General features: G+C 70.9%; 56 protein-coding genes and 3 tRNA genes (2 of these 59 cut by a window edge). 37 read left to right on the top strand and 22 right to left on the bottom strand.

Annotated features, from left to right (window positions below; genetic code table 11):
* Positions 1 to 37, bottom strand: partial view of a recombinase family protein gene (locus AERO9AM_RS16215; RefSeq protein ID WP_159577080.1) — the 5' end (the start) only. Its footprint begins 449 nt before the window's first position; 37 of the gene's 486 nt are visible here — the first part of the coding sequence; the start codon lies at positions 35 to 37; its stop codon lies beyond the left edge, outside the window.
* Positions 38 to 176: 139 nt separating this feature from the next.
* Here AERO9AM_RS16215 and AERO9AM_RS16210 point away from each other — a divergent pair, with 139 nt between their 5' ends.
* Complete coding sequence (locus AERO9AM_RS16210) at positions 177 to 1,217, top strand: NAD(P)-dependent alcohol dehydrogenase (RefSeq protein ID WP_159577079.1); 1,041 nt, start codon at positions 177 to 179, stop codon at positions 1,215 to 1,217.
* A gap of 299 nt (positions 1,218 to 1,516) precedes the next feature.
* Here AERO9AM_RS16210 and AERO9AM_RS16205 read toward each other — a convergent pair whose 3' ends face one another.
* A complete protein-coding gene (locus AERO9AM_RS16205) occupies positions 1,517 to 2,509 on the bottom strand; it encodes a malate dehydrogenase (RefSeq protein WP_159577078.1) in 993 nt (330 codons plus the stop codon).
* A gap of 86 nt (positions 2,510 to 2,595) precedes the next feature.
* On the opposite strand from AERO9AM_RS16205, the gene ypfJ reads away from it, so the two are divergent.
* Positions 2,596 to 3,486, top strand: a complete 891-nt coding sequence (ypfJ, locus tag AERO9AM_RS16200; protein WP_159577077.1) for a KPN_02809 family neutral zinc metallopeptidase — start codon at positions 2,596 to 2,598, stop codon at positions 3,484 to 3,486.
* A 33-nt stretch (positions 3,487 to 3,519) separates the two neighbouring features.
* Here the strand turns inward: ypfJ and AERO9AM_RS16195 are convergent, their stop codons facing one another.
* The 3 genes from AERO9AM_RS16195 to AERO9AM_RS16185 form a co-directional block, all read right to left on the bottom strand.
* Positions 3,520 to 5,244, bottom strand: a complete 1,725-nt coding sequence (locus AERO9AM_RS16195; RefSeq protein WP_159577076.1) for an aldehyde dehydrogenase family protein — start codon at positions 5,242 to 5,244, stop codon at positions 3,520 to 3,522.
* A gap of 57 nt (positions 5,245 to 5,301) precedes the next feature.
* On the bottom strand, positions 5,302 to 6,678 hold the full coding sequence (locus AERO9AM_RS16190; RefSeq protein WP_159577075.1) for an MFS transporter: 1,377 nt from the start codon (positions 6,676 to 6,678) through the stop codon (positions 5,302 to 5,304).
* Positions 6,679 to 6,747: 69 nt separating this feature from the next.
* Complete coding sequence (locus AERO9AM_RS16185) at positions 6,748 to 7,011, bottom strand: glutaredoxin family protein (protein WP_159577074.1); 264 nt, start codon at positions 7,009 to 7,011, stop codon at positions 6,748 to 6,750.
* Between the two features lie 169 nt (positions 7,012 to 7,180).
* Here AERO9AM_RS16185 and AERO9AM_RS16180 point away from each other — a divergent pair, with 169 nt between their 5' ends.
* Positions 7,181 to 8,344: a glycosyltransferase gene (locus tag AERO9AM_RS16180; protein ID WP_201298666.1), complete on the top strand. Its 1,164-nt coding sequence runs from the start codon at positions 7,181 to 7,183 to the stop codon at positions 8,342 to 8,344.
* 69 nt (positions 8,345 to 8,413) lie between these two features.
* Here the strand turns inward: AERO9AM_RS16180 and AERO9AM_RS16175 are convergent, their stop codons facing one another.
* The 7 genes from AERO9AM_RS16175 to AERO9AM_RS16145 all read right to left on the bottom strand — a co-directional run bounded on the left by AERO9AM_RS16175 (position 8,414) and on the right by AERO9AM_RS16145 (position 15,933).
* Positions 8,414 to 9,574 (bottom strand): polysaccharide deacetylase family protein, encoded by a 1,161-nt coding sequence (locus AERO9AM_RS16175; protein ID WP_159577072.1) that lies wholly within the window; start codon positions 9,572 to 9,574, stop codon positions 8,414 to 8,416.
* 55 nt (positions 9,575 to 9,629) lie between these two features.
* Positions 9,630 to 10,289: a response regulator transcription factor gene (locus AERO9AM_RS16170; protein WP_159577071.1), complete on the bottom strand. Its 660-nt coding sequence runs from the start codon at positions 10,287 to 10,289 to the stop codon at positions 9,630 to 9,632.
* Complete coding sequence (locus AERO9AM_RS16165; RefSeq protein ID WP_159577070.1) at positions 10,286 to 11,542, bottom strand: sensor histidine kinase; 1,257 nt, start codon at positions 11,540 to 11,542, stop codon at positions 10,286 to 10,288. The genes AERO9AM_RS16170 and AERO9AM_RS16165 overlap by 4 nt, the downstream gene beginning before the upstream one ends.
* A gap of 1 nt (position 11,543) precedes the next feature.
* Positions 11,544 to 12,362 (bottom strand): ABC transporter permease, encoded by an 819-nt coding sequence (locus AERO9AM_RS16160; RefSeq protein WP_159577069.1) that lies wholly within the window; start codon positions 12,360 to 12,362, stop codon positions 11,544 to 11,546.
* 2 nt (positions 12,363 to 12,364) lie between these two features.
* Positions 12,365 to 13,315 carry an ABC transporter ATP-binding protein gene (locus AERO9AM_RS16155; RefSeq protein WP_159577068.1) on the bottom strand — a complete coding sequence of 317 codons (951 nt, stop codon included), beginning with the start codon at positions 13,313 to 13,315 and terminating at the stop codon, positions 12,365 to 12,367.
* Positions 13,316 to 13,633: 318 nt separating this feature from the next.
* On the bottom strand, positions 13,634 to 15,103 hold the full coding sequence (locus tag AERO9AM_RS16150; RefSeq protein ID WP_236602647.1) for an HNH endonuclease signature motif containing protein: 1,470 nt from the start codon (positions 15,101 to 15,103) through the stop codon (positions 13,634 to 13,636).
* 431 nt (positions 15,104 to 15,534) lie between these two features.
* Entirely contained in the window at positions 15,535 to 15,933 is a 399-nt protein-coding gene (locus AERO9AM_RS16145; RefSeq protein WP_159577067.1) for a RidA family protein, read from the bottom strand.
* Between the two features lie 104 nt (positions 15,934 to 16,037).
* Here AERO9AM_RS16145 and AERO9AM_RS16140 point away from each other — a divergent pair, with 104 nt between their 5' ends.
* From AERO9AM_RS16140 to AERO9AM_RS16130, 3 genes are all read left to right on the top strand, one after another.
* Positions 16,038 to 16,229, top strand: coding sequence for a hypothetical protein (locus tag AERO9AM_RS16140; protein WP_159577066.1), 192 nt, complete (start codon positions 16,038 to 16,040; stop codon positions 16,227 to 16,229).
* Positions 16,230 to 16,347: 118 nt separating this feature from the next.
* Entirely contained in the window at positions 16,348 to 17,562 is a 1,215-nt protein-coding gene (locus AERO9AM_RS16135; RefSeq protein ID WP_159577065.1) for a sensor histidine kinase, read from the top strand.
* The gene (locus AERO9AM_RS16130) at positions 17,559 to 18,221 is read left to right on the top strand and encodes a response regulator transcription factor (RefSeq protein WP_159577064.1); all 663 of its coding nucleotides are present in this window, start codon (positions 17,559 to 17,561) and stop codon (positions 18,219 to 18,221) included. The genes AERO9AM_RS16135 and AERO9AM_RS16130 overlap by 4 nt, the downstream gene beginning before the upstream one ends.
* Positions 18,222 to 18,233: 12 nt before the next feature.
* On the opposite strand, the gene AERO9AM_RS16125 is transcribed toward AERO9AM_RS16130, so the two are convergent.
* Together AERO9AM_RS16125 and AERO9AM_RS16120 are read right to left on the bottom strand one after the other, a co-directional pair.
* Entirely contained in the window at positions 18,234 to 18,932 is a 699-nt protein-coding gene (locus AERO9AM_RS16125) for a helix-turn-helix domain-containing protein (RefSeq protein WP_159577063.1), read from the bottom strand.
* Entirely contained in the window at positions 18,925 to 20,418 is a 1,494-nt protein-coding gene (locus AERO9AM_RS16120; RefSeq protein ID WP_159577062.1) for an APC family permease, read from the bottom strand. The genes AERO9AM_RS16125 and AERO9AM_RS16120 overlap by 8 nt, the downstream gene beginning before the upstream one ends.
* Before the next feature lie 203 nt (positions 20,419 to 20,621).
* Between AERO9AM_RS16120 and AERO9AM_RS16115 the strand changes: the two genes are divergently transcribed.
* The 4 genes from AERO9AM_RS16115 to AERO9AM_RS16100 all read left to right on the top strand — a co-directional run bounded on the left by AERO9AM_RS16115 (position 20,622) and on the right by AERO9AM_RS16100 (position 25,273).
* Positions 20,622 to 22,094, top strand: coding sequence for an APC family permease (locus AERO9AM_RS16115; RefSeq protein ID WP_159577061.1), 1,473 nt, complete (start codon positions 20,622 to 20,624; stop codon positions 22,092 to 22,094).
* A 42-nt stretch (positions 22,095 to 22,136) separates the two neighbouring features.
* On the top strand, positions 22,137 to 24,218 hold the full coding sequence (locus AERO9AM_RS16110) for a primary-amine oxidase (protein WP_328821161.1): 2,082 nt from the start codon (positions 22,137 to 22,139) through the stop codon (positions 24,216 to 24,218).
* Between the two features lie 3 nt (positions 24,219 to 24,221).
* Positions 24,222 to 24,803: a hypothetical protein gene (locus AERO9AM_RS16105; RefSeq protein WP_159577060.1), complete on the top strand. Its 582-nt coding sequence runs from the start codon at positions 24,222 to 24,224 to the stop codon at positions 24,801 to 24,803.
* Positions 24,804 to 24,931: 128 nt separating this feature from the next.
* Positions 24,932 to 25,273: a hypothetical protein gene (locus AERO9AM_RS16100; protein ID WP_159577059.1), complete on the top strand. Its 342-nt coding sequence runs from the start codon at positions 24,932 to 24,934 to the stop codon at positions 25,271 to 25,273.
* 87 nt (positions 25,274 to 25,360) lie between these two features.
* On the opposite strand, the gene AERO9AM_RS16095 is transcribed toward AERO9AM_RS16100, so the two are convergent.
* A complete protein-coding gene (locus AERO9AM_RS16095; RefSeq protein WP_159577058.1) occupies positions 25,361 to 26,035 on the bottom strand; it encodes a TetR/AcrR family transcriptional regulator in 675 nt (224 codons plus the stop codon).
* Between the two features lie 178 nt (positions 26,036 to 26,213).
* On the opposite strand from AERO9AM_RS16095, the gene AERO9AM_RS16090 reads away from it, so the two are divergent.
* From AERO9AM_RS16090 to AERO9AM_RS16045, 10 genes are all read left to right on the top strand, one after another.
* Positions 26,214 to 27,683 (top strand): flavin monoamine oxidase family protein, encoded by a 1,470-nt coding sequence (locus tag AERO9AM_RS16090; protein ID WP_159577057.1) that lies wholly within the window; start codon positions 26,214 to 26,216, stop codon positions 27,681 to 27,683.
* Between the two features lie 11 nt (positions 27,684 to 27,694).
* Complete coding sequence (locus AERO9AM_RS16085) at positions 27,695 to 28,852, top strand: CaiB/BaiF CoA transferase family protein (RefSeq protein ID WP_159577056.1); 1,158 nt, start codon at positions 27,695 to 27,697, stop codon at positions 28,850 to 28,852.
* Positions 28,849 to 30,039, top strand: a complete 1,191-nt coding sequence (locus tag AERO9AM_RS16080) for an acyl-CoA dehydrogenase family protein (protein WP_159577055.1) — start codon at positions 28,849 to 28,851, stop codon at positions 30,037 to 30,039. The genes AERO9AM_RS16085 and AERO9AM_RS16080 overlap by 4 nt, the downstream gene beginning before the upstream one ends.
* On the top strand, positions 30,039 to 31,628 hold the full coding sequence (locus AERO9AM_RS16075; protein WP_159577054.1) for an aldehyde dehydrogenase (NADP(+)): 1,590 nt from the start codon (positions 30,039 to 30,041) through the stop codon (positions 31,626 to 31,628). Before AERO9AM_RS16080 ends, AERO9AM_RS16075 begins: the two co-directional genes overlap by 1 nt.
* A gap of 164 nt (positions 31,629 to 31,792) precedes the next feature.
* Positions 31,793 to 33,709 (top strand): S53 family peptidase, encoded by a 1,917-nt coding sequence (locus tag AERO9AM_RS16070; RefSeq protein ID WP_201298665.1) that lies wholly within the window; start codon positions 31,793 to 31,795, stop codon positions 33,707 to 33,709.
* Between the two features lie 177 nt (positions 33,710 to 33,886).
* Positions 33,887 to 34,531, top strand: a complete 645-nt coding sequence (locus AERO9AM_RS16065; protein WP_159577053.1) for a dihydrofolate reductase family protein — start codon at positions 33,887 to 33,889, stop codon at positions 34,529 to 34,531.
* Positions 34,528 to 35,439: an NAD-dependent epimerase/dehydratase family protein gene (locus AERO9AM_RS16060; protein WP_159577052.1), complete on the top strand. Its 912-nt coding sequence runs from the start codon at positions 34,528 to 34,530 to the stop codon at positions 35,437 to 35,439. The genes AERO9AM_RS16065 and AERO9AM_RS16060 overlap by 4 nt, the downstream gene beginning before the upstream one ends.
* A gap of 51 nt (positions 35,440 to 35,490) precedes the next feature.
* The gene (locus AERO9AM_RS16055) at positions 35,491 to 36,090 is read left to right on the top strand and encodes a TetR/AcrR family transcriptional regulator (protein WP_159577051.1); all 600 of its coding nucleotides are present in this window, start codon (positions 35,491 to 35,493) and stop codon (positions 36,088 to 36,090) included.
* A complete protein-coding gene (locus tag AERO9AM_RS16050) occupies positions 36,087 to 36,509 on the top strand; it encodes a hypothetical protein (RefSeq protein ID WP_159577050.1) in 423 nt (140 codons plus the stop codon). Before AERO9AM_RS16055 ends, AERO9AM_RS16050 begins: the two co-directional genes overlap by 4 nt.
* A gap of 6 nt (positions 36,510 to 36,515) precedes the next feature.
* Positions 36,516 to 37,373, top strand: a complete 858-nt coding sequence (locus AERO9AM_RS16045) for a helix-turn-helix domain-containing protein (protein WP_159577049.1) — start codon at positions 36,516 to 36,518, stop codon at positions 37,371 to 37,373.
* Between the two features lie 171 nt (positions 37,374 to 37,544).
* Here the strand turns inward: AERO9AM_RS16045 and AERO9AM_RS16040 are convergent, their stop codons facing one another.
* Positions 37,545 to 38,915, bottom strand: coding sequence for an MFS transporter (locus AERO9AM_RS16040; protein WP_159577048.1), 1,371 nt, complete (start codon positions 38,913 to 38,915; stop codon positions 37,545 to 37,547).
* A gap of 231 nt (positions 38,916 to 39,146) precedes the next feature.
* On the opposite strand from AERO9AM_RS16040, the gene AERO9AM_RS16035 reads away from it, so the two are divergent.
* Positions 39,147 to 39,458 (top strand): DUF7882 family protein, encoded by a 312-nt coding sequence (locus AERO9AM_RS16035; RefSeq protein WP_159577047.1) that lies wholly within the window; start codon positions 39,147 to 39,149, stop codon positions 39,456 to 39,458.
* Between the two features lie 71 nt (positions 39,459 to 39,529).
* Here AERO9AM_RS16035 and AERO9AM_RS16030 read toward each other — a convergent pair whose 3' ends face one another.
* On the bottom strand, positions 39,530 to 40,450 hold the full coding sequence (locus tag AERO9AM_RS16030) for an EamA family transporter (protein WP_159577046.1): 921 nt from the start codon (positions 40,448 to 40,450) through the stop codon (positions 39,530 to 39,532).
* Positions 40,451 to 40,489: 39 nt separating this feature from the next.
* Here AERO9AM_RS16030 and AERO9AM_RS16025 point away from each other — a divergent pair, with 39 nt between their 5' ends.
* The 5 genes from AERO9AM_RS16025 (at position 40,490) to AERO9AM_RS16005 (ending at position 43,046) form a co-directional block, all read left to right on the top strand.
* Positions 40,490 to 40,993 (top strand): MarR family winged helix-turn-helix transcriptional regulator, encoded by a 504-nt coding sequence (locus tag AERO9AM_RS16025; RefSeq protein WP_159577045.1) that lies wholly within the window; start codon positions 40,490 to 40,492, stop codon positions 40,991 to 40,993.
* Positions 40,994 to 41,203: 210 nt separating this feature from the next.
* The gene (locus AERO9AM_RS16020; protein ID WP_159577044.1) at positions 41,204 to 41,455 is read left to right on the top strand and encodes a hypothetical protein; all 252 of its coding nucleotides are present in this window, start codon (positions 41,204 to 41,206) and stop codon (positions 41,453 to 41,455) included.
* 189 nt (positions 41,456 to 41,644) lie between these two features.
* The gene (locus tag AERO9AM_RS16015; protein WP_159577043.1) at positions 41,645 to 41,863 is read left to right on the top strand and encodes a hypothetical protein; all 219 of its coding nucleotides are present in this window, start codon (positions 41,645 to 41,647) and stop codon (positions 41,861 to 41,863) included.
* 128 nt (positions 41,864 to 41,991) lie between these two features.
* Positions 41,992 to 42,351: a hypothetical protein gene (locus AERO9AM_RS16010; protein WP_159577042.1), complete on the top strand. Its 360-nt coding sequence runs from the start codon at positions 41,992 to 41,994 to the stop codon at positions 42,349 to 42,351.
* 83 nt (positions 42,352 to 42,434) lie between these two features.
* The gene (locus AERO9AM_RS16005; RefSeq protein ID WP_159577041.1) at positions 42,435 to 43,046 is read left to right on the top strand and encodes a DUF4304 domain-containing protein; all 612 of its coding nucleotides are present in this window, start codon (positions 42,435 to 42,437) and stop codon (positions 43,044 to 43,046) included.
* 241 nt (positions 43,047 to 43,287) lie between these two features.
* Here the strand turns inward: AERO9AM_RS16005 and AERO9AM_RS16000 are convergent.
* The 3 genes from AERO9AM_RS16000 to AERO9AM_RS15990 form a co-directional block, all read right to left on the bottom strand.
* A tRNA-Phe gene (locus AERO9AM_RS16000) sits at positions 43,288 to 43,360 on the bottom strand.
* 78 nt (positions 43,361 to 43,438) lie between these two features.
* Positions 43,439 to 43,512, bottom strand: a tRNA-Asp gene (locus AERO9AM_RS15995).
* A 27-nt stretch (positions 43,513 to 43,539) separates the two neighbouring features.
* Positions 43,540 to 43,612: transfer RNA gene (locus AERO9AM_RS15990), tRNA-Glu, on the bottom strand.
* Between the two features lie 256 nt (positions 43,613 to 43,868).
* Here AERO9AM_RS15990 and AERO9AM_RS15985 point away from each other — a divergent pair.
* Positions 43,869 to 45,248 carry a M23 family metallopeptidase gene (locus AERO9AM_RS15985; protein ID WP_236602646.1) on the top strand — a complete coding sequence of 460 codons (1,380 nt, stop codon included), beginning with the start codon at positions 43,869 to 43,871 and terminating at the stop codon, positions 45,246 to 45,248.
* An 87-nt stretch (positions 45,249 to 45,335) separates the two neighbouring features.
* On the opposite strand, the gene ppa is transcribed toward AERO9AM_RS15985, so the two are convergent.
* A complete protein-coding gene (gene ppa / locus AERO9AM_RS15980; RefSeq protein ID WP_159577040.1) occupies positions 45,336 to 45,827 on the bottom strand; it encodes an inorganic diphosphatase in 492 nt (163 codons plus the stop codon).
* Between the two features lie 96 nt (positions 45,828 to 45,923).
* Between ppa and tilS the strand changes: the two genes are divergently transcribed.
* Entirely contained in the window at positions 45,924 to 46,913 is a 990-nt protein-coding gene (gene tilS, locus AERO9AM_RS15975) for a tRNA lysidine(34) synthetase TilS (protein WP_159577039.1), read from the top strand.
* A gap of 66 nt (positions 46,914 to 46,979) precedes the next feature.
* On the opposite strand, the gene AERO9AM_RS17610 is transcribed toward tilS, so the two are convergent.
* On the bottom strand, positions 46,980 to 47,579 hold the full coding sequence (locus tag AERO9AM_RS17610) for a DUF937 domain-containing protein (protein WP_159577038.1): 600 nt from the start codon (positions 47,577 to 47,579) through the stop codon (positions 46,980 to 46,982).
* A 121-nt stretch (positions 47,580 to 47,700) separates the two neighbouring features.
* Between AERO9AM_RS17610 and hpt the strand changes: the two genes are divergently transcribed.
* The 9 genes from hpt to AERO9AM_RS15925 all read left to right on the top strand — a co-directional run.
* On the top strand, positions 47,701 to 48,252 hold the full coding sequence (gene hpt, locus AERO9AM_RS15965; RefSeq protein WP_159577037.1) for a hypoxanthine phosphoribosyltransferase: 552 nt from the start codon (positions 47,701 to 47,703) through the stop codon (positions 48,250 to 48,252).
* A 175-nt stretch (positions 48,253 to 48,427) separates the two neighbouring features.
* Positions 48,428 to 50,428 (top strand): ATP-dependent zinc metalloprotease FtsH, encoded by a 2,001-nt coding sequence (gene ftsH / locus AERO9AM_RS15960; RefSeq protein WP_159577036.1) that lies wholly within the window; start codon positions 48,428 to 48,430, stop codon positions 50,426 to 50,428.
* A gap of 3 nt (positions 50,429 to 50,431) precedes the next feature.
* Entirely contained in the window at positions 50,432 to 51,025 is a 594-nt protein-coding gene (gene folE / locus AERO9AM_RS15955; RefSeq protein WP_159577035.1) for a GTP cyclohydrolase I, read from the top strand.
* Positions 51,022 to 51,813, top strand: a complete 792-nt coding sequence (gene folP / locus AERO9AM_RS15950) for a dihydropteroate synthase (RefSeq protein ID WP_159577034.1) — start codon at positions 51,022 to 51,024, stop codon at positions 51,811 to 51,813. The genes folE and folP overlap by 4 nt, the downstream gene beginning before the upstream one ends.
* Before the next feature lie 105 nt (positions 51,814 to 51,918).
* Positions 51,919 to 52,368, top strand: a complete 450-nt coding sequence (gene folB / locus AERO9AM_RS15945; RefSeq protein ID WP_159577033.1) for a dihydroneopterin aldolase — start codon at positions 51,919 to 51,921, stop codon at positions 52,366 to 52,368.
* Positions 52,365 to 52,922 carry a 2-amino-4-hydroxy-6-hydroxymethyldihydropteridine diphosphokinase gene (gene folK, locus AERO9AM_RS15940; protein WP_159577032.1) on the top strand — a complete coding sequence of 186 codons (558 nt, stop codon included), beginning with the start codon at positions 52,365 to 52,367 and terminating at the stop codon, positions 52,920 to 52,922. Before folB ends, folK begins: the two co-directional genes overlap by 4 nt.
* On the top strand, positions 52,919 to 53,443 hold the full coding sequence (locus AERO9AM_RS15935; protein ID WP_159577031.1) for a DUF3180 domain-containing protein: 525 nt from the start codon (positions 52,919 to 52,921) through the stop codon (positions 53,441 to 53,443). The genes folK and AERO9AM_RS15935 overlap by 4 nt, the downstream gene beginning before the upstream one ends.
* On the top strand, positions 53,406 to 54,083 hold the full coding sequence (locus tag AERO9AM_RS15930) for a PH domain-containing protein (RefSeq protein ID WP_159577030.1): 678 nt from the start codon (positions 53,406 to 53,408) through the stop codon (positions 54,081 to 54,083). The genes AERO9AM_RS15935 and AERO9AM_RS15930 overlap by 38 nt, the downstream gene beginning before the upstream one ends.
* 155 nt (positions 54,084 to 54,238) lie before the next feature.
* On the top strand, positions 54,239 to 54,534 hold the beginning of the coding sequence (locus tag AERO9AM_RS15925; protein ID WP_201298664.1) for a PH domain-containing protein. The gene runs 1,498 nt beyond the window's last position; only the first 296 of its 1,794 coding nucleotides appear in the window; its start codon is at positions 54,239 to 54,241; the stop codon falls past the right edge of the window.

The following is a 54,534-nucleotide window of genomic DNA, read 5'->3' as shown; positions in this document are numbered from 1 at the left end:
CCTCGGACTCGCCGTGCGCGTGCGTGGTCGCTTCCATGTCGCCTACCTCCGTGTCTATTGTGCCTTCTCCCACGGACACCGGTGTCCCGGGCGTTCCCGCCATCGTCGGGCCGACCCCCTCCTGCGGCGGAGTACGCTCGCACGTGTCCCCCGTCCGCAGTCCGCTGAGGAGTGCCATGCCCGTCGTCGCCGCATACGCCGCACCGAGCGAGGGAGCGCCCCTCGCTCCCACCACGATCGAGCGCCGGGAGCCCGGTCCGCTCGACGTCGTCATCGACATCGCCTTCGCCGGCATCTGCCACTCCGACATCCACACGGTGCGCGGGGACTGGGGGCCGCAGCGCTACCCGCTCGCGCCCGGGCACGAGATCGCCGGAACGGTCGCCGCAGTGGGATCCGAGGTCACGCGCTTCGCCGTGGGCGACCGCGTCGGCGTCGGCTGCCTGGTGAACTCCTGCGGCGAATGCCGCGCCTGCCTGCGCGGCGAGGAGCAGTACTGCACGGGCGGATCCGTCGGCACCTACGGTGCGATCGACCGCGACGGTACTGTGACCCAGGGCGGGTACTCGCGTCAGGTGGTCGTCACGGAGGGATTCGTCGTGCGCATCCCCGACGCGATCCCGCTGGATCGCGCCGCGCCTCTGCTGTGCGCCGGCATCACCACCTACTCGCCGTTGCGGCACTGGAACGTCGGACCAGGCACGCGCGTCGCCGTGGTGGGTCTCGGCGGCCTCGGCCACATGGCCGTGCAGATCGCGCACGCCCTCGGCGCCGAGGTGACCGTGCTCTCGCAGTCGCTGCGCAAGAAGGACGAGGGGATCCGGCTCGGCGCGGACCGCTACCTCGCCACGTCGGATCCGGCCACGTTCGCGGAGAACAAGCGAGCCTTCGACGTCATCCTGAACACGGTGAGCGCCCCGCTGCCGCTGGACGACTATCTGCGCCTGCTCGACACGAACGGGGCCCTAGTGTGCGTCGGCGCGCCGCCCGAGCAGATGTCGCTGTCGATCAACCAGCTGCTCGGGCACCGTCGATCGCTGGCCGGATCCGCCATCGGCGGGATCGCGGAGACCCAGGAGATGCTCGACTTCTGCGCCGAGCACGGCATCGCCGCGGAGATCGAGCTGATCGACGCGAGCGGCATCAACGACGCCTACGAGCGCGTGCTCGCCAGCGACGTGAAGTTCCGCTTCGTGATCGACGCCGCGACGATCTGACCTCTGGGCTCTCGGGCACGCTTCCGGTTCCTGGGCGAGCGCGGCGCTACACCGGTTCCTGAGCGAGCGCGGCGCTACACCGGTTCCTGAGCGAGCGCGGCACTACACCGTTTCCTGAGCGAGCGCAGCGCTACACCGGTTCCTGAGCGAGCGCAGCGAGACGAAGGACGACCGCGCCCTGGAATCCGAGCGCCCTTCGTCTCGTCGCTGCGCTCCTCGCTCAGGGACCGGTAGGGCCTTGGGCGGTTCTGGCGCCCTTCGTCTCGCCTTCGGCTCGCTCAGGGACCGACGGGTGACCGTCAGATCAGGCCGAGAGCGCGCACGGCATCGCGTTCGGAGACCAGCTCGGCGACCGAGCGGTCGATGCGCTCGCGTGCCCACGCATCCGGATCCAGTCCTTCCACGATCCGCCACTCGCCGTCGACCGAGCGCACCGGGAACGAGCTGATCAGCCCCTCCGGTACGCCGTACTCGCCATGCGAGACGACGGCGGCGCTCGTACGGCGTTCGCCGGTGCCGAGCGCCCAGTCGCGCACGTGGTCGATGGTCGCGTTCGCGGCGGAGGCCACCGACGACGACCCGCGCACCCGGATGATCTCCGCGCCGCGCTCGGCGACACGGGGGATGAAGGTGCTCTCCAGCCAGGTGCGCACGTCGGCGGTCTGCTCGGCCAGCGCCTCCAGCACCGGCCGCCCGGCGACCGTGGCGTGCGCGACGTCCGGGAACTGGGTCGCCGAGTGGTTGCCCCAGATCGTGACGCCGGCGACGTCCGCGACGGGGGCGCCCAGGGCCGCGGCGAGCTGACCTCGCGCGCGGTTCTCGTCGAGCCGGGTGAGGGCGCTGAACCGCTCCGCAGGCACGCCGTCGGCGGATGCCGCAGCGATGAGCGCGTTGGTGTTCGCGGGGTTGCCCACGACCGTGACGCGCACCCCGGCGGCGGCATGCGCGGCGATCGCCGCTCCTTGCGGGCCGAAGATCGAGCCGTTGGCCGCGAGCAGATCGCCGCGCTCCATGCCGGGCCCGCGCGGGCGCGCGCCCACGAGCAGGGCGTGGTCGGCGCCGTCGAAGCCCACGGCGGGATCGTCGGTCACCTCGACGTGCTCGAGCAGCTCGAACGCGCCGTCCTGCAGCTCCAGTGCGGCGCCCTCCGCGGCGGCGAGCCCGGCGGGGATCTCCAACAGCCGCAGCCGCACCTTCTCCTCGGGACCGAGCATGTCGCCGGCCGCGATCCGGAACAGCAGGGCGTAGCCGATCTGCCCGCCGGCTCCGGTCAGAGTCACCGTGGTCGTCACTTCTGGCTCCCTTCGGGTCGCGGACGCGACGCTCAGTGTGAGCCTATGCCTCGCCGCCGGGGTGCAGACCGTGGAAAACTGTGCTCATGACGTTCAACCCGGATGCCGATGTCTCAGACAACAAGGTCCAGCGGCGTGGCGGCGGGCGCACCGCCGCGATCGCCGGCGGCGGCGTGGTCGGCCTCGGCGCGGTCGTGGTCCTGCTGATCAGCGCGTTCACCGGCGTCGACCTCACCGGCCTCCTCGGCGGCGGCACCGGCACGTCGCAGAGTCAGCAGCAGGGTGCGGGACCGACCGAGGGATCCGTACAGAGCTGCAACACCGGCACCGATGCGAACAACAGTGTGGACTGCCGTGTCGCGGCGGTGTCGCTGGTACTGAACGACTACTGGTCCCAGCACGTGCAGGGCTACGCCGAGCCCGGTCAGGTGAGCGTCGATGGGGCGACCTCGACGCCCTGCGGAACCGCCTCGAACGACGTGGGCCCGTTCTATTGCCCGTCGGATCAGACCGTGTACATCGATCCCACCTTCTTCCAGTTGCTGCACCAGCAGTTCGGCGCCGAGGCCGGCGATCTGGCTCAGGTGTACGTGGTCGCGCACGAGTACGGGCACCACATCCAGAACATCACCGGCACGATGGAGAAGTACCCGAACAACGGGACCGGACCGACGAGCAACGGGGTGCGCACCGAGCTGCAGGCCGATTGCTACGCCGGCGCGTTCATCGCCGACATGGCGTCGCAGAAGGACAAGAACGGCGTCGCCTACATGAAGGCGCCGACCGACGCGCAGATCAGCGATGCGCTCGACGCTGCGGCCGCCGTCGGCGACGACCACATCCAGCAGCAGTCGGCGGGCTACACGAACCCGGAGAGCTGGACGCACGGATCCAGCGACCAGCGGAAGAAGTGGTTCGCGACCGGCTACAAGTACGGTCTCGGCAAGTGCGACACGTTCGCGGTGGCCACGCCGTAGCGTTCGCCCCGTCGCCGTGACGTCACCGTCAGGCTACGCGCGCAGCGCCTGAACGAGCGTGCGCACGAGGGCGAGCACACCGCCCTGAGCACGGAACCGGGTCAGCCCCTCGCTGACTTCGGCACCCGTACGGGACGAGGCGAACCACGGCGGCTTCGGCAGGATCGTGAACCGGCCGCCGTCGCTGACGATCGACGCCGTTCGGGGGAACGGCCGGAACGGCCCGCGCACCACCGAGCGCTCCACGTCGGCGAGCAGCAGCGCATTGTGCACGACCCCGATCCCGCTGCCGACGTCGGCGATCGTGTTGCCTGGGAACGCGCCCCACGTGACGGTCGGGGTGATGAAGCCGAACGCGGTCCAGGTGTTGATCGCGATGGATCCGTAGTGCAGCGCCGTGATCGCCCGCTCGAAGCCCGCGCCGAGGGATGCCTCGGTGGCGGGGTCGATCAGCACGTTCGCGCCGAGCGTGCCCTGCAGCTTCTCGTTCGCGTGCGCGACGGCCGCATCGAGGAACGCCTGACCCGTGCCGGGGAGCTGTTCCACGCCCAGCACGGGCGCGAAGTACTCGGTCTGCTCCAGCGCGGTGGCGTCGTCGCCCTCGTGGATCTCGACGAGGAGGCGGTCGGCGAGCACGAGCGCGTCGGGATACGCCTCGGCGGCCTGCGCCATCCGCTCGTCGGAACGGGGGTACCAGATCGGGCGCTCCGGCGCGATCGCGTAGGCGCGGCGCAGCTCGGTGAGGAACTGGTCCTTCTGCGCCCAGTCGCTCGACAGGATCACGACCTGGCCGGCGATGCAGTTGTGGCCCGCGTTCTGCAGTCGCATCGTGGCGACGTGCTCGGCCTGGAAGCGCAGATCCTCGTCGCTCCATGCACCCGGCACGACGATGATCGGGGAGACGCCGCCGAGCTCCGCGGTGATCGGCTTCTTCAGCCGCGGCCGGTTCTCCCGTTTGCGGCGCTTGCCCTGGGGCCCTGTGCCCCACACGATCGCGTCGAAGGTCGGCGCGGATCCGGTGATGTGCACGTGCGAGAACGCGTCGTGCGCCGTGAGGTAGGCGCCGACGTCGGGGCCGCCGCGCACGATCCGCAGGAACCCGGGCGCGATGAGCGGGGCGAGCGCCTTCTCGAACACCGGCACCAGCGCGTCCTGCGTGGGGTTGACCTTGAGCAGCACCACGCGGTCGTGCGCGAGCAGCTCGTACAGCACGTCGAGCACGGGGATGGAGGTTATGTTGCCGGCGCCGAGCACGAGTCCGATGCCGCCGTCGCCCGGTTCCGGAGAGCGCTGGGCCAGGCCGGCGCGGGCGCGGGCATCGCCCGGTGTGACGCCCGGGGCGAGCCACACCTCGCCGGTGAAACCGGACAGCAGGAGCTTGTCGATGCCGAGGAGCGGGAACGCGTGCACGCGCGTCTGGCCGCTCGCGGTGCGGTCGATCCGGATGCCGTCGAGCGGGTTGCGCCCGTTCGCGATGCGGTCCAGCGTCTCGATGTAGGCGTCCAGCGCGCCGAGCGTCGCATAGGGGCCGCTCAGCCACTCCTCGCCGCGGAGCGGGTGGTCGTCGCCCAGTTCCTTCGAGCGCACCGCGGCGCGGGCCCAGGTGCGCGCGTTCGCCGCGACCGTGCGGCGCACGCCGCGCAGCAGCGTGACGCGCTGGCCGACGGTCAGTGTGGACCACGCGGCGGAACCCCTGCGCAGGACGGCGATGTCCTCCTCGATCGGGGCGCGGACGTCGTCGGCGAGGGTGTCGGGCATCGGGTCTCCTTCGGCGCGGTCTGGCTTCAGCGTACGCCGTCCCTGTGGGACTGAGTCTCAGCCGTCGGCGCCGTCGATGTCTCCGCGGCGCAGTCCGTAGCGGCCCAGCGTGGCCAGGCTCAGCAGCATGAGCACCGCCGGGACGACGCTGAAGGTCAGCACGATCCCCGCGACCGCGCTCGCCGGCTGCACGAGGTCGGCCGCGGCGCCGGTCGTGCGCGAGACGTACCCCGTGATCGCGAGCACGATCGCGACGATCGTGGTGCCGAGGGCGAAGCCGACCGCCTCCGAGGCCGTCCACATGCCGGTGAACGTGCCGGCCTGGCCCGGGCCGCTGGTGCGCTCGTCGTGCGAGATCACGTCGGGCAGCATCGCCATCGGCAGCGCCTGCATTCCGGCATAGGCGATGCCCGCGATCGCGACCGAGGCGTAGATCCAGGATCCGGGGATCCACAGCGCGATCACGATCGAGGCCGCAGCGAGGAGGAACAGGGCCGAGGCGATCCGGAACGCCCGCTCCTTGCCGATCCGGCGCGACACCCGCTCCCACACCGGCGTGGCGATGACCGCCGGGGCGACGAGCGCGACGAACAGCAGCGTCACGGCGCTTTCGGAGCGCATGACCCAGGTCGCCACGTACTGAGCGCCGGCGAGCATGGTGCCGGTCGCGAGCGCCTGCAGCAGGTAGGTGGCCAGCAGCGCCCGGAACGGCTGCGAGCGACGCACGGCGGCGAATCCCGCGGCGTACTGCGCCCGGATCCCGACGTGCTCGACCGTCGCGGGCGCGACCACGGCGTCGTCGGCGGTGCGCGCGGCGATGAGCATGCCGACGCCGATCACGACGCCGGCGACCACGCCCATCACGAGGTAGCCGGTGACGGGGTCGCCGGTGAGGCGGCGCAGCTCCGGCCCGCCCCCGCCGAAGAGCAGGATCGTGACGGTGAGCACGATGACCCGCCAGCTCAGCAGCCGGGTGCGCTCGTCGTAGCTCGACGTCAGCTCGGCGGGCAGTGCGATGTAGGGCACCTGGAACAGGCTGAACGCCGTGGCGGTGGCGAGGAACGCGATCAGCACGCAGATGACGCCCGCGACCGGGCCGAACACGGGGGGCACTGCGAACGTGAGCGCGAAGAACAGCGGCAGCGTGAACGCTCCGACCAGCATGAAGCGCTTGCGGCTGCCGGTGCGGATGAGGCTGCGATCCGACCCGGCGCCGATCACCGGGTCGATCACGACGTCCCAGATCTTCGCCAGGGTCACGATCGTGCCGGCGAGGATCGCGGCGACGCCGAGGTTGTCCGTCAGGAAGTACGCCAGCACCAGGCCGGGCAGCGTCGCAAACCCTCCGGTGCCGAGAGAGCCGGCCGCGTAGCGGGCGACCGTGCGTACAGGAAGGCGCGTGGGGGCCTGTCCGGCCCGAGCGGCGATGCTCATGCGCGTCAGTGTATCGGCGCCCTTCGTCTCGCCTTTGGCTCGCTCAGGGACCCAGTGTCCCGAGGGGCGTCAGATCAGCGACAGCTCGCGGAGCTTCGCCTCGACGTCGGCGTTCGACGGCTCGACGTGGTGCGAGGCGTCGGGGTACACGACCACCGGGATGTTCGTGCGGCCGGAGATCTCCTTGGCGACGTCGGCGGCCGCAGGGTCCGCGACGAGGTCGACGTACGTGTACTCGATGCCGAGCTCGTCGAGCTGCTTCTTGGTGCGGATGCAGTCGCGGCACCAGTCGGCGCCGAACATGGTGATCGAGTCGGAGGCAGGAGCGGTCATGCTTCCAGGGTACGGCGGATCCGAGAGGGGGAGGGCCGTCCGGCGCAAGGGGGCTCGTCCGGCGTTCACCCGCCGTTAGCCTGAATCGGGAAGAGTGTCTGACACCAAACGCGCAGGTTCCGCATGGGATCATGGCGAGTCAGGCGAACGGAGGAGGGGCATGGAGGACATGTCTGCTGGGGACCCCGTACCCGGCGCCACGGTCATCATCCCGACCTACAACGAGCGCGACAACATCGCCGCCCTCGTCTCCCGGGTCTCCGCCGCGCTCGAGGACCGCGACGTCGAGATCCTATTCGTCGACGACAGCTCGGACGACACTCCTGACGTGATCCGGCGGATCGCCGCCGACGCCCCCGTGCCCGTGCGGCTGCTGCATCGCGACAAGCCGGTCGGCGGTCTCGGCGGTGCCGTGGTGGAGGGCATCCGGGCCGCCGCGTACGACGTCTGCATCGTCATGGACGGCGACCTGCAGCACCCGCCGGAGCTCCTGCCCGACATGATCGAGCGCTTCGAGGACGGCGACACGGACGTCGTGATCGCCTCCCGCTACGTCGGCGGCGGGGACAATGGCGGTCTCGCGGGCGCCGTGCGCGTCGGGGTGTCCCGCAGCGCGACCCTGCTCACCAAGGCGATGTTCCCGATCCGGCTCTCCGGCGCCTCGGATCCGATGACCGGGTACTTCCTCGTTGACCGTCGCCGCATCGATCCCAGCGCCCTGCGCCCGAACGGGTTCAAGATCCTGCTGGAGATCCTCGTCCGCTCCGACGTGCGCATCGCCGAGGTGCCGATGGAGTTCGGCGAGCGGCTGCACGGCCAGTCCAAGGCGTCGTTCGTGCAGGGGATGCAGTTCCTCCAGCACCTCGCGCGGCTGCGGTTCGGCAAGATGTCGCTGTTCGCCATCATCGGCGGCGTCGGCGCGCTGGCGAACCTCGCCATCATGTGGGCGCTGACGCACCTCGGCGTGGAGTACGTCTGGGCGGCGATCATCGCGGCCGAGGTCACCATCATCGGCAACTTCCTCCTGCAGGAGCGCTACGTCTTCAACGACATGCGCGGCGACGCCGCCGCGATCGGCGTGCGCTTCGCGCAGTCGTTCACGTTCAACAACGTCGAGGCGGCCGTGCGGATCCCGGTCCTCGCCCTCATGGTCGAGACCTGGCACATCTCCAGCATCCTCGCCGCGGCGATCACTCTGATCGCGGCGTTCTTCGTCCGCTTCCTGTTCCACTCGCTGGTCGTCTACGCGCCGCGTCGTTCGGTGCGCCTCGCCCGCAAGTCGGAGGAGCGCCTGCGCGTGCGTCGCGAAGCGGAGGCCGCAGCCGCGGAGTGACGCCCGGCCGCGGAGCGACCCCCGGGCTGCGCCAGTGACCCGGCCGCGCCACGGCAGGCCGGGACGGGTTCAACCGATGTTGTCCTTGAGGCCCTGGACCGTGTCCCCGTAGTTGATCCGGATCACCGGCAGTTCGAGCTTGTTCGTGCCGATCTTCACGTAGCCGTACTCGATCGTGCGCGCGAGCAGGAACCCGGCCTTGGTCACGCCCTCTTCCGCGGTCGCGTTGTAGTGACCGTACGGGTAGGCGATGACCTCCTTGACCCCGAGCACCTTCGCCGACTCCTCCAGATCAGCGGCGACCTCGTCGGCCGACAGGTTCACCATCCGCCCCTTGCCGTTGTCGCCGGCACGGTGCATGTCGTTGGTGTGCGAGCGCTGCAGCACGTAGGGCGAGGGGGAGCCGTCCTTGCGCTCGCCGGTGATCACGAACGACGTGGTGAGGAGCTTCCGCTCGGTGACCACCGGCACCGCGAGCTGCAGCCAGGTCGGATCCGCATCGTCGTCGGTGATGATGAGCGAGTGCTGCGGCAGGAACAGCTTCCCGTCGATGAACGCGTTCAGCTCATCCCAGGTCGGCAGGTAGAACTTCGAGCTCGCGATGTAGTCCATCTGCGCCTTGAAGTCCTCGATGTACACGTAGTTGTTGCGCAGCCAGTTGTCCTCGCCGCCGGGCTTGGTCGTGAACTGGTGGTACATCAGGATCGGGATCTTCGCCGCCGTGGCGACGTTCTGCTCCGGCGTGGTCCACGCCGCGTACAGGGTGCGCTCGTGGTCGGTGCACGCTGTGAGCTGCGAGCCGTTCACGCGGTCGGTCTGCACCTGGGCCTGCGCGGCCTCCGGGGTCGGGTACCAGCCGGCGAACACCGCGCCGGCCTTCTCCGGGATCGGCAGCCCGGTGTACAGCACACCCTCTGTCTGCAGCATGGGGGGCTGGGTGATGCCCTCGCCCGAGAAGGAGACCGCGCATGCGGTGGCCGGATCGGCGGCGGTCGTCAGCAGCTGCTGGGCCGGCGTGAGCGGCGTGGACGTCGGGGTGGGCGTGGCCGTGGTGCCGGCGGCAGCCGCCTTCGGGTCGCCCCCCGAGAAGGCGCGCACGGCGATCGTCGTGAGGACCGCGGCCAGGGCGATGGCGAGGACCGCGATCAGCCCGACCACGAGCCGGCGTCTGCGGATCACCGCGGGCGAGGGGCGCCGCGGGCGCGACGAAGTGGGGGAGGCTCCGGTCATGGTGCTGAGTGTAGGGGATGGGCGGGTCCGGATCCTGCTGCGATGTCGCGAACGGTCAGAGCAGCCAGCCCCGCTCCTGGGCGATGCGCGCGGCGTCGGCACGGGTGCGCGCTTCGAGCTTCTGCATCGCCGAGGAGAGATGGTTCCTCGTCGTGCCCTCGGAGAGATGCAGCGCGCGAGCCACATCGGAGATGGTGCCGCCGTCCCGCGCGGCGGCGAGCACCTCGGTCTCGCGCGGCGTGAGCGGCGAGGCCCCTGCGGTGAGCGCATCCGTGGCGAGGGCGGCGTCGATCACGGTCTCGCCGCGCATCACGCGGCGTACCACCTCGGCGAGCTCGGAGGCGGGGGTGTCCTTGACCACGTACCCGGCCACGCCGGCGGCGAGGGCGCGGGAGAGGTAGCCCGCCCGGCCGAACGTGGTGACGATGACGATCCGCACTTCGGGTAGTTCCCGGCGCAGCTGCGCGGCGGCGGTGAGGCCGTCGACGCCCGGCATCTCCACGTCGAGAAGGGCGATGTCCGGGCGGTGCTGCTCGGCGGCGGGCAGCACCTCGTCGCCCCGGCCAACCTGGGCGATGACGTCCAGGTCGTCTTCGAGACCGAGCAGCGTCGCCAGGGCGCCGCGCACGAGCGCCTGATCGTCGGCGAGCAGGATCCGAATCCTGTCTCTCGAGGCTGCTCCGTTTCCGGGAGCCGTGCTGTCGTCGGGCGTCATGCGGTGACCTCCAGGAGGAACCCGCCGTGGCGGGAGCGGCCGATCGTCAGCGCGCCGCCGGCGTCTGCCGCCCGCTCGGCGAGGCCGGTCAGGCCGGTCCCCACCGGGTCGTCCGCCGTGCGCGGCGACGGGCCGACGCCGTCGTCCTCGATCGTGATGCGCCCGGGTGCGAGCGTCACCCAGCAGTTGCCGGCGGCGGCGTGCCGGATCACGTTCGTGGCTGCCTCGCGCAGCGCCCAGCCGAAGAGCTCGCGGTTGCGCTCCGGCACCTCGTCGGTGGTGGTGGGCAGGTGCGCGGTGATCCCCGCGGCAGGCAGGAGGGAGCGCAGCGATGCGAGCTCGCTCGCCACGCGCACCTGACGATAGCCGGAGACGACGGCGCGCATGTCGCTGAGGGTGGCGCGGGCGAGGGTCTGCACCTCGTGGATCTCGGCGGAGGCCGCGACCGGATCCCGCTCGGCCAGCGTGGCGGCGAGGTCGGCCTTCACCGCGATCGCGGACAGCGAGTGGCCGAGGATGTCGTGCATGTCGCGGGCGAGGCGGTTGCGCTCCTCCTCGACGGCGACCGTAGCCAGCTCCTTCTGGGTGCGCCGCAGTTGGGCGAGGGTCTGCAGGTTGCGGGTGAACGCGGCCATCAGGGTGCCGATGGAGAGGATGACCAGCGGCATCGTCCAGGGCGGGGTGCTCGAGGGCTGCAGCGCCGCATCGATCAGGTTGATCACGAGGGCGGCCGTGGCCAGGCCGAACACGGAGAACACTGCGCGCCGGTCACCGCCGAAGCACATCGCCGCGGAGACCGCGACGTACGTCCAGAGCCCGGAGAGGTCGGGCCCGAGCACCAGGATGAAGGGCAGCGACAGCAGCAGCAGGGCCGCCGGCGGCGCCCACCGCCATCGATCGGGCAGGGCCATGGCCGCGGGGAAGGAGATGGTGAACAGCGCGCCGTAGACGAGCACCGCGAGGCCCCAGATCCACGACCCCGGCGGCGGGAGCTGAGTGAGCAGCGGCACAAGGATGAAGCCCACGATGAACAGCTGGCTGATCAGCGCGCCGGGATACCACCGCCTCGCGCCGGGGGCGCCGAGGGTCAGCCGCAGCCTCGCCCACCCGGTGACGCCGTCGAGTGATGGCGCGTCGAGGAACCCGCCCTCGCCGACGTGGAACGGTCCCAGGACTCCGAACCGGCGCTCACGCCCGGCGGGGCGGGCGGCAGCTGCCGCCGCGCCCTGCCTGGCGTGGATGTGGTCGGTCACGTCAGACGCGCTTGGTGTCGCGGCGGAACATCAGGACCGCAAGACCCGTGAAGACGAGGAACCAGACGATGAGGTTCGGCACCGCCCAGCCGTTCGGCGTGACGCCGATGACGGCCGACTGGGACAGCTCGGCGATGCCCCACAGCGGGGTGAACTTCGCGCCGATCTGCACCGGTTCGGGCATGACCGCGAGCGGGACGAACAGGCCCCCCATGAAGCTCAGGATCGGCAGGATCGGGCCGAGATAGCGCATCGCGTTCTGCGCGGGGAACGCGTAGCCGACGGCGAGTCCCAGGCTGGTCAGCATGAGCGAGCTCAGCCACGCGAGCACGCCCGCGGCGATGAGGTTGCCGAGCGGGGCGGTGATGCCGAGCGCGGCGCCGACGATCAGCGTCACCAGCACGGCGATCCCGCCGAGCACCAGGCCGCAGATGACCTTGACGAGGATGTAGACGACCGGGTTCAGCGGGGTCAGACGCAGCTGACGGCTCCAGCCCTGGGCGCGTTCGGCGGCGACGGAGACGCCCGTCATCGTGCTCGCGACCATCGCGCCGTAGACCGCCATCGAGATCATGATCGGCACCGCGGCCGACATGCCGCCCTGGCTGACCGGCACGTTCGTGATCGCCGTGTTCTTGTTCGGCAGTCCGATCATCACGAGCATGGCGATCGGGAAGATCAGCGTGAAGACGACCACGCTCGAGTTGCGGAAGATGCGCTTGAGTTCCACGCCGAGGAAAGTCACGCTGAAGCCGCCCATCGGCGGCACCCGGCGAGTGGACGGGTCGATCCGGTCCAGGCGCTCTGCAGCGGTGGTCATGGTCAGTCCCCTTCCGTGTCGTCGCCGGTCAGGCGCAGGAACGCCTGCTCCAGGTTCTGGCTGGTGATGGTCACGTCGTGCGCGTTCGTGCGGGTGAGCAGGTGGCGCGCCACGGCGTCCGAGTCGTTCGCGCGGATGATGATGCGCGGGCCGCGCACCTCGACGGAGTCGACCCCGGCGAGCGCCGCGATCTCCGCCTGTCCGGATCCTGTCGCGTCGTCCCACTCCGCCTCGACCGTGCGACCCGACGCCATCGCCTTGATCTCGGCGGTGGTGCCGTCGGCGACGATCCGGCCCTTGCGGATCAGGATGATCCGGTCGGCGTACTGGTCGGCCTCTTCGAGGTAGTGCGTCGCGAACAGCACGGTGCGGCCGCGCTGCGCGTCGGCGTGGATCGCCTGCCAGAACGAGTGCCGTCCCTCCACGTCCATGCCGGTGGTCGGCTCGTCGAGCACGATGAGACCCGGATCCGACACCAGCGCCATCGCGAAGCGGAGGCGCTGCTGCTGACCGCCGGAGCACTTCTGCACCTTGCGATCGGCGATGTCGGCGATGCCGGCGCGCTCGAGCGCGGCGTCGATGCTCGTGGTGTGCGCGAACAGCGAGGCGGTGAGCTTCATGGTGTCGCGGACGGTGACGTCGCTGAGGAGGCCGCCGGTCTGCATCACCGCGGAGACCAGGCCGCGCCCGATCGCCTGACGGGGGGAGAGCCCGAACAGGGAGACGTCGCCGTCGTCGGGCTGGGAGAGCCCGAGCAGCATGTCGATCGTCGTGGTCTTGCCGGCCCCGTTCGGGCCGAGGAACGCCACCACTTCGCCCTGCGCCACCTCGATGTCCACGCCGTCCACGGCCGTGAAGCCACGGAACCGCTTGGTGAGCCCGTGGGCCGAGATCGCCGCGGGAGGTGCTGCGGAAATGCGGGTGGCGGACGGGGCCGTCCGGGTGTAGCTCATGATGTCGCCTCGTTCATGTCATCCAGTCTGCTCCGCAGCGCGCGCGGGGCACGATGAACGATGTCATGGATCCGCTATGACATCCGTCACAGGGCGGGCGGCGGTAGGCGGCCGGCGGGGGACGGTAGACGGCGGGCGGCGTGGAGGGTGGCTTCGGATCCCCCTTCGCACGATGCGCACGATCCCGTCACGATGGGCGGCTTCCGCTTCCCTCGTAGTCCGGGATGGCGCGCTAGGGGCGGGCGGATCTGCGCCCGAGGGGCCGACGCCTTGAAGGTAGTCGTACTGTGCCGAGCGGTTCCGCGGTCGGTGTCGCGGTCAGAACGGGGCCGATTCGTCGTCGGGTGGCGGATCGGGCTCATGGAGGGTGAAGGTCACCGGCGGGGGTGGCTGGTGGATGTAGCTGGATCCGGTGGGGCTGGTCCATTCCAGGACTCCGGCGCCGAGCTGTTTCACTTTCCATGCGGTCTGATGCTTCAAGACGTGGTGTCTCCGGCAGAGCCCGCCGAGGTTGCCCTCCTCCGTTGGCCCGCCGTGGGCGGCGTCGATGGTGTGGTCGAGGTCCTGGGTGATGGGCGGCAGTCCGCAGGTGATGAACCGGCAGCGGGCATCCCGCGCATGCAGGAGCCTGCGGAGGTCGGCGTTGGGCCGGTAGCGGTCGACGGCGAGGATCGCCCCGGTGACCGGGTGGGTCAGCACCCGCTCCCAGGCGACGACTCCGCCGGCGAGGATGCGGGCGGTGTCGGTGTCGATCGGCTGCCCACCGGCGAGCTCGGCGGGCTGCTCGATGCGGACACCGAACGGCGACCATAGGCCGGAGTGCTCGCCAGGCTGTTCGGTAGGGGCCCCGAACGCGGATCCCGGGCCCGCAGGCGATCCGCAGTGCGGGGCCCGGTCGTGCGCCATGGCGGTGAACACCGGGACCGTGACTTCCACTCGCGCCTGGATCGCCGCGAGCAGCCCGGCCGTCGTGTCATGGCCCGACGCGGCTCCGGTGAGGAGCGTGTCCGCGCAGAGGTCGGCGCGCAGCTGGTCGAGGGTGCGTTCGTCGTCCGGGTCGCCGATCCCATCCGGATCCGGGGCAGTCCCCGCGGCGGCATCCTTCGCCGCTTTCGCGTTCGCAGTCTTGATGAGGCGGGCTTGCTGGGTGAGCCGGTCGAAGATCCCGTCGATCACTGCCGCCGAGTGGACCAAACCCAGTGCCTTCTGCCCGTCGGGGAGCTCCTCCCGCCACACGGTCCGCTTCTCCTGCGCCTCCCGATGCCGCTCGGTGAGGCTGCGCGGGGCGAGGCGTTCGGCGATGCGTTCCACGATCCGGTTCGCCCGATGCGGGGTCTCACCCTCGCACGCGGCAACGGCGGCCCGTTCGAACTCGGCCCGCACCTCGTCGTCCAAACGGGCGGCGGTGTCCTGAATCAGCCGCACATGGGCGGCGTTGATCCGAGCGTCGCTGAACGCCTGCATCGTGATCGGGTACCGGGTCATCAGCTCCGCCGCGCGTGTCATCCGGCCCTGCACGACCCGGTCGGACATGTGCAGCACCGCCGCCAACTCCGCAGCGACACTGCGAGCGGCCAGATCCACCGCCTCACCCCGCACTGACCCGGACCCTGAAGCGAGATCCTCAGCAAGCCGTTGCGCGACGGCGAGGTGCGCGTCCCGCACGGCCTGCAGGCGGATGATCGACGCTTCCGTCGCCGCCAAACCCGACGTCACCATGGCCAACACAGCGACCGGATCCACCGGGTCAACCCCGGGATCCTCCACGATGCCCGCCGTGTTCGTCATGCCCCTATTCAACCCGGGGGCACCGACATTCCAGAGCCGAAAAGGGCCTGATCGGGTCCGGAAAAGATCACAACCAGGTCACAAGATCCGGCAGTCGAATCCGAGGGTGTGCGCGGCGCCCTTCGTCTCGCTTCCGGCTCGCTCAGGGACCGGAGGGTCGTGGTTCCGGGCCCATCGACAAGCTCAGGGACCGAGGACCACGGATCCGGACCCTTCGACAAGCTCAGGGACCGGAGGCATGCCGCGCTCAGGGAGCGGAGGTTGCAGTTTCCGGCCCTTCGACAAGCTCAGGGGACCGGCTGAGGCGCCCGTCGTCGTGCCTCCGGCTCGCCCAGAGGCCAGATGCGCCCGGGCGAGGTTCGATCAGCGACCGACGATACCGCAGGCGTTTGGCGCGCCCAGGCACTCAGGCGCCTGAGCGGGCCGGGCCGTCACGGCGCGAGGGCGGCGACGGCGCCGATCTCGATGAGCGCACCGGGGACGCCGAGCCCGACGACGCGCGCCGCGGTGACCAGCGGGGGAGCGCCCTCTCGGGCGAGCTTGGGTCCGACCGCGCCGTAGGCCGCCCGCAGATCCGCGTCCTGGTGGATCAGCACGGTCCAGCTGACGACATCGGCGAGCGTCGCGCCGGCCGCGGCGAGGGCCGCCTCGGCGTTCTCGAGGGCACGTGCGGACTGCACGGCGACGTCGTCGGAGACAACCGCGCCGGTCTCATCGACGCCGTTCTGCCCTCCGACATGGATCAGCGTGGATCCGGGCGGGATGACGGCGACATGGCTGAAGCCGGGGCTGTTCACGAGCCCGGGCGCCGGGGGATAGGAGATGCTCATGGCGCGAGCGTAACGACGGGGTCGGACACAGCAGCGGAACGCGGTCGGTCGAAGCGGCCGAGCCGCGCGCGATAGACTCGAGAGGCTCAACAGGAGGTTGCCCGGTGATCCTTCACTACATCGTGTTCGGAATTCTGTTCCTCGGCGGTTTCGCGCTGCTGGGCATCGCTCCCGGTCTGCCCTCGTGGCAGGGCCCTCTCTTCGTGGCGGGCATCCTCGCGATCAGCCTCGCCCTCGCGTACATGATGCGCGAGCCGGGCAGTGCCACCAAGCGCACCCGCAGCTGGGAGAACTGAGCCCGCGCGCCTGGCCGCCCAGGCGCTCCCTCCTCGCAGCGGCGTACTCCCCGGGGAGTACGCGGTGTGCGCCTCACGGACGGATCCGCGTCGGCGCACCCGCGCGTAGCATCGAAGGATGCCCGAGCAGCTCCACGACAGCGCCTCGAGCCCGACGGCGGCGTGGTTCGGGCCGGACACCGGCCGTATCCCGGCGGGGCCGCCGCAGCGCGTGCGTCTGATCGCGCCCGTCGTGCTGTGCCTGCTCGTGCAGGTGCCGGCCAGCGCGTGGATCGCCGCGCACGCACCGGGTCACGGGCTGCACTGGCGGGTCGCCCTGCACCTGGCGCTCGCCATCGCCGGCCCCCTCGCGCTGCTCGCCGCACGCCGCTTCCCAGGGCCCGTGGTCGCCGTCGTCTCGGCATTCGCGTTGCTCGACGTCCTCACGGCGCCGGTCTACGGCCCGCCGTACCTCGCGCTGGCCTTCGCGATCGCGATCGCCGTCGCCCGCGGCGCCGTGATCTGGGCAGCGGCCTCCGTCGCCACCGGCTGGGCCGCCGCCATCCTGATCGGCGTCGCCATCGGGCGGATCTGGCATCCCGGGCTGATCGTGCTCGCGACGGTCGGGCTCGCCGCGAGCTTCGCCGTCGGCGCCTTCGTGCGCACCCGCGGCGCGCGCATGGCGGCGATGCGGGCCGATGCCCAGCGCCGCCGCCGCAGCGCCGAGGAGCGCGAGCGGGTGCGCATCGCCCGTGAGCTGCACGACGTGCTGGGGCACGCCCTGTCGCAGATGAACGTGCAGGCGAGCGTCGGGCTGCACCTGTTCGACCGGGATCCGGAGCAGGCGCGCGCGGCGCTGCAGAACGTGAAGGACACCTCGAAGCTCGCGCTCGAGGAGGTCCGCGGCGTGCTCGGCGTGCTCCGCGACGGCGAGGTGCCGCTCGTGCCGCAGGCCGAGCTCGCCGAGCTGCCGCGACTCATCGCGGGCGTGCAGACCCCCGACCTGGACATCGCGCTCGACGACCGCCTGCAGGGCACCGCGCCCAGCCGGGCGACGCAGTTCGCCGCGTACCGCATCGTGCAGGAGGCGCTCACCAACGCCGTGCGTCACGCGCAGGCCTCCCGGGTGTGGGTGACGCTGGAGCGCCGCGACGAGCCGGATCCGGTGCTCATCGTGACGGTCGTCGACGACGGTCACGGCTTCGGCGACGCGGATCCGGGCGCCTCCGGGGGTGGCGGCGTGCTCGGCATGCGCGAACGCGCCGCCCTGCTCGGCGGCAGCGTCGAGGTCGGCGACGGGCCGGACGGCGGCGCGCGCGTGATCGCGACGCTGCCCTGGGGGAGGGCCTCGTGATCCGGGTCGCCCTGGCCGACGACCAGCTGCTGGTGCGGGCCGGGTTCCGCGCCCTGCTGGATGCGGAGGACGGCATCGAGGTGGCCGTGGAGGCGTCCGGCGGGCGGGAGCTGCTGGAGCGGATCCGAGAGACGGCGGTGGACGTCGTGCTCATGGACATCCGGATGCCCGATGGCGACGGTCTCTGGGCGACCGAGCAGATCGCCGCGGATCCGGCGCTCGCGGGGGTGCACGTCGTGATCGTGACGACGTTCGAGCTCGACGAGTACGTGGTGCGGGCGGTACGCGCCGGTGCCGCGGGCTTTCTCGTGAAGGACACCGAGCCCGCCGATCTCGTGCGGGCGGTGCGCGTCGTCGCCGCCGGCGAGGCGCTGCTCTCCCCGGGCGTCACCCGGCGGCTGCTGGAGCGGCTCACCGTGGGCCTGCGGGATGCGCCCGACCAGCGGTTGCTCGAGGGCATCACTGAGCGGGAGCGCGAGGTGCTACGGCTGGTCGGGCAGGGGCTCACGAACGACGAGATCGCCGCGCAGCTGTTCCTGAGCCCCCTCACCGCGAAGACGCACGTGTCGCGGATCATGGCGAAGCTGCACGCGAGGGATCGGGTGCACCTCGTGGTCCTCGCCTACGAGACCGGGCTGGTCGCGCCCGGGTGGCAGTAGCGGCGGCCGCCGTCAGGTCAGGAGCGGGCCCAGGCGGTTCGCTGCGGCGCGCAGCCGTCGCGTGAGCGCCGCCGGCTCCGCCACAGGGGAACTCGGCCCCGAATATCCCACCGCGCCGGTCAGGATCCCCTCCGCATCCATGATCGGAACAGCGAGGCAGCCGGATCCCGGGACGAGCTCATCGAGCTGACGGGTCGCGCCCCACCGCGCCAGGTCGGCCATGGCGGCGTCGAGCCCTGGTCCCGTCCGTCCGCTGGTCACCAGCAGCAGCCGGCCGATCGCATACCGCTGGGGTTCGCGGGAGAGGCGCACCGGGTCGCTCAGCGGGAAGTCCGGATCGCCGTCGACCACGACCACCCGCCCCCGATCGAACCGCACGATGTGCACGCCGCCGCGCACCTCTGCGCGCACGGTGCCGATGAGCTGCCGGGCGGCGGAGGACAGGGCCGGCGGCGCCGCCGCGGCCGCGAGCTGGGCGACCTTCGTGCCGAGCGCGAATCCGGACAGGTCGGGGGTGCGCACGAGATACTCGTCCTGGACGAGCAGGTTCAGCAGTCGGTAGGTGGTCGCCCGGGGCAGTCCGAGGAATGCCGAGACCTCCTGGGCGCTGACCCCCGGCCCGAGTTCCGCGACCGCCTCGAGCACGGTGAGTGCGCTGTGGATCGCTCGAGGCTGCCGTGCGGTGAGAGTCGGCGCCGCAGGGTCAGTCATCGCCTGCCTCGCGCGCGACGCCGCCCAGCACCTGGGCGGCGGTCGGTTCGTCGTAGACCCCGATCTTTCGCGGAGCGCGGCGGAAACGGCGTGCACGCAGGGCTACGGCCGCGGCCGCTAAGACCACGACGACCGCGGTCACGGCGATGCCGGGGTTGCCGGTTGCGGTCTCCACGGCGAGATACGCGGCCAGGCTCAGGGAGAGGAGCACGACCGAGGCGATCGCGACGGCGCCGGCGCGCCAGGTGAGTTCGCCGATCCGATGCAGGAAGACGGGCACGGCCAGGCAGACCAAGGCGTACGCGACGATGTACCCGGCCGCCGACACGACGATCACCGTCTGCATCGCCGGCCAGGCGCCGAAGCCGCAGGCCACCACGGCGACGGGGATCAGGGTGACCACGGGCACGGCGACGACCACCGCTCCGATCGGCGTGCGCAGGCGCGCGTGCGTGCGACCGAAGAACGCGGGTGCCACGCGGTCGCGTCCGAGCGTGAACAGCACTCGGGTGCACGCGGTGGTGGACGCGATCGCGCAGGCGAGGAAGGAGGCGACGATTCCGGCATCCATCGCGATCCCCCACCCGTCCAGGCCGTGCCGGGTCGCGAGCGTGTTCATCGGCGAGTCCGACGATCCCAGCCCCAGGTCGAGCGCGCGGAATCCGGCGATCTGCGCGTAGGCGGCGAGGAGGTACAGGGCGCCGGTGACGATCACCGTCCACACGATCGCGCGAGGGATGCTGCGCAGCGGGGAGCGCGCCTCGACACCGAGCGTCGTCGCGCTCTCGAAGCCCACGAAGGCGGTCAAGGCGAGCACTGTTCCGGCGAGCAGCGTCGTGGGCGAGATGCCCCCTGCGGGCACGATCGCTCCGAGATCCACGGGCCCGATCGTCACGACGAGGACCACGAGCAGGACGACGATGACGACCACGGACAGCACCTCAGCGATCAGGGCCAGTCGCGTCGACAGCCGGATCCCACGCACCAGGATGATCGCCAGGATCACGCCCTCGACGAGGAGCACGAGCGTCGTGGCGCCGGCCCCGTCGATGTCCGGCCACACTCGCTGCAACAGCATCAGCGAGTAGTGCGCGGCGCCGAGCAGGGCGAAGACCGACACGAAGACGTAGGCGACCAGGATCGCGGCGCCCGCGGCCATCGAAGGGATGGGGCCCAGGCTCTGGGCCACATAGGTGTAGACGGATCCGGTGCCGACCATGCGACGCGCGAACTCGTTGATCGAGCGCGCGACCAGGAGCGAGATGAGCGCGGCCATCACGACCGACAGCAGCGTGAGGTCGCCCGCGATGCCGGAGACCAGCAGGATCACGGTCGTCGCAGCCGCTGACGGGGCCACGGCCGCGACCGACTGAGCGATCACGTCGGTGAGGCCGACGGTGCGGCGCTCGAGACCATGCAGAGACGAGCGTTCCGCGAACTGGGGGGCGGGGGCGGGGCGATCGATCGCGCGCTCGAGTGCGGTCATTCGGGATCCTCCTGGCGGGAGGCTATCCCGCCGGCGTTGCCTCGAGGATTCCTGGATGTTTCGGATGCGTATCCGCGAATGAGACACGGTGCACCGTCTGTCTCGTTCGTGGTGCGCGAGGTTTCACACGGCCGAGACGCCCGCGCAATCGTCCCTCGCCAGGCTCGGAGGATCCGATATCCCTCGCGTAAGGAATCCTGCTCATGGCTCAGCTCGAAGCCCCACCCGCTGTCGCCGCCCCTCCCGTGCTGCGCGGGTCGCTCGGCGTCACGGCGATCGTGTTCATGGTCGTCGCGGCCGCGGCGCCGCTCACCGTCGTCGGCGGGGCGGCACCACTCGGCATCCTCCTCGGCAACGGGATCGGATACCCCGCGCTCTACATCGTCGCGGCGGTGATCCTGCTTCTGTTCGCCGTGGGTCTGGCAGCGATGACGCGGCACGTGCCGAAGCCCGGCGCCTTCTTCACCTACGTGGGGTACGGGCTGGGTCGTTCCAGCGGACTCGCCGCGGCCTGGGTCGCGATGCTCGCGTACACCACCATCCAGATCGCCGTGTACGGCTATCTCGGCTACGTGCTCAGCTACACGGTGCAGACGATGACGCACGTGCAGCTGCCGTGGTGGATCTTCTCGCTGCTCGTGATCGGACTCGTGGCGCTGCTCGGGTACCGGCACATCGACCTGTCCAGCAAGGTTCTCGGCGTCGTCTTGGTGGCGGAGGTCGGGATCGTGCTGGTGCTCGTCGCCGTGGTGATCGTGCGCGGCGGCCCGCAGGGTCTGAGCCTGGCGCCGTTCGCCCCGGCGAACGTGCTCAGCGGTTCCCCCGGCGTGGGGTTGATGATGGCGATCGCCGCCTTCATCGGATTCGAGGCGGCGGCGATCTTCCGTGACGAAGCACGCGACCCTGACCGCACGATCCCGCGCGCGACGTACACCGCGGTGATCGGGATCGGCGTCTTCTACACGCTCGCCGGCTGGGGCCTGGTGATGGCCTGGGGTCCTGACCACGTGGTGGCAGAGGCGGCGAAGGATCCGGGCAGCCTCATCCTTCGCACCATGGCCGTGTATCTCGGCACCGCGGGCGAGGTCATCACCAACGTGCTGCTGATCACCTCGATGCTCGCCTGCGTGCTCTCCTTCCACAACGTGCTCACCCGTTACCAGCACTCGATGTCCCACGCGGGCGTGCTGCCCGAGCGCGTCGGCGCCGTGCACCACCGGCACCTGTCTCCGCACGTCTCCTCGCTCGTGCAGACCGCCACCGCGATCCTGTGCACGGTCGTGTTCGCCGCCCTCGGGCTCGACCCCGTGCTCGCCGTGTTCACCTGGTTCTCCGGCGTCGCGACCGTGGCGATCGCCCTGCTGATGGCGGCGACGTCGGCCGCGGTGATCGTGTACTTCCGGCGCACGCGAAAGGACGCGCGCGTGTGGAACACCGTGATCGCGCCCGGCCTGGGCGTGGTCGGTCTGATGCTCGCCACCGCGCTGATCGTGGTGAACTTCCCGGTCATGGTGGGCGACGTGGACCCGAAGGGCGCCCCGACGTTCGGCCCGCTCTGCTGGTTCCTGCTGCTGCTCGTCGCGGTGTTCCCGATCATCGGCTACGCGCAGGCGCGCTGGATCCGCATCCGTCGCCCGGCCGCCTACGCCAAGCTCATCGACACGATCGCCGGCTGAAGCCCCCGACCTCACGCTGAACATCCCCTGCAAGGAGAAGAAATGACCACCATGATCGATGTCGACGGTTCGTCGGCCACCGCCACCCCTCCGTCCCCGCAGCACCCGCTCTCCTCTCTGACCGCGGCCGAGATCGAGTCGGTGCGAGCCGTGGTGCAGGCGCTGCCGGAGACGACCGAATGGACCCGCTTCGCCTACGTCGGCCTGGAGGAGCCTCCGAAGGGCGAGGTGCTCGGCTGGGAGCGCGGCGAACTGCCGCTTCCGGAGCGGAAGGCGCGCGTGCAGCTGCTGGATCTGCGCTCGGCGCGTTCGACGGACCTGGTGCTGTCGATCGGATCCGGCGCGGTGCTGCGGGAGACCGTGCTCGACGGAACCGCCGGGCAGCTGCCGATCCTCGACGCCGAGTTCGAGGAGGTCGGCGTGATCGCGAACGCCGACGAGCGCTGGGTCGCCGCGCTCGCAGCGCGAGGGCTCACCGTGGACGACGTCGTGCTCGTTCCGCTCTCCGCGGGCCACTACGGCTACCCGGCAGAGGAGAAGCGACGCATCCTGCGGACCTTCGCGTTCCAGCAGTTCTCGCCGACCGATCACCCGTGGGCGCATCCGGTGGACGGCCTGACCGCGTACATCGACGTCGCCGACCGCGCCGTGATCGAGATCATCGACACCCCGGGCTTCGAGATCCCGCAGACCAGCGGCAACTTCGACGATCCCGAGCTGCAGGGGAGCCCGCTGACCGGGCTCATGCCGATCCAGATCACCCAGCCCGAAGGATCCAGCTTCACCGTGGATGGTGAGGAGGTCAGCTGGGGCGAATGGAAGCTCCGGATCAGCTTCGACGCGCGTGAGGGTCTGATCCTGCGACAGCTGTCGTTCGCCGGTCGACCCGTCCTGTACCGCGGATCGATCAGCGAGATGATCGTCCCCTATGCCGACCCGGCGCCGAACCGCTTCTGGCAGAACTACTTCGACACCGGGGAGTACCTGTTCGGGCGCTACACGAACGAGCTCGAACTCGGCTGCGACTGCGTGGGCGACATCACCTACCTCGATGCGGTCCTCGCCGACGAACTCGGCGCCCCGCGCGTCGTCCGCAACGGCGTCTGCATGCACGAGGAGGACTTCGGGACGCTCTGGAAGCACTCGGATCTGTTCACCGGCTCCAGCGAGGTGCGTCGCCAGCGCCGGCTGGTGATCTCCTTCTTCACGACGGTCGGCAACTACGACTACGGGTTCTTCTGGTACCTGTACCTGGACGGCACGATCGAGTGCGAGGCGAAGCTGACCGGGATCCTGTTCACGTCGGCGTATCCCGGCGCCGAGGAGGACGGCTCGCCGTACCCGTTCGCGTCCGAGGTGGCTCCGGGTCTCGGTGCGCCGTATCACCAGCACCTCTTCTCCGCCCGGCTGGACATGACGGTCGACGGCGTGGCCAACGTCGTCAACGAGATCGACGCCGTGCGTCTGCCGATCTCCGAGACCAATCCCTACGGCAATGCCTTCACCAAGTCGGTGACGCCGATCGCCTCGGAGAAGCAGTCCGGACGCGTGGCGGACGGTGCCGTGAACCGCGTCTGGCAGATCGCCTCGACCGAGAAGGCGACGAGCCTGGGCCAGCCCACGTCGTACGTGCTCTTCCCGACCGAGACGCCGACGCTGATGGCGGATCCGGATGCCTCGGTCTCGGCACGCGCGGCGTTCGCGACGAAGAACCTGTTCGTCACGAAATACGACCCGGCCGAGCGCTACGCCGCCGGCGACTTCGTCAACCAGCACCCGGGCGGAGGCGGGATCCCGCAGTTTATCGAGGGCGACGAGCCGCTCATCGGCGAGGACGTGGTGCTCTGGCACACGTTCGGCCTCACGCACTTCCCGCGCAACGAGGACTGGCCGGTCATGCCGATGGACTACGCGAAGTTCACGCTCAAGCCCTACAACTTCTTCGAGCGCAACCCCACCCTGAACGTGCCGGCCCCCGCGAGCGCGCACTGCGCGCCAGGCCACGGGGCGCACCACCACGCCGAGCAGGATGTCCATGATCACAGCGGCCCTGCGGTGCCCGGGCATCACGGGGCGCACGGGCATGAGGCGCACGGCGGGCACGCCGCGCGCTCCCACGGATGAGCCATGCCTGAGGCGCTCCATCTCTGCGCCCTCGCGTTCTCGGCCGCGGGGACCTGCTGCCTCGTCGTCGACCGGCGCCGGGCGCGGGTCCCCGAGGTCGTGGCATCGCTGCTCATGCTTCTGGCGATGCTCGACCTCGCGCGCGCGACCCCGCTGCTCGTCCCGGTGGCGTGGGCGGCGGTGCTGATCGCGACCGCCATGATCCTCGCGGCGATCCGGAGCACGCAGGTGCGGGCCGCGACGCGAGGCTCGACGGGGACGGGCAGGTCGGCCGCGCGCCCGGCGGCACTCTCTCCGACGGGGATGGCGTCGCACACGGCGCTGGGCATGGTCGTGATGTCGGTGCTGGTGCTCGCGATGTCCGCGCACGGCGGTTCTTCCCGGGCCATGGCGGCGGCGGGGATGAGCGGCATGCACGGCAGCTCGGGGGCGGGCGTGCTCCTGATCCTGTTCGTGGTCGGATACGCACTGGCGTCGGTCGTGGCGGCGATCCGCGGACACACCCGTCGCGACCGGATCCAGTACGCCGCGATGGGGTGCTCGACGGCGGTCATGGCGCTGGGGGTGCTGCTCCAGCGGATGTGACGCGCGACCGTGTACTCCCCGGGGAGCACACGGAATCACTCCCCGGGCCGGATTCGCGGAAGGAGGGTGACGAGGAGGCTGGATCCATCGGTCGAGATGCGACCGAACCGATTCAAGGATGGTCACTCATGATCGCAACCGTCGCGGCCGTCGCCGCACATCCCGGGCACTGGGGGTTCCACCCGTTCTGGCCCTTCTTCATCATCGGGCCGCTGATGTTCCTCATCATCGTCGGCCTGCTCATCGCGATCCTGGTGCGTCGCCGGCGCTGGGGCGGACCCGGCCCGTGGGGCTGGCACGGGGCTCCCGGCGGTCCCGGCGCGTCCGGGGCGACGCCGCCGTGGGCGGGGCCTGCGCAGAGCCGCACCGCCGAGCAGATCCTGGCCGACCGCTTCGCCAAGGGCGACGTCGACGAGACCGAGTACCGCGCCCGGCTCGAGGTGCTGCGCGCGAACCGGCCCGAGGCCTGAGCCGCTCGTCCGCCGGCCCGTCGTGCCCAGGCGCGGCGGGCCCGCGGCGTGCATGCTTGGCGGTGAGCCGCGAGCGGGTGTTCCCCGTCAGCCTCGCGTCCGCCGGGTGGCGCCCCAGAGCTGGTGCATGCCGGTGAGCAGCGCGTCGAGGCCGATCTCGAACAGCAGGTCGCCCGGTGGCAGCCCGCGCTCGGCGGCGGTGGCGGCGAAGGCGGCGGAGGCGCGGGCGAGCAGGGGCGAGCGCTCCGGATCCCGCGGCTCGTACACCCCTTCGGGGGTGGGCGAATCGAGCGCGGCCCCGAAGATGAACGTCTCGAGCACGCTGAGCGACGCGATGATGCTCTCGTCGGGCCAGTGCGCGGCCGAGAACCCCGCCACGACGCGCTGGTAGACGAGCGATGTGTACGGGGTGTGCGCGAGCGGCACGGCCACGATCAGCGGCACGAGCTCCGGGCGCTCCCGCAGTCGCGTGAGGTAGCTCCAGGCCCACCGCGAGAGGGCCTCGCGCAGCGGCTCGGATCCGAATCCCGACGTGTCGATGCCGGCGGCGAACCGCTCCTGCAGCAGCGCCAGCACCGCCGCCCGTGAGGGGACGTGGTTGTACAGCGCGCTGGGCGAGACCTTCAGCCGGCGGGCCAGCGCCCGCATGGTCATGCCGGACAGTCCGGCGCTGCGGATCTGCGCCAGGGCCGCCTCCGCGATCCGGTCCCGATCGAGGATGCGCTCCTTCGGCCGACCGGGGCGACGCGATTCGAGGGTCATAAATGAACACTAGGGGATCTGTCTGGGGCGTTGACGGCGGGAGTGAATGGCGATAAATGCACGTGGTTGCTCCTGCGCTCGCTCCGCAGGCGCCGCGAAACCTAGCATCGTCACGTCGTCCGCAGACCCGCGCAGCGCCGCGCGAAAAGTGGTGTCGGATCGGCAGGAAAGGACCCCCATGACCTCCACCCGCACCCGGATCGACCGCGACGTCGTCGTCATCGGCGCCGGCATCACGGGCCTGGTGACCGCCCGCCGGCTCGCCCAGTCCGGACACAGCGTCGCCGTGCTCGAAGCGCGCGACCGCGTCGGCGGACGCACCTGGTCGGAGACCATCGACGGCTCGTTCCTGGAGCTGGGCGGCCAGTGGATCTCGGCAGAGCAGACCGCCCTGAAGGCCCTCCTCGCCGAGCTGGGCAAGGAGACCTTCTCCCGCTACCGCGACGGCGACTCCGTGCACCTCTCGCCGAGCGGCGAGCGCCGCACGTTCTCCGGATCCTTCCCCGTGGGCGAGGCCACCCTCGCCGAGATCGACCGGCTGGTCGAGGCGCTGGACGCGCTCGCCGCCGGACTCGACGTCGACGCGCCGTGGGCGCACCCGCAGGCGGCGGAGCTGGACCGGATCCCGTTCGCCGCCTGGCTTGCCTCGCTCACCGACGACGAGCAGGCCATCCGCATCGTCGACCACTACATCGCCGCGGGCATGCTCACCAAGCCATCGCATGTGTTCTCGGTGCTGCAGGCGATGCTCATGGTGGCCTCGGCGGAGAACTTCGAGAACCTCATCGATGAGAACCTGCTGCTCGACGAGCGGGTTGTCGGCGGGATGCAGTCCGTCTCGCAGCAGATCGCGGCGGAGCTGGACGCGGGCACGCTCCACCTGTCCGCCCCGGTCCGCCGCCTGGAGTGGACGTCGTCGCAGGCGGGCGGTGACGGCGCGCCCGGGGCGGTGGTCGCGCACACCGATGACATCGAGGTGCACGCCCGGTACGCGGTGGTCGCCGTGCCGCCGAACCTGTACTCCACGATCGAGTACGCGCCCGCGCTGCCCCGGCTGCAGCAGGTCGCTCACCAGCACCAGTCGATGGGCCTGGTGATCAAGGCGCAGGCCGCCTACGACCGCCCGTTCTGGCGAGAGCAGGGCCTCAGCGGCACCGGGTTCGGCTCGGAGCAGCTCGTCTGCGAGGTGTACGACAACAGCTCCCCGCACGAGACCCGCGGCACGATCGTCGGCTTCATCGCCGGCCCCCGAGCCGAGGAGACGTGGGCGCTGCCCGAGGCCGAGCGCCGCCAGGCCGTGCTGGAATCCTTCGCCGCGTACTTCGGCGACGAGGCGCTGACCCCGCTCGCCTTCTTCCTCTCCGACTGGGGCGGCGAGCAGTACACCCGCGGCGCCTACGCGTCGAGCTACGATCTCGGCGGCCTCAGCCGCTGGGGGCAGCTGCAGAATCAGCCCGTCGGGCCGCTGTTCTTCGCGAGCAGCGACATCGCGGGCGCCGGCTACATGCACGTGGACGGCGGCGTGCGGATCGGATCCGACACCGCGCGGCGGATCCGCGAGGGCTTCGCGGCAGCGGGCGGGACCGCGCCCGGAGAGACGGCTGCCGCCGAGGCGGCGACGCCTGTCGCCGTGCCCGCCGGCGTGTGAAGCTGGACGCCATGGATCAGCAGGGGACGGGAGGCGCGCGCGGTCCGCTCGACGGCGTGCGCGTCGCCGACTTCTCCCGCGTGCTCGCGGGTCCCTACGCCACCATGACGTTGGCCGACTTCGGCGCCGACGTGATCAAGATCGAGTCGCCGGCCGGCGACGACACCCGGCACTGGGCGCCACCCGTCGACGCCGACGGCATGGCCACGTACTTCGGCAGCGTCAACCGCAACAAGCGCTCAGTGGTGCTCGACCTGACCACCGCCGCGGGCCGCGCCAAGGCCCTGCGGCTGGTCGCATCCGCCGACGTCGTGGTGGAGAACTTCCGCCCGGGCGTGATGGCGCGGTTCGGACTGGACGCGGAGGCCGTGCGCGCAGCGAACCCGGGTGCCGTGTACTGCTCGATCACCGGCTTCGGCGCGGGCGCCGGAGCCGAGCTCGCCGGCTACGACCTGCTCGTGCAGGCGGTCGGCGGGCTCATGTCCATCACGGGTGAGCCCGACGGCATCCCGGTCAAGGCCGGCGTGGCTCTCGTCGACGTGCTGTGCGGTCAGAACGCCGTGAACGGGATCCTGCTCGCGCTGCGCGAGCGCGATCGCACGGGCCGGGGCCAGCGCATCGAGGTGAATCTGCTGCACAGCCTGCTCTCGGCGCTGACGAACCAGGCTGCGTCGACCCTCGCGACCGGGACCGCGCCGCGCCGTCTCGGCAACGCGCACCCGTCGATCGCGCCCTACGCCCTGTTCCGTGCCGCGGATCGCGACCTCGTGATCGCCGTCGGCAACGACCGGCAGTTCGCCGCACTCACCGCCGTGCTGGGCCGGCCCGAGCTGGCGGAGGATCCGCGCTTCCGCGGCAACCCCGACCGGGTGGCGCACCGCGAGATGCTCGCCGCCGTGCTGGAGGAGGCCCTTGCCGAGGCGTCCGCGGCCGAGTGGGTGGAGCGGCTCCGCGCCGCCCGGATCCCGGCTGGTCTCGTGAACGACGTGGCGGAGGCCGTCGCGTTCGCCGAGGCGCTCGGCCTCGAACCCGTGGTCGCGCTCGGCGCGTCCCGCACCATCGCCAGCCCCATCGGGCTGAGCGCCACCCCTGCGCGCTACCGCACCTCCCCGCCGGCGCTCGACGCCGACACCGGCGCTGACTGGATCCCTCGGAAGGAAACGCCATGACCCTCGCCCCCCGCATCGACGCCGTGTTCGAGGTCGACGCCCTGCTCACCGAGGAGGAGCGCGCCTGGCAGCAGAAGGCGCGCGCGTTCGCGCAGGAGCGGATCCTGCCGGTGATCGAGGAGGACTTCGAGAACGCGCACTTCCGCCGCGAGCTGATCCCGGAGCTGGGAGCGGCAGGCCTCCTCGGCATGCACCTCAGCGGATACGGCTGCGCGGGCGCGGGTGCGGTCTCATACGGCCTGGCCTGCCTCGAGCTGGAGGCCGCGGACAGCGGCTGGCGCACGTTCGTCTCGGTGCAGGGCTCGCTCGCGATGAGCGCGATCGCGAAGTACGGATCCGAGGAGCAGAAGCAGCAGTGGCTGCCACGGATGGCCGCCGGCGAGGCTGTGGGGTGCTTCGCGCTCACCGAGCCGCAGGGCGGCAGCGATCCGGCGGCGATGACCACCACGGCCCGCCGCGACGGCGACGACTGGGTGCTCGACGGCGCGAAGCGCTGGATCGGGTTGGCGTCGATCGCCGACGTCGCGGTGGTCTGGGCGCGTGTGCACGATCCGGCGTTCGGAACGGGCGGACGTGCGGTGCGCGGCTTCCTCGTGCCGACGACGACGCCCGGGTTCACCGCGACGCCGATCGCCGGCAAGCTGTCGATGCGCGCATCGATCCAGTGCGACGTCTCGCTCGAGGGTGTGCGCCTTCCCGGCGACGCGATCCTCCCCGGCGCCGAGGGGCTGTCTGGCCCGTTCGGCTGCCTGAACGAGGCGCGGTACGGCATCGTCTGGGGTGCGATGGGGGCGGCCCGCAGCTGCCTCGAGGCCGCCCTGGAGCGCTCCACGACCCGGGAGGTGTTCGGCAAGCCGATCGGCGCCAACCAGCTCACCCAGGCCAAGCTCGCCGACATGCTCGTCGAGGTGGAGAAGGGCATCCTGCTGGCGCTGCACCTCGGGCGGCTCAAGGAGCGCGGTGCGCTCACCCCCGCGCAGATCTCGGTCGGCAAGCTCAACAGCGTGCGGGAGGCTCTGACGATCGCGCATCAGGCGCGCACGATCCTCGGCGGCGACGGCATCACCGACGTCTTCCCCGTGATGCGCCATGCCGCAAACCTCGAGTCCGTGCGCACCTATGAGGGCACCGACGAGATCCACCAGCTCGTGCTCGGCCGCGCGCTCACCGGACTGAGCGCCTTCTGATGGCCGAGGCGGTGCGGAGCTCAGCGGGCGGCCTGACGACGGAGGCGGAGCCCGCGGCGGCGGAGCGCGCGACGGAGGCCGCGCCCGCCGCGGCGGCCGAGCGCACCGTGGCCGACGCGGCGGCCGACGCGGTCGACCGTGCCGTGCGCGCGGCGGCGGGATCCGATCTGGAGCGCAGCTCCCGCTCTTCACGCGCCGGCTGGCTGCGCGCCCTGGCAGATGCGCTGAGTGCTCACAGCGACGACCTGGTCGCGCTCGCCCACGCCGAGACCCACCTGAGCCCCGCGCGGCTCGGCGGCGAAGTGGTGCGCACGGCGACGCAGCTGCGCTTCTTCGCCGACGTGATCGTGGAGGGGTCGTACCTCGAGGCGACCCTGGACCGGCCGGATCCGACGCTCGTCCCGCCCCGGCCCGACCTGCGCCGCCTGCTCCGGCCGCTCGGCGTGGTGGCCGTGTTCGCGGCGTCGAACTTCCCGTTCGCGTTCTCGGTGCTCGGCAACGACACCGCCTCCGCGCTCGCCGCGGGGTGCCCCGTCGTGGTGAAGGCGCATCCAGGACACCCTGAGCTGTCGCGCCGGGTCGCCGCGATCGCCCGGGAAGCCCTGGCCGCCGCGGGCGCTCCGGAGGATGCGCTCGTCCTCGTGGAGGGCATGGCGGAGGGGACCGCGCTCGTGCGGCATCCGCTCGTGCGCGCGGTCGGATTCACGGGGTCCACCCGGGGCGGACGGGCGCTGTTCGACCTCGCAGCCGCCCGCCCCGACCCGATCCCGTTCTACGGCGAGCTCGGCTCGGTGAACCCCGTGGTGGTGACGCCCCGGGCGATCGCCGAGCGCGGCGCGGCCATCGCGGAGGGGCTCGCCGCCTCGTTCACCCGCGACGGCGGCCAGTACTGCACCAAGCCGGGGCTCGTCTTCGTGCCGGAGGTGCCGGAGGGTCCGGCCGTCTTCGACGCGGCGCTCGTCGCGGCCCTGTCGGGAGCGCCGGGGCAGCGGCTGCTCACCGACGGCATGGCCGCGGCCTTCGCGGCCGGCGGATCGGCGCTGCTCGGCCGCGACGGAGTGAAGACGCTGGCGGCCCTGCCCGGTGCGGGGGATGAGAGCGGCCCGGTCGTGGCGGCGGTGCCGGCGGCGCGGTTCCTCGCCGACCCCGACACGTTCCAGGAGGAGCATTTCGGCCCTCTGACGCTGCTCGTGCGCTACCGCGACCGCGCGGAGCTCGACCGGGCGCTCTGCGTGCTCGAGGGCAGCCTCACCGGCACGGTCTGGCACGCCGCCCACGAGGAGCCCGAGCTGCTCCGGGCGCTGACAGAAGCCCTGGCGAGGGTGGCCGGCCGGGTGCTCTACAACGGCTGGCCGACGGGCGTCGCGATCGCCTGGGCGCAGCATCACGGCGGGCTATGGCCGGCGTCGACCGCCTCGGTGCACACCTCGGTGGGCGCGAGCGCGATCCGGCGGTTCCTCACCCCGCTCGCCTACCAGGACGCCCCGGTGGACGTGCTCCCCGAGGAGCTCCGCGACGGCAACCCCCTGGGCGTGCCGCGGCGCGAGGACGGCGTGCTCGTGACGTCGGATCCCGGGTCCGGATCCTGAGACTCTCGAACGGCGCACATGAGCGGGCTGGGAGATCGTGATGCGTGCGCTGTGAGCCGGGCTTCGCCGAGCTCTCGCCTCTCGCGCCGCTCGGGCGCGCGGGAATAGCATCGCCCTCGGTCAGCGGCGACCGCCGCGGCCGTATCAGAGTCTGGAGATCCCGGATGCGTAGAAGAGTCCTCGGCGTCACCCTCGCGGTCGTCGCCACCGTCGCCGCCACGTTCGCCGGAGCGGGAGCCGCGAACGCGGCGCCCCCGCCCACGAGCCCGATTCCGAATTCGACACCGGGCTGGCTCAGTCACGCGACGAAGGGCGGACCGGCGACCGGCGCGGTGAACGCCCGCGTGTACCTGGCGCCGGCGGGCGGCATGGATGCGCTCGCGGCGTTCGCGAATGCGGTGTCCACGCCGGGATCGGCGCAGTACCGGCAGTTCCTCACCGCCGACCAGTACCACGCGAAGTTCGACGCGCCGCAGGCGACCGTCGACGCCGTCACGGCCTGGCTGCAGGGCGCAGGGCTGAAGACCACGGTCGACCCGACCCACCGCTACGTGGACGTGAAGGGCGGTGTCGGCAACGCGAACAAGGCGTTCGGCGTCACGCTCTCGAACTACAGCCACGACGGGATCACGGTGCAGGCGCCCGACGGTGCGGCGAGCACCCCCGCCGCGCTCGCCGGTGCGGTCATCGCGGTCGGCGGCCTCGACACCACTCCGTCGCTCGTGGAGCCGAAGACGCAGAAGCCGGCCCCGCCGGACGGCGGGTTCCGCAACTCGCCGATCTGTGGCACGACGTACGGATCCGCGACGCCGAGCAACCTCGCGACGCCCGATGGCACCGTGCTTCCGCCGTTCGACGGCAAGACGCTGCCGTACTCGCCGTGCGGGTACACAGGTCCGCAGCTGCGCAGCGCCTACGAGGCCGGCCTCACCGGCGGCTGGGACGGCACGGGGGTGACCGTCGCGATCACCGACGCCTACGCATCGCCGACCATCGAGGCCGACGCGAACCGGTACGCCACCGACACCGGCGACAAGCCGTTCGCGCCCGGACAGTTCTCGCAGAGCCTGCCCAACGCGTACACGAACGTGAACAGCACCAACGGGCGCCAGTGCGGCATGGCCGGGTGGTACGGCGAGGAGACGCTCGACGTCGAGGCCGTGCACGCCATGGCGCCGGGTGCGAACATCCGCTACTACGCGGGCAAGAGCTGCATGGATCCGGATCTGCTCGACACGTTCACGCGCATCAACGATGAGGACGTCGCGGACGTCGTGACGAACTCGTGGGGCGGAACCGGCGATGTCGTGAAGCCGTCGCTGCTGCTCGCCTACCAGACGGCGTTCCTGCAGGGCGCCGCCCAGGGCATCAGCTACGTGTTCTCCAGCGGTGACGACGGCGACGAGGCGACCCGCCTCGGCACGCCGCAGACCGATTACCCGGCCTCCGACCCGTACGTCACCGCCGTCGGCGGCACCTCCACCGCGATCACCGATCAGGGCCTCACCGGCGAGACCGGCTGGCAGACGTCGAAGTACGTGCTGAAGGACGGCGCGTGGACGCTCAGCAACGCGTTCCTCTACGGCGGGGGCGGCGGCTACTCGTCGAACATCGCCGAGCCGCAGTATCAGAAGGACGCAGGGATCGTCAGCCCCAATGGCGGCCGCGCGGTGCCGGACGTCTCGATGGACGGCGACCCGACCACGGGCATGCTCGTCGGCCAGACGCAGTCGTTCACCGGCACCGCGGCGTACGACACGTACCGCATCGGCGGTACGAGCCTCGCGTCTCCTCTCTTCGCGGGCATCACGGCCCTCAAGATCCAGGCGAACGGCGGCACCGGTCTCGGTCTGCTGAACCCGACGATCTACGGCACCCACGGCCAGGGCTTCCACGACGTCACGGGCGCCGGCATCGACGAGGGCGCGATCCGCGTCGACTACGCCAACGGTCTCGACGCCACCGGCGGATACGTCTACTCCGTGCGCACCTTCAACGGAGCCACCACCAGCCAGACCGTCGGCACGGGCTGGGACACCGAGACCGGCTGGGGCAGCGCCCGCGCCGGCTGGGTGCAGTAACGGCCCCGCGGGAGCGCTGAGCGAGGCGCGGTTTCCCTGGGAAGCCGCGCCTCGCGTGTTCCGTTGTTCGTGCGGCGGATGCGGCAGCGCGCTCGTCCGTCGATGCGCGTTCTGTTCAATCGCCTGCCCCGTCATCCTCCGTAGCGTCGGAGGCATCCCCTGAGCAGGAGGTTCGATATGAGCAAGGTCATCTGCGGTCTGTCCGTCTCGGTCGACGGGTTCATCACGGGGTGCGATCCCCGGCCGGGCCACGGGCTCGGCGACGGCGGGGTGCTCTTCGACTGGTACGGGAGCGGCGATGTGCCGAGCACCGTGTTCGCGGGCTTCCGGCTGTCGGCGCCCAGCGTGCGGGTGTTCGATGAACTCGCGTCGCGCGTCGGTGCGAGTCTGGCGGGGCACACCACCTACACCGATTCCGACGACTTCGCCGGCGGGGCGCCGCATCCCACGGCTCCCCTCGTGGTGCTGTCGCACGAGGACTTCCCGCCGGCGAACGAGCGGCAGACGATCGTGAGCACGGGCCTCGCCGATGCGGTCGCGGAGGCCAAGCGTCTCGCACGCGGCAAGGACGTGGGGCTCATGGGCGGCGTCCTCGTCACCGAGGCGCTCGCCGCGGGGCTCGTCGACGAGCTCATCCTGCACCAGGTGCCTGTGCTGCTGGGCGCCGGCCGGCGGTTCTTCCACGAGCTGCCGCGGCACATCGCGCTGCGGATCCGCGAGGTCGTGTCCGCGCCCGACGTGACGCATCTGCACTACCTGGTCGAGAAGACACCGCCGGCCGAGCCTGCCGCGTCCGCGACGGTGCAGGGGGATGCGCGATGATCCTCGTCACGGGCGGGCTCGGGATGATCGGCGCGCACACGGCGGCGGCGCTCGTCGATCTCGGTGAGGAGGTGGTGGTCACCGCGCACCGGCGAAGGGACGTGCCGTCGTTCCTCGCCGGTCGCGTCGCCGTGGAGGCCGTCGACGTGGCCGACCGCGACGCTTTCCTCGCCCTCGGCGAGCGGTACGACATCGGCGGCATCGTGCACCTCGCCGGAAGCATTCCGGAGCCGGATCCGATCCCGTACTTCCGACGGGACACGGCCGCTCTGCTCATGGCGCTCGAGGCCGCGCGCAGCTGGGAGGTCGCACGGTTCGCCGTCGCCGGCAGCATCAGCTCCTACGAGGGGCGGGACGAGCGGCCGTGGACCGAGGACCTCGCCCTGCCGCTCGCGGTGCCGCCGCATCCCATCGCCGCCTTCAAGAAGGCGGTCGAGCCGCTGACCCTGTTCGCGCTGGCCGGCACGGGCGTGCAGCCGGTGATCCTGCGGATCGGCAGCACGTGGGGTCCGCTGATGGATCCGGAGTCCCCGTTCAACCCGGTCCCGTCGACCGTGAGCGCCGTGCTGCGCGGGGAGCGCCCGCGAGCGCTGCCGGCGGGCGGCGGAGACTTCGGCTACGCGCCGGATTCGGGGCGGGCGATCGCCCTGCTCATGACGGCACCGTCGCTCGCCCATGCCGCGTACAACGTGTCGAGCGGCGTGCCGTTCGACGCCCGCGAACTCGTCGACGCGCTGAACGCCGCGCTGCCGGGATCCGGGATCGAACTCGCGGCCGGAGAGTCGTCGGGGGCGGCGCCGTACCTGGACATCGGCCGACTGCGCGCGGAGACCGGCTTCGAGCCCGTATTCGACATCGCCGCAGCGGTGGCGCACTACGTCGATTGGCGTCGCGGCAATCCGCGATGAGGTTCCGCAAACGGTCTTGCCAAAATTACTCAGTTAAGTAAATATGAACGCATGACCCAGACGCGCAGCTATCGCACGACCGAGGAGCGTCGCGCCGAGATCATCGAGGCGACCGTCCAGGTGCTGGCGGAGCAGGGCTTCGCGAGCACGTCCTTCGCCCGGATCCGGGACGCGGCGGGGCTCAGCAGCACCCGCATGATCTCGTACCACTTCGCCGACAAGGCGGCCCTCATGACGGCACTCGTCGAGCACGTCGTGCAGCAGGCCGCCGCCGTGATGGTGCCCGCGATGGAGGCCGAGCCCACCTGGGCGGGCAAGCTCGCGACGTACCTGAGGACGAACCTGCGCTTCCTCGCCGAGAACCGGCTCGCGGCCCGTGCGGTCATCGAGGTGATCCGCAATGTCCCGCGCGCGGACAACGACCTGCGCGAGGACACCTCGGCGCTGCTGCTGTCGCTGCTCCTGACTCAGGGCCAGGAGGCGGGGGAGTTCCGCGCCTTCGACCCCCTCGTGGTGGCGCGCTCGATCCGCGCGACCATCGACGCGTTCGCCATGACCATGCCGTCGGGCGAGGCGGCCACCGCTGCGGCGATCGACGAGATCGCCGCGCTCTATCACCGAGCCACACGCACCGAAGGAGCCTCATCGTGACCCTCACCGCCGACCGCCTCGCCGCAGTACGCCCCACCTTCGACACCGTGCGCCGACTCTGGTGGCTGTGCGCGGTGGTCTCGCTGATCTCCCTGGCCGTGACCGCCGTGCTTGCCGTGGTCGACCCGGTGGAGGTCAACTGGGTCGTGTGGCTGCGCGGATCCGTTGTCGCGGCGGCGAGTCTCGTGTTCGTCGTCGTGACCCGGGCGGCCGCGAGAGGCAGCCGCCGCGCCTTCAGCCGGATGCGCTGGATCTCGATCCTCGCGCCGATCGGCATCGGGCTGATCATCGTCTCGCCGGATTCGGGATACCCGCTCTGGATGAAGCTGGAGCAGGGTCTCATCGGGATCCTCCTCGTCGCGATCGCCGTGCTGCTGAACCGGCGCTCGACCCGGGCGGCCTTCCCCAAGGAGAGCTGAGCGGCCATGGCCGACACGTACCGCGAGCAGGCGCCGAGTGCGGCGCTGGCGGGCGCGGTGCGCACGATCTGGGTGCAGCGCACCGGCGATGCGCCGACGGTCCATCGCCATCTGCCCACGGGCGGGGCGGAGATCCACGTGGCGCTCGACCGGGGAGCGTGGCTGCTCGGCCCGCTCACGAGCCACCGCCTCGAGGTCATCCCGGCACGCACCACGATCCTCGGTGTGCGGTTCCGGCCAGGCGGGGCGCCGCCGACGGCAGTGCCGCTCGACGAGCTCGTCGACCGGAGGGTGCCCCTCGCGGATCTCTGGGGCGAGCTCGCCGACCGCCTTCTCGACGAGATCGCCGTCGTCGGCGTCGCCGAGCGTGCCATCCGGGTGCTCGAGGCGTTCCTGCTGCAGCGGTATCGGGTGGGTCGCCCGGCGGATCCCCTGCTGCGGGCAGCGGTGGAGGCGCTCATGCCGTGGCGTCCGGTGGACGTCGGCTCCGTCGCCGCGCGGGTGGGGCTGTCCGAGAGCCAGCTGCGGCGTCGCTCGCTGAGCGCGGTGGGGCTCAGTCCCAAGGTGCTCCAGCGCACCCTCCGGTTCCAGGGCTTCCTCGCGCTCGCCCAGGCGGGCGCTGCACCCAGCGGGCGGCGCGGCCGCGACGGCATCGCGGGGCTCGCCGTGGACGCCGGGTACGCGGACCAGGCGCACCTGAGCCGCGAGTGCCTGCGCCTCGCCGGTCAGACGCCCCGGGAGCTGCTGCACGGCGACGTCGAGCGCTGCGCATGCGGCCACGACCACTCCGCCTCGTTCCGCCCGTTCCTCGCGGGCCGCCTCGGCGTCGGAACCGCCAGCCCCGGCATCGGCTCCGGCCCCTGAGCTTGTCGAGGGGCCCGGTGCGCCCCCTGTCCGGTCCCTGAGCTTGTCGAAGGGCCCGGTGCGTGCCTCCTGTCCGGTCCCTGAGCTTGTCGAAGGGCCCGGTGCGCGCGAGGGCCTACGCCGAACGGCGGCGCCCCCGGAGAGGCGCCGCCGTTCGGACGGGAGCGAGGGTCAGCGCCGGGCGGCCGCCGGGTTCGCGGATCCGGCCTGCGGGGCAAGCCGTGACCGGTCGTCCGCATCCAGGGTGCGAAGGTCCGCGCCCTTCGTCTCTCGGGCAGCGGCGACCGCGACGAGGGTGATCGCGCAGGCGATCGCCACGTACACCGCGACGGGGACGCTCGAGTGGTACTGGCCGAGCAGGCTGGTCGCGATGATGGGCGCGAGCGAGCCCGCGAAGATCGACGTGACCTGATAGCCGAGGCTGACGCCCGAGTACCGCATCCGGGTCGGGAACATCTCGGCCATGAGGGCCGGCTGACCGGCATACATCGCGGCGTGGAAGACCAGCCCGAGGGCGATGGCCGCCCAGATGATGACCGGGTTTCCCGTGTTCATCATCGGGAAGGCGAAGAAGCCCCAGGCGGCGCCGAGGATGGCACCGGTGGCGTACACGGGCTTGCGACCCCAGGCGTCCGACAGGCGTCCCCACAGCGGGATCACGAGGAAGTGCACGACGTGCGCGCCGGCCAGGATGAGCAGCGTCGCGGACGCGGCCTCCTTCACCGTCTGGGTGAGATACACGATCGAGAAGGTGACGACGACGTAGTAGAGGATGTTCTCCGCCACGCGCAGGCCCATCGCCACGAGCACGCCGCGCGGGTAGCGTCGCACGACCTCGAGCGGACCGAAGCTCTTCGAGGCCTCCCGCTCCTGCTGCTCCTTCATCTCCAGGAAGATCGGCGCCTCGGCGACCTTGGTGCGGATGTACCAGCCGATGAGCACGATCACGGCCGACAGCCAGAACGCGATCCGCCAGCCCCAGCCGAGGAAGGCGTCTTGAGTGAGCGTCGAGGAGAGCACGAAGAGCACGAGGGTGGCGAGCAGGTTGCCCACGGGGACCGCGGCCTGCGGCCAGCTGGCCCAGAACCCTCGCCGCTCGCGCGGGCTGTGCTCGGCGACCAGGAGCACAGCGCCGCCCCACTCGCCGCCGATCGCGAAGCCCTGGGCGAACCGCAACAGCACCAGAAGCGCCGGCGCCAGGTAGCCGATCTGGGCGAAGGTCGGCAGGCACCCGATGAGGAAGGTCGCCGCGCCGATGATGAGGATGCTCGCCTGCAGCAGGCGCTTGCGCCCGTAGCGGTCGCCGAGGTGCCCGAACACGATGCCGCCGAGGGGACGCGCGACGAACCCGATCGCGTACGTGACGAACGCGGCGATGATGCCGCTGAACGGGTCGTCGGACGGAGGGAAGAAGACGGTGCCCAGCACGAGCGTCGAGGCCGAGGCGTAGAGGAAGAACTCGTACCATTCGACGACCGTGCCCGCCATCGAGGCCGCGACGACTCTGCGCAGGCCCGAGGGAGAGGCTGTCTCGTATGCCATGTGTGCTCCTTTGCACGATCGGATGCTTGTCGGTGCTCCTAGCCTGATCCCGACTTCGCCCACGCGACAATGCCCATTCGCGGCGAACAAGGTGTGCAGAAACGCACATGATTGCTGCTGGATCCGACGACCTGCACTGAGCCTGGATGCGGCATGTGAGCCTCACTGGGCATCGCGTGGGAGAAGTGCTCGATCCGAGCCGCGCCCGGCGAAGCGGCGTAGCGTCCAGGCATGAGCACTCTCTATTACGGAAGCTCCGAACACGCCATCGAGATCGAGGACATCGCCCTCGCCCACCTCAAGGTCGTGATCGCGACGAAGCTCCGGCGCAACGAGAGCTTCACCCTGTCTTGGCGGCACGACGGCGACCAGCCGCTGGGTCGCTCCACCATCTGGCTGCACCCCTCGATCCAGCTGCGGTTCGAGTTCGACGACCCGAATCCTCCGGAACTGGATCCGGCACGCATCCAGGCGATCGCCAACTCGGCGAACACGTCCGGCGGGATCCTCCTTCCGGACGAGGCGACGCTCGCGCTCGCCTGAGAATCGCGGAGACCGCCCCGGATCCGTTCCGAGCGGGGCGGTCTGTGCCTTTCAGCACTGAGGTGGCCGCGTCATGCGGCCATGGTGCACTCCGCCGCGGACTGCGTTCGGGCGCCGGCGCGCGGGCGCGGGCGCTGTCGGCGTGGCAATGCTCCGATGACGAGCGGGGCGGCGATCCCGAGCAGGACGAGGGCAAGGCCGGCGAGCTGCCGGCCCTCCAGCACCTCGCCGGCGACGAAGACCCCGAGCAGCACGCCGGTGACGGGATTGAGCAGCCCGACGAGCCCCACGGTGCCGGACGGGAGGCGCTGCAGCGCGGCGAACCATGCGACGTTGGCGAGCGCCGTCGCGATCAGCGCGAGGTATCCGTACGCGGCGAGGCCCGCGGCGTCGACGCGCGGCGGCGGTCCCTCGACGATGATCGCCACCGGGATGAGCGCGAGGCCGCCGAACACGAGCTGCCACGCTGTGGAAGGGAGGATCCCGACCTCGCCGTTCCAGCGTTTGGCGAGGATGAACCCGATCGACGACATGACCATTGCGGCGATCGAGGCGACGACGCCGCGCGGATCCGCGGCTGTCGTGGTGCCGAGGAGCATCAGCGCGACCCCGGCGATGCCCACGGTGGCGCCGAGGAGGCGGAGGAGTCCCGGGCGTTCGCGCAGGATCGCCCACGCCGCGAGCGCGATCGCCACAGACGACGTCGCCATGATCGTGGAGGCGATGCTCGTCGGCAGCAGCTGCGCCGCCGCGTAGACGAGGACGAAGAAGGCTCCCACGTTGAGCGTGCCCAGCACGGCGGACTTCCACCACCAGGAGCCTCGGGGGCGGCGCCGCACGAGTGCCAGGAGCAGCAGCCCGGCCGGGAGTGCGCGCACGGCCGCGCCCCAGATTGGAGAGTCGGGCAGCCACTCCCGCGTGACGAAGTAGGTGCTGCCCCAGGCGATCGGCGCGATCATGGCGACGCCGAGCCATCTCCAATTAGCTTCCATGGAAGACACTATAGCTTCCGTGGAAGATATAGTGAAGACGTGACGGACATCGACGATCAGGTGGCGCGGATCCAGGCGGCGTGGCGGCGGGAGCGCCCCGACCTCGACGTGACGCCGATCGGCACCATCGGGCGCCTGCACCGGCTGGCTCTGGCGCTGACCGAGGAGCTCGTCGCGGTGTACCGCTCGCATGGCCTCTCAGAGGGCGACTTCGACGTCCTGGCCGCGTTGCGCCGCACAGGGGAGCCGTTCGAGGCCAGCCCCAGCGACCTCGCTGCATCGACCATGGTGACCAGCGGCGGCATGTCCAAGCGCCTCGATCGCCTGGAGGGGGCCGGCCTCGTCAGGCGCCGTGTCGGATCTGGCGACGGCCGCGGTCGTGTCGTCGCGCTGACCCGGCGGGGGAGGGAGCTGATCGATGCGGCCTTCGCCGACCACGTAGCCAACGAGCAGCGGCTCCTGGCGATGGTCCCCGCCCGCGAGCGCGCGGCGCTCGAGGCGACGCTGGCCGGATGGCTCTCGCACTTCGAGGGATCCGCCTGAGCTCTCGGCCAGGCGGCGCCGGCGCGGTGAGCCAATCGGAGGTCTCACGGACGACGCCACTCGTCGTCTCATTCCGCGACTGCGCCGGAGCTGATCCACTGCGGTGCTCAGGGCGAGCGCTGCTCCGCAAGCCCGAGCAGTTGTCAAGGGGGTGAGGATGCGCTCGCTCCGGACGTACTTTCAGTGCAGGGGAGCAGCTGAGGAGGAACCATGGATGGTGATGCTCTGCGCGGAGACGGCAACGGCGACTCGAAGGAGCAGAACGAGGGTCGGTACACGGACGTCGACGGGAAGCCTGTTACGCGCCGCTCCCTGCGCGGCCGGTACACGCGGACGGACGGCGGTGGGCCCGACGGTGAGACGAAGGGGGCGTACACGGACGCAGACCACGCAGACAAGAGCGCTCCTCCGCCGCACTCCGTGCACGATCGTCCGGGAAAGTACACCCGCCACGACCAGTAGATCCTGACGAACGCGTTCTCGGCCGGATCGCGCCGAGCCTGACGGCGGAGGCGGATCCTCTGGCGAACGACGCTCATTTGTCAATCACCTGGTTCTCGTGGCGACGAGGCGCGATCGTTGTCGGGCATTGCCATCCACCGCACGGCGAAAAGTGGTGGATGATCGGAGATCTTCTCGAGGAGAGAGCGCATGCGAAAGTACGTCTTCTGGCTCGGTGTCGGCGTGGTCGCGGTGGTGGCCTACTTCTACGGTGCCAAAGCCGGTCGCGGCAGGTACCGCGACATCAAGGCAAGCGTTGACGCTGTCTGGAACGACCCCAAGGTGAAGAAGGCCCGCAAGAAGGCGCTCAAGCGTGCGGAAGCCGCCGCCCAGTCCGCGGTCAAGCAGGCGAAGAAGATCACGCGCTAGCACCCGGAGCGAACAGGCGGGTACCAATGCGTGCGACGGCAGGTCCCACGTTCGTGGCGACCGAGACATCCTTCCGCCCTTGATGAGTCGCGCGGCCCGCGAACACACTGGACGGACGCAGGGCTGTCATGGCCGACGAGGGGGAAGAGATGAACCGGTATCTGCTCAGGCGAATCCTCGCGTTGCTGGCGATCGTTCTGAGCGTGGCCGGTGTTGTGACCTTTGTGCTGGCAAAGGTGCTCGGTTGGTCCTCGATCGGAACCACGATCGGCATTCTGATCTCCTGGCTGCCTGCCGCGGTCATTGCGCTCGCGTTCCTCGTGAGAGCGATTCTGCCGCGCAGGTATCCGGTCCCGGATACGGACGGTCTCGGCGGCGCTGGCGAAACGATCAACGACCTCTATCTGGGGCGTGTTGAGACTGCACCGATCGTGAGGCCAGCGGACGAATACTCGGCGTACCCGCCGCCCGGTGACACGGGCCGATGATGCGAAGTGGGGAACCAGGCCAATGACCGATTCCCATCACCGGCTCACCTGGTCGGCGAGCGAGGCGTGCATAGACTGGCGCGGTGAGTGACCTCGAAGCCAGACTCGATGCCCTGGTGCGCACGACCGTCGTGCCCGCGCTCAAGCCGCAGGGCTACGCCAAGCGCAAGCTGAGCTGGGTGCGCGCCGGCGACGGAATGGCGCACTGGATCATCCTGCAGCGCAGCCACGGCAATACGCCCGACCACCTGCGCTTCTACGTCGAAGTCGCCGCGTACTCGGCCGAGTTCGCCGCGGCTGTCGGCGGGACCGTTCCTGACGATCTCACGAAGGGCGTAGCGCAGTACCGAGTTCGCTTCGAAGAGGTCTGCGACTGGCCGGGGCAGTGGGTCGATCTCGAGAGCTGGAGCGACGAGGACCTCGCACGGGCGTTCGGTGTCGCGCTCGAGCAGCTCGACACTCACCTCGCCGCTATCACCGACGCTCGCTCGCTCGCCGCGGCGATGGCCGCCGGCTCGTCCGGGCTCGACCTGGACCTCTTCGCCTGGTCGTGCGCGAACGACGACCAGGCCGCGATCGCGGAACAGCTCGCGACCGCCGAGGCGAACTTCGGCGCCGAGGAGCGCTGGCCGAGGCTCCGCGCCCAGTTCGATCGCGTCGCCCAGCGGTTCGGGGTCAGCCTCGCGGCCCAGTAACGAGCAGAAGTCCGCCACGACGCTCCTGGCGAGGCAATGGCTCAGAGGTGGCGTCATGCGGTCAAGACCACGCCCGGCGCGTCCTCCGAATCGGAGGCCTGAGAGTCATCGATAGATCCTCTTGCGTCGGCCCCTGTCGAGGAGAGCGGCTCAGAAACCGCCCCGCACCAGGGAAAGACGAAACCCCCGCGATGTAGAAGCTACGCGAGGGTTCCTGGGGTGATTGTAACGATCACCCTTGTGGCTCCGACCGGCATCGATCCGGTGACCTTTCGATTTTCAGTCGAACGCTCTACCAACTGAGCTACAGAGCCGCACAGGCCGGAAGGTGGAAGCTTCTGACCTGTGTCCTAGACGAAAGGCCTTTCCGAAGAAAGGCCCGTCGCTTGGAGCGACCCTGACGGGACTTGAACCCGCGACCTCCGCCGTGACAGGGCGGCACGCTAACCAACTGCGCTACAGGGCCAGAACTATGAAATTGTATCGGAAAGAGTGACCCCAACGGGATTCGAACCCGTGCTACCGCCGTGAAAGGGCGGCGTCCTAGGCCGCTAAACGATGGGGCCGGAGGCGAACCTCGGGGGTTCCCTTGCCGACGCTCAAGCATAAGGGGTTCGGGAGGCAAAACGCCAATCGAGGGCGAGTCGGGCTGGATCCCGGGCGTGTCCAGGAGGATGATGGAAGGCGGTCCCGTTCCGTCCCCATGAGCTAGACCAGCAGCCGAAGATTCGAAGAATTCCCGATCCCGACCCGGATCCGATGGTTGCGCATGGGACTGATGTTGCTAATGTGACATGAGTGAAACCGGCGAAAGGGAGCCGCGTGAACAATCCGAACATCCGTGGCGCCCGCCGCGACTCCGGCTGGACGTCCAACGTTCGGCGTGCCGTCGCCCGACGCCGTGCACGCCGCAGCGGCGTCGCGCTCAGCATCACCGCCATCGGCGCGTTGATCGCCAGCCTCCTCCTCGGCGCCCCGGCCGCGTACGCCGACGACTACCCGAGCTGGGAGGACGTGCAGGCGGCGAAGGCCAATGAGGCAGCTGCCGCGAGCGAGGTCTCGCGGATCCAGGGGCTCATCGCGACGCTCACTCAGAACGTCGCCGATACCAAGGCCGCGGCCGAGGCCGCCGGCAACGAGTACTTCGCCGCGCAGGAGGCGGTCGACGCGCAGGCGCGTCGGCTGGCGGACCTGCAGGCCCAGGCCGACGCGCAGAAGAAGGTCGCGGACGACTCCGCCAGCAAGGCGGGGCAGATCGCGGCACAGCTCTCTCGCGACGGCGGCGACACCACCGCTCTGCAGCTGTTCTTCTCGAAGTCCACGGCCAACAAGGACGAGCTCCTGCAGCGTCTCGGTCAGATGGACCGTGTGCTCGCCGGCACCCAGGCGATCTACGACAAGGCGCTCCAGGCGAAGAACACCGCGCAGGCGCTCACGGATCAGGCGACTGCGGCGAAGGCCGAGCGCGACCGGCTCGCCAAGATCGCCGAAGACAAGATGCAGAAGGCGCAAGCGGCCGCCGATGCCGCCGCGGCTGCCCTCGCCAATCAGCAGGCCAACTTCGGTCAGCTGCAGGCGCAGCTTGCCGCACTGCAGGACACCACGGTCAAGACCGTTGCCGGATACCAGGCCGGCGAGGCTGCTCGCGCCGCTGCGGAAGCTGCGCGCCAGGCGCAGCTCGCCGCCGAGCGACAGGCCGCGATCGACGCCGCCCGCAACAACAGCGGTGGCGGCGGCGGTGGCGGTGGTGGCGGCGGCAGCTGGTCCGGAAGCGGCGGATGGGTGCGCCCGTTCGGCGGATACCAGTCCTCCGGGTATGGACCGCGCGTTCCCGACTGCGACGCGTGGGGCTGCTCGTCGAGCTTCCACCGGGGCGTCGACCTCGCGGACGGCAGCTGCGGATCGCCGATCTACGCCGCCCACTCCGGAACGGTCGTGTACGCGGGCTGGAACGGCGGTTACGGCAACTACATCAAGATCGACAACGGCGACGGCACGGGCCTCGCCACCGGCTACGGACACATCCTCAACGGCGGCTTCAACGTCTGGTCGGGGCAATGGGTCAATGCCGGTGATGTGATCGCCTTCGCAGGCAACACCGGCGGATCCTTCGGCTGCCACCTGCACTTCGAGGTCTACCAGTGGGGTGACACCATCAACCCGATCACCTTCATGGAGGGCCAGGGCGTCTACATGGGCTGACCCGGATCCTCACGCAGATGACCCCCGGCCGCGGAAGCGGACCGGGGGTCATCTGCATTTCGGCCGCGCCTCAGCGGCCGGACGAGCTCAGTGGCCGTCGTTCTTGTAGCGCTCGATCGCCTCGTCGAGGATCCGCTGCGCCTCGGCGGCGTCGCCCCAGGCGTCGACCTTGACCCACTTGTTGGGCTCGAGGTCCTTGTAGTGCTCGAAGAAGTGGGCGATCTCCTTCTTCGTGTACTCGGCGAGGTCGTCGACGTCCTGGATGTGCTCCCAGCGCGGATCCTTGCTCAGCACGGCCACGAGCTTGTCGTCGCCGCCGGCCTCGTCGCTCATCTTCAGCACGGCCACGGGACGCACGTTCACGACCACGCCAGGGAAGATCGCCTGGTCGAGCAGCACCAGCACGTCCAGCGGGTCGCCGTCCTCGCCGAGGGTCTCGTCGAAGTAGCCGTAGTCGGCCGGGTATCCGAAGGTCGTATAGAGCACGCGGTCGAGGTGCACTCGCCCGGTCTCGTGGTCGACCTCGTACTTCACGCGGCTGCCGCGCGGGATCTCGATGACGGCGTCGTGTGCGCCCATGTGTGCTCCTCAGAAAAGACGGGTGGATGCCGCGCACAAGCCTACTTGCGTGAGGATCGTTGCGCGTGGCGCCGTGCACCTGGGTACCGTGGGGGCGTGCCGTCGCTCTCTCCCGCCACCGCCGCTGTCCGCCGTGCCGTGCGCACCGCGCTGGCCGCCCTGCCGTCCCCGCCGGATGCAGTCGTGGTGGCGCTCTCCGGCGGAGCCGACTCGCTGGCGCTGGCCGCGGCGACCGCGTTCGAGGCCCGCGCCGCGGGGATCGCTGTGCACAGCGTCACCGTGGACCACGGCCTGCAGGACGGCTCCGATCGGGTCGCCGCCGACGCCGCAGCGGCTGCGACGGCGCTGGGTATCACCGCCCGGGTGCATTCCGTCGACGTGACGCCGACGGGGGACGGGCCTGAGGCCGACGCCCGGGCCGCACGATACGCGGCGCTGCGCGAGGCCGCCCGCGCCGAGGGTGCCCCTGTGCTGCTGGGGCACACGCTCGACGACCAGGCGGAGACGGTGCTGCTGGGTCTCGCCCGGGGATCCGGAGCCGGCAGCCTGCAGGGCATGGCGCCCGTGCGGGCCGACGACGACGGCACGGTCTGGATCCGGCCGCTGCTGTCGGTGCGCCGTGAGACGACGCGCGAGGCATGCGCGGCCGAGGGGCTGGCGCCCTGGGACGACCCGCACAACGCCGACCCCCGCTACATGCGGGTGCGGGTGCGGGAGCGGGTGCTGCCGGTGCTCGAGGCGGAGCTCGGGCCGGGGATCGCCGAAGCCCTCGCCCGCACGGCCGAGCAGCTGCGCGAGGACGCGGAGGCGTTCGACGAGATGATCCACGAGACCATCGAGGACATCGTGGAGCACGCCGAGGCGGGGATCTCCGTGAGCGCCGCGGCGTTGGCCGCCAACCCCGCGGCACTGCGGAACCGCATCATCCGCCTCGTGGTGCAGAGCGAGTTCGGCGTGGCGCTCACCCGCACCCAGACCGTCGAGGTCGCCCGGCTCGTCACCGACTGGTCCGGGCAGGGCCCGATCGACCTGCCCGGCTGCACCGCGGCGCGCGTCGGCGGCCGGATCGTGTTCGCCGCACGCTAGGGCTGCGAAGACGACGAGACGCGGCCTCCCGGAGGAAGCCGCGTCTCGTGAGCGACGTGCCGGTCGTTACTTGCGGCCGCCGAGCAGTCCGCCCAGCAGACCGCCGATGTCGATGCCGCCGGCACCGCCGGGGCCCGAGTTCTTGCCGCCGAGCAGTCCGCCGAGGCCGCCGAGGATGTCGCCGAGGCCGCCGCCGCCCGAGGACTGGCCCTGCTGCTGGCCGCCGCCGAGGATCCCGCCGAGGATGTCGCCGAGGCCGCCACCGCCGCCGTTCGAGGAGCCCTTCTGGCTGTTCGCGATGAGGCCCATCACGATCGGGGCGAGGATCGGCAGCAGCTTGCCGAAGTCGATGCCCGCGGTCTTCTGGTCGTTCGTCAGGGTCTGCGCCACCTGGTCGGCGTTGTCGCCGAACACGTGCGAGACGATCTTCTGGCCGTCCTCCTGATCGACGTCGTCGACCGACGACGCCCCCGAGAAGCCGTCGTGCTTGGCGAGCGCGGCCTCGATCGCGGCGGAGCCTTCAGGAGTCTCCGCGTTCTTGGCCAGGCCGCCGACGAGGGCCGCGCCGCCCTCCTGCACCGCCTGGCGGGCGACGTCCTCGCTGACGCCGAGCTTCTGCGCGATGTCGCCGATCGGCACCTGCTTGAGGATCTCGTCGATGTCCATGGGACTCCTTCCGTCCACGGCGGAGGCTCGGTTCTCCCCCAAGCGCCACCCCGCCTCATCGCTCACAGTAGCGGTCGGGAGGATCCCATGGGTGAAGGATCCGGTCGCATAAAATCGATCCATGCGTGCTGCGGACATTGCCGACGACCTGACCGAGATCCTCGTCACGGAAGAGGAGATCCGCGCCAAGCTCGACGAGCTCGCGGTGCGCGTCGCGGCCGACTACGCCGGGAAGGACCTCCTGCTCGTCGGCGTGCTCAAGGGCGCCGTGATGGTGATGGCCGATTTCGCCCGGGCGCTGCCGTCCTCAGTGCCCATGGACTGGATGGCGGTGTCGAGCTACGGCGCGGGCACGAAGTCGAGCGGCGTCGTGCAGATCCGCAAGGACCTCGACACCGACCTGCACGGCAAGCACGTCCTCATCGTCGAGGACATCATCGACTCCGGCCTCACCCTGAGCTGGCTGCTGGAGAACTTCGCCTCCCGCGGTGCGGAGTCGATCGAGGTGCTCGCACTGCTGCGCAAGCCCGAGGCGGCCAAGGTGCAGATCGACTGCAAGTACGTCGGATTCGACATCCCCACCGAGTTCGTGGTCGGCTACGGCCTCGACTACGCCGAGCGCTACCGCAACCTGCGCGACGTGGCCGTGCTGGCCCCGCACGTCTACGCCTGAGGCGGCGCCCTTCGTCTCGCCTTCGGCTCGCTCAGGGACCGGTGAGCGCCACGTCCTTTCGACAGGCTCGGGGACCGGAGAGCCCCCGGGGTCCTTCGACAGGGGCCGGCTCCCGGTACGCCGTGGGCGAATCCCCAGGAGGGGCCAAGCAGCGCCGCGCTACGCTGAACGGATCATGGATGTCAAGAAGATCACGCGCAATCCCTTCCTCTATGTGGGGCTGATCGGTCTGCTTCTGATCGGCGGATTCATGCTGATCACGAACCTCGGATCCTCTTCGCAGGTCTCCACCCAGGAGGGGCTCGACCTGCTCAAGAAGGGCGCGGTCACCAAGGTGGTCAACACCGACGGCGACCAGCGCGTGGACATGACCCTGTCCAAGCCGTACAAGGGCGCGGAGACGGTGCAGTTCTACTACGTCGAGGCGCGCGCGGCCGATGTGGTGAAGGCGATCGACGACGCCGCCCCGAAGGACGGCTACAACGACTCCGTGCCGAAGGCGAGCTGGTTCGACGGCTTCCTCTCGATCCTCATCCCGATGCTGCTGCTCGGTCTGCTGTTCTGGTGGCTGCTGTCGAGCGCTCAGGGCGGCAACAGCAAGATCATGCAGTTCGGCAAGTCGCGCGCGAAGCTCGTGAACAAGGAGAACCCGACGGTCACGTTCGCGGACGTGGCGGGCGCCGACGAGGCGATCGAGGAGCTCCACGAGATCAAGGAGTTCCTGCAGGATCCCGGCAAGTTCCAGGCGATCGGCGCGCGCATCCCGAAGGGCGTGCTGCTGTACGGCCCTCCCGGAACCGGTAAGACGCTGCTCGCGCGTGCGGTGGCCGGCGAGGCGGGCGCTCCCTTCTACTCGATCTCCGGATCCGACTTCGTCGAGATGTTCGTCGGTGTCGGCGCCTCGCGCGTGCGCGACCTGTTCACGCAGGCGAAGGAGAACGCCCCCGCGATCATCTTCATCGACGAGATCGACGCCGTCGGCCGGCACCGCGGCGCGGGTCTCGGCGGCGGCAACGACGAGCGCGAGCAGACGCTGAACCAGATGCTCGTCGAGATGGACGGCTTCGACCCGAACGCGAACGTCATCGTGATCGCGGCGACCAACCGTCCGGACATCCTCGACCCCGCGCTGCTGCGCCCCGGCCGCTTCGACCGGCAGATCGGCGTGGACGCGCCCGACCTCAAGGGCCGTCAGCGGATCCTCGAGGTGCACGCCAAGGGCAAGCCGCTCGCCAACGGCGTCGACCTCGAAGTCGTCGCCCGCAAGACCCCCGGCTTCACCGGCGCCGACCTGGCCAACGTTCTCAACGAGGCGGCTCTCCTCACCGCGCGCTCGAATGCACAGCTCATCGACAACCGCGCCCTCGACGAGGCCATCGACCGCGTCATCGCCGGCCCGCAGCGCCGCACGCGCGTGATGAAGGACAAGGAGAAGCTCATCACGGCGTACCACGAGGGCGGACACGCGCTCGCGGCGGCGGCGATGAACTACACGGATCCGGTCACGAAGATCACGATCCTCCCGCGCGGCAAGGCGCTCGGCTACACGATGGTGCTGCCTCTGGACGACAAGTACTCGGTCACTCGCAACGAGCTGCAGGACCAGCTCACCTACGCGATGGGCGGCCGCGTCGCCGAGGAGCTCGTCTTCCACGACCCCACCACGGGCGCCTCGAACGACATCGAGAAGGCGACGTCGATCGCCCGCAAGATGGTGCTCGAGTACGGCATGACGACCGACCTGGGCCCGGTCAAGCTGGGCTCCGAGGGCGGCGAGCCGTTCGCGGGTCGCGACATGGGCCGTGGCCGCGAGTACTCCGAGACCATCGCGGAGCGGGTGGACACGCAGGTGCGCGCGCTCATCGAGCAGGCGCACAACGAGGCGTACGAGGTGCTCAGCGCCAACCGCGACATCCTCGACCGGCTCGCGCGCGAGCTGCTCGAGAAGGAGACGCTCGACCACAACCAGATCGCCGAGATCTTCTCCGATGTGAAGAAGCTCCCGGAGCGTCCGCAGTGGCTCTCCAGCGAGGACCGTCCGGTGTCGCTGCTGCCCCCGATCGAGATGCCGCAGCGCGGCGCCGAGACGGGTGCCGCCGCGAACGAGGCCGCTCCGTCCACCGCTGCGGGCCGCAAGCCGGCGACGGGCGGGAAGCCGCGTCCCGCGACGGCCTGAGCGATGACCGTCGACCGGGAGCGCATCGCAGCGCTCACCCGTGAGCTGCTGCTCGCGATCGGAGAGGATCCGGAGCGTCCGGGGCTGAAGCAGACCCCGGCGCGTATGGCCGATCTGTACGCCGAGTTCTTCACCGGGGTCGGCGAAGACCCCGCGGCGCCCCTCGCGCACACGATCAGCGTCTCGCACGGACCCGCCCCGGACACCCTGCCCTCGGGCGCGGTGCTGCTGCGCGGGATCCGGTTCCGCTCCGTGTGCGAGCACCACCTGCTGCCGTTCGCGGGGCACGCGCACATCGCGTACCTGCCGGGGGAGCACGTCGTGGGCCTCGGCGCGCTCGTGAAGGTCGTGGAGATCCTCGCGTCCCGCCCGCAGGTGCAGGAGCGGCTCGGCGAGCAGGTCGCCGATGCGATCGCGTCCCACCTGGACGCGCAGGGCGTGCTCGTCGTCATGGACGCCGTGCACGGCTGCGTCACCATGCGCGGAGGACGGCAGACCGAGGCGTCGACCCTCACGATCGCCGCCCGCGGCGTGTACACGGATCCGGTCGCGCGGGCGGAGCTCATCGCCCTCATCGGCTCGGGGTCCGGCACGTGACCGCGATCTGGGGGATCGTAAACGCCACCCCCGACTCGTTCAGCGACGGCGGGCGCTACGCCGACGCGGACAGCGCGGTCGCGCACGGGCTCCTGCTGCGCGCGCAGGGCGCCGACGTGCTCGACATCGGCGGGGAGTCGACCCGTCCCGGCGCCGAGCGCGTGCCGGTGGCCGAGGAGCAGCGGCGGGTGCTGCCGGTGATCGAACGGCTCGCCGCCGAGGGGATCCCGGTGAGCGTCGACACCCTGAACGCGTCCACCGCAGTCGCCGCCGCGCGGGCGGGGGCGCGGATCGTGAACGACGTGTCCGGCGGCCTCGCGGATCCGGAGATGCTCGCGGCCGTGGCGGAGACCGGCGCCGACATCGCCCTGGGGCACTGGCGCGGCCCGTCCGCGGACATGTACGCGCGTGCCGAGTACACGCGGGTCGGGCGCGAGGTGGCCGCGGAGCTGCGGGAGCGCGTGGCCGCGGCGGCTGCGGCGGGCATCGCGCCGTCGCGCATCATCGTCGACCCCGGGGTGGGCTTCGCAAAGACCGCCGGCCAGAACTGGGAGCTGCTGCGGGAGCTCTCCGACGTCGTCGCGCTGGGACCGCGCGTGCTCGTCGGCACGTCGCGCAAGCGGTTCCTCGGCGAAGTGCTCGGGGACGGCGCCGACGAGCGCCGCCGGGATCTGGCGACCGCCGTGACGAGCGTGCTCGCCGCGCGCGCCGGCGCCTGGGCCGTGCGGGTGCACGACGTCGCCGCGACCCGCGACGCCCTCGCCGTGCTCGGCGCCTGGGACGGCTGACCGCGACCGCTCGTCACGGGCACGGCGGCTCCATGCGGGCGCCCACCAGACGGCGGCGGTCACGTTCGGGGACCGTACCGGGGCGGCCCGCCGTAGGCTGGGGGCATGGAATTCCTCGACGGCATCACGCTCACGGGCCTGACCGTGTTCGGTCACCATGGCGTGTACGCGCACGAGCGTGAGAACGGGCAGGACTTCGTGGTGGACCTGCGTCTGCACCTCCCGTTGCGTGCCGCTGCGGCGAGCGACGACGTCGCCGACACCGTCCACTACGGCGAGCTCGCCGAACGGGTCGCCGCGATCGTCGCCGGCGAGCCGGTGAACCTGCTGGAGACGCTCGCGGTGCGGATCGCCGACACCGTGCTCGAGGACAAGCGGGTGCGGATCGTCGAGGTCACCGTGCACAAGCCGCAGGCGCCGATCCCGCTGAACTTCGGTGATGTGGCGGTCACCGTGCAGCGCGTGCAGCACGGGCACGAGCAGCGCCCCGTGTCGGGCGCCCAGCTGCGGCCCGCGTCCGGCGCCCGCGAGCATGCCACGGCAGGAGGAGCATGACTCCGCCGATCCGTCCGATTCCCCCGGTGCCCCGTGGGCGCCGGCTGCCGGCGCTCGACCCGCGTCCCGAGGAGGCGCCGGTCGAGGCCGTCGTCGCCCTCGGCTCGAACCTCGGCGACACCGCCGCCACCATCCAGGAGGCCGTGCGTGCGATCCGCCGACTGCCGCTGGTCGACGACGTGCGCGTGTCACGCGTCTTCACCACGGTCGCGCTGCGGCCGGACGGACCGGATCCGGACGCCCCGCGGTTCGCCAACGCCGTCGCGATCGTGACGACGCGCCTGGCCCCGCAGGTGCTGCTCGGCATGCTGCACGCCATCGAGGAGGAGCACGGCCGGATCCGCGCCGAGCGCTGGGGCGACCGCACCCTCGATCTCGATCTGATCACGTACGGCGACGTGGTGAGCGACGACGAGCACCTGCTGCTGCCGCACCCGCGCGCGTTCGAGCGCGCGTTCGTGCTGGAGCCCTGGCTCGACGTGGATCCGGATGCGGTGCTGCCGGGCCGGGGCCGCGTCGCCGACCTGCTGGCCGCGCTCGAGGACGGCTCATGAAGCGGATCTCTCCGGCGCTGCTGCTCGTGCTGGCGCTCGCCGGCGCGGCGGTGGGCTTCCTCCTCGACCACGCCCTGACCACCGCCGGGCGGCCGACCTTCACGCCGTCGATCGTGCTGCCGATCTTCCTGGCCCTGCTCGCGATCGCGGTGCTCGCGCTCGCCTGGCCGATCCGCCGCAGCACGCGCGCGACCACCCGCTCCACCACGCGCCGCCGGGTCGACCCCTTCCGCGCCGTGCGGATCGCGATGCTCGCACGCGCCTCGAGCCTGGTGGGCGCGGGGATCACCGGCTTCGGCGCCGGGCTCGGCGCATACCTGCTCTCCCGCCCGATCACGCCGCCGATCGGCGCGATCATCGCGACCACTGCCGCCGCGCTCGTGCTCACGATCGCCGCGGTGATCGCCGAAAGCTTCTGCATGCTGCCCGGAGACGGGCCCCACGACCCCGACGGCCAGAACGGGCCGCGCCTGGAGGACGACGATGACGATTCCCGAGCCGCCGCAGACTCCGGATCCTGACACCACCCGCACGCCATCCGCCGGGACGCTCGCAGACGCACAGGCCGGGAACACGGCGCCGGCCCCGCACACGGCGCCGGTCGGACACACGGCCCCGGTCGCGGCACCGGTGCTGGATGACGGCACGTATCCCGCGCTGCGCACGCCGCAGGGGCGAGGCGCGCTCGCCCTCGACGGATCCTGGCATCAGATCTCGCCCAAGTACGTCGTCGCCGAGGTGCTCCTGCGCGTGATCCTCCTCGTCATCGTGGCTGTCGGCGCGTACGCCGCCACGACGCTCATGTCCCAGCCGTGGCCGTGGGCGTGGACCGCGGCCGGCGTGATCGCGGTCGGGATCCTGATCGAGCTGGTGATCCTGCCCCGGCAGGCCAAGGCGATCGGATACATGCTCCGCGCCGACGACATCGTGTTCCGGCGCGGGATCCTGTGGCAGCGCATGATCGCGGTGCCGTACGGGCGGATGCAGCTCGTCGACATCACCCGCGGGCCCGTCGACCGGGCGTTCGGGATCGCGAAGCTCAAGCTCGTCACGGCGGCCGCGACCACGGGTGTGGAGATCCCCGGTATGACCGAGGACGCCGCAGAGTCGCTGCGGGACACTCTCATCGACGTCGCCGAGATGCGCCGGACGGGCCTGTGAGCACCCCCGAGCAGCAGGGCGCCTTCGTTCCGCGCGCGGAATCGCCGGTTCCGTCGGGCGCTCCTGCTCCGGCTGGGTCCACGGTTCCGCCGTCGGGGTCCGGTCCGACGCCGCGGGCCGCTGCTCCGACGCTCGCGGACGGCGAGTGGCACCGGATGCATCCGCTCACCCCGCTGCTGAAGGGCGGGCTGGTGCTGGTGATCGTGCTGGGCTATCTCATCGCGAACCTTCGCGAGCGGATCCTGGAGTGGTTCATCTCCCTCGTCACGCCGGCGCATCTGCCCGAGTTCGGTGGCGACCCGGTCGACTGGGTCGTCGACAACAACCTCGTCATCGTGGTGCTGCTCGGCGTGCTGGCCCTGGCCGTGCTCCTCATCGCCCTGTTCTGGCTGATGTGGCGCTTCCACCAGTTCCGCATCACCGAGGCGCATGTCGAGGTGCGCAAGGGCGT

The organism is Microbacterium sp. 8M, from assembly GCF_902506375.1.
In the GTDB taxonomy this organism is placed as follows: Bacteria; Actinomycetota; Actinomycetes; order Actinomycetales; family Microbacteriaceae; genus Microbacterium.
Note: the sequence above shows the minus strand (reverse complement) of the source record. Positions and strands in the feature narration are given on the sequence as shown.

What these genes read in the sequence shown, in the direction of transcription:
- AERO9AM_RS16210 (WP_159577079.1), top strand. Translation starts at nt 177, where the DNA reads ATGCCCGTCGTCGCCGCATACGCCGCACCGAGCGAGGGAGCGCCCCTC.
- ypfJ (WP_159577077.1), top strand. Translation starts at nt 2,596, where the DNA reads ATGACGTTCAACCCGGATGCCGATGTCTCAGACAACAAGGTCCAGCGG.
- AERO9AM_RS16195 (WP_159577076.1), bottom strand. Translation starts at nt 5,244, where the DNA reads ATGCCCGACACCCTCGCCGACGACGTCCGCGCCCCGATCGAGGAGGAC.
- AERO9AM_RS16190 (WP_159577075.1), bottom strand. Translation starts at nt 6,678, where the DNA reads ATGAGCATCGCCGCTCGGGCCGGACAGGCCCCCACGCGCCTTCCTGTA.
- AERO9AM_RS16185 (WP_159577074.1), bottom strand. Translation starts at nt 7,011, where the DNA reads ATGACCGCTCCTGCCTCCGACTCGATCACCATGTTCGGCGCCGACTGG.
- AERO9AM_RS16180 (WP_201298666.1), top strand. Translation starts at nt 7,181, where the DNA reads ATGTCTGCTGGGGACCCCGTACCCGGCGCCACGGTCATCATCCCGACC.
- AERO9AM_RS16175 (WP_159577072.1), bottom strand. Translation starts at nt 9,574, where the DNA reads ATGACCGGAGCCTCCCCCACTTCGTCGCGCCCGCGGCGCCCCTCGCCC.
- AERO9AM_RS16170 (WP_159577071.1), bottom strand. Translation starts at nt 10,289, where the DNA reads ATGACGCCCGACGACAGCACGGCTCCCGGAAACGGAGCAGCCTCGAGA.
- AERO9AM_RS16160 (WP_159577069.1), bottom strand. Translation starts at nt 12,362, where the DNA reads ATGACCACCGCTGCAGAGCGCCTGGACCGGATCGACCCGTCCACTCGC.
- AERO9AM_RS16155 (WP_159577068.1), bottom strand. Translation starts at nt 13,315, where the DNA reads ATGAGCTACACCCGGACGGCCCCGTCCGCCACCCGCATTTCCGCAGCA.
- AERO9AM_RS16150 (WP_236602647.1), bottom strand. Translation starts at nt 15,103, where the DNA reads ATGACGAACACGGCGGGCATCGTGGAGGATCCCGGGGTTGACCCGGTG.
- AERO9AM_RS16145 (WP_159577067.1), bottom strand. Translation starts at nt 15,933, where the DNA reads ATGAGCATCTCCTATCCCCCGGCGCCCGGGCTCGTGAACAGCCCCGGC.
- AERO9AM_RS16135 (WP_159577065.1), top strand. Translation starts at nt 16,348, where the DNA reads ATGCCCGAGCAGCTCCACGACAGCGCCTCGAGCCCGACGGCGGCGTGG.
- AERO9AM_RS16125 (WP_159577063.1), bottom strand. Translation starts at nt 18,932, where the DNA reads ATGACTGACCCTGCGGCGCCGACTCTCACCGCACGGCAGCCTCGAGCG.
- AERO9AM_RS16120 (WP_159577062.1), bottom strand. Translation starts at nt 20,418, where the DNA reads ATGACCGCACTCGAGCGCGCGATCGATCGCCCCGCCCCCGCCCCCCAG.
- AERO9AM_RS16115 (WP_159577061.1), top strand. Translation starts at nt 20,622, where the DNA reads ATGGCTCAGCTCGAAGCCCCACCCGCTGTCGCCGCCCCTCCCGTGCTG.
- AERO9AM_RS16110 (WP_328821161.1), top strand. Translation starts at nt 22,137, where the DNA reads ATGACCACCATGATCGATGTCGACGGTTCGTCGGCCACCGCCACCCCT.
- AERO9AM_RS16105 (WP_159577060.1), top strand. Translation starts at nt 24,222, where the DNA reads ATGCCTGAGGCGCTCCATCTCTGCGCCCTCGCGTTCTCGGCCGCGGGG.
- AERO9AM_RS16100 (WP_159577059.1), top strand. Translation starts at nt 24,932, where the DNA reads ATGATCGCAACCGTCGCGGCCGTCGCCGCACATCCCGGGCACTGGGGG.
- AERO9AM_RS16095 (WP_159577058.1), bottom strand. Translation starts at nt 26,035, where the DNA reads ATGACCCTCGAATCGCGTCGCCCCGGTCGGCCGAAGGAGCGCATCCTC.
- AERO9AM_RS16090 (WP_159577057.1), top strand. Translation starts at nt 26,214, where the DNA reads ATGACCTCCACCCGCACCCGGATCGACCGCGACGTCGTCGTCATCGGC.
- AERO9AM_RS16085 (WP_159577056.1), top strand. Translation starts at nt 27,695, where the DNA reads ATGGATCAGCAGGGGACGGGAGGCGCGCGCGGTCCGCTCGACGGCGTG.
- AERO9AM_RS16080 (WP_159577055.1), top strand. Translation starts at nt 28,849, where the DNA reads ATGACCCTCGCCCCCCGCATCGACGCCGTGTTCGAGGTCGACGCCCTG.
- AERO9AM_RS16075 (WP_159577054.1), top strand. Translation starts at nt 30,039, where the DNA reads ATGGCCGAGGCGGTGCGGAGCTCAGCGGGCGGCCTGACGACGGAGGCG.
- AERO9AM_RS16070 (WP_201298665.1), top strand. Translation starts at nt 31,793, where the DNA reads ATGCGTAGAAGAGTCCTCGGCGTCACCCTCGCGGTCGTCGCCACCGTC.
- AERO9AM_RS16065 (WP_159577053.1), top strand. Translation starts at nt 33,887, where the DNA reads ATGAGCAAGGTCATCTGCGGTCTGTCCGTCTCGGTCGACGGGTTCATC.
- AERO9AM_RS16060 (WP_159577052.1), top strand. Translation starts at nt 34,528, where the DNA reads ATGATCCTCGTCACGGGCGGGCTCGGGATGATCGGCGCGCACACGGCG.
- AERO9AM_RS16055 (WP_159577051.1), top strand. Translation starts at nt 35,491, where the DNA reads ATGACCCAGACGCGCAGCTATCGCACGACCGAGGAGCGTCGCGCCGAG.
- AERO9AM_RS16045 (WP_159577049.1), top strand. Translation starts at nt 36,516, where the DNA reads ATGGCCGACACGTACCGCGAGCAGGCGCCGAGTGCGGCGCTGGCGGGC.
- AERO9AM_RS16040 (WP_159577048.1), bottom strand. Translation starts at nt 38,915, where the DNA reads ATGGCATACGAGACAGCCTCTCCCTCGGGCCTGCGCAGAGTCGTCGCG.
- AERO9AM_RS16035 (WP_159577047.1), top strand. Translation starts at nt 39,147, where the DNA reads ATGAGCACTCTCTATTACGGAAGCTCCGAACACGCCATCGAGATCGAG.
- AERO9AM_RS16030 (WP_159577046.1), bottom strand. Translation starts at nt 40,450, where the DNA reads ATGGAAGCTAATTGGAGATGGCTCGGCGTCGCCATGATCGCGCCGATC.
- AERO9AM_RS16020 (WP_159577044.1), top strand. Translation starts at nt 41,204, where the DNA reads ATGGATGGTGATGCTCTGCGCGGAGACGGCAACGGCGACTCGAAGGAG.
- AERO9AM_RS16015 (WP_159577043.1), top strand. Translation starts at nt 41,645, where the DNA reads ATGCGAAAGTACGTCTTCTGGCTCGGTGTCGGCGTGGTCGCGGTGGTG.
- AERO9AM_RS16010 (WP_159577042.1), top strand. Translation starts at nt 41,992, where the DNA reads ATGGCCGACGAGGGGGAAGAGATGAACCGGTATCTGCTCAGGCGAATC.
- ppa (WP_159577040.1), bottom strand. Translation starts at nt 45,827, where the DNA reads ATGGGCGCACACGACGCCGTCATCGAGATCCCGCGCGGCAGCCGCGTG.
- AERO9AM_RS17610 (WP_159577038.1), bottom strand. Translation starts at nt 47,579, where the DNA reads ATGGACATCGACGAGATCCTCAAGCAGGTGCCGATCGGCGACATCGCG.
- hpt (WP_159577037.1), top strand. Translation starts at nt 47,701, where the DNA reads ATGCGTGCTGCGGACATTGCCGACGACCTGACCGAGATCCTCGTCACG.
- ftsH (WP_159577036.1), top strand. Translation starts at nt 48,428, where the DNA reads ATGGATGTCAAGAAGATCACGCGCAATCCCTTCCTCTATGTGGGGCTG.
- folE (WP_159577035.1), top strand. Translation starts at nt 50,432, where the DNA reads ATGACCGTCGACCGGGAGCGCATCGCAGCGCTCACCCGTGAGCTGCTG.
- folB (WP_159577033.1), top strand. Translation starts at nt 51,919, where the DNA reads ATGGAATTCCTCGACGGCATCACGCTCACGGGCCTGACCGTGTTCGGT.
- folK (WP_159577032.1), top strand. Translation starts at nt 52,365, where the DNA reads ATGACTCCGCCGATCCGTCCGATTCCCCCGGTGCCCCGTGGGCGCCGG.
- AERO9AM_RS15935 (WP_159577031.1), top strand. Translation starts at nt 52,919, where the DNA reads ATGAAGCGGATCTCTCCGGCGCTGCTGCTCGTGCTGGCGCTCGCCGGC.
- AERO9AM_RS15930 (WP_159577030.1), top strand. Translation starts at nt 53,406, where the DNA reads ATGACGATTCCCGAGCCGCCGCAGACTCCGGATCCTGACACCACCCGC.